Origin of the sequence: Nitratireductor mangrovi, assembly GCF_007922615.2 — a bacterium.
Classification (GTDB): domain Bacteria; phylum Pseudomonadota; class Alphaproteobacteria; order Rhizobiales; family Rhizobiaceae; genus Mangrovimarina; species Mangrovimarina mangrovi.
Genome location: NZ_CP042301.2, coordinates 57,672 through 113,904, shown reverse-complemented (window position 1 = coordinate 113,904; position 56,233 = coordinate 57,672). Strand labels below are relative to the sequence as shown.

54 protein-coding genes, 1 tRNA gene and 1 riboswitch (2 of these 56 only partly in view) are annotated in these 56,233 nt (G+C 64.8%); of the genes, 27 read left to right on the top strand and 28 right to left on the bottom strand.

Annotated elements, in window-relative coordinates; translation table 11 throughout:
- Both FQ775_RS00530 and FQ775_RS00525 read right to left on the bottom strand, forming a co-directional pair.
- Positions 1–1,539: the 5' portion of a TRAP transporter permease gene (locus FQ775_RS00530; protein WP_146298977.1), read on the bottom strand. 1,095 nt of this gene lie to the left of the window's left edge; 1,539 of the gene's 2,634 nt are visible here — the first part of the coding sequence; the start codon lies at positions 1,537–1,539; its stop codon lies off the left edge, out of view.
- An 83-nt stretch (positions 1,540–1,622) separates the two neighbouring features.
- Complete coding sequence (locus FQ775_RS00525) at positions 1,623–2,591, bottom strand: TAXI family TRAP transporter solute-binding subunit (protein ID WP_146298976.1); 969 nt, start codon at positions 2,589–2,591, stop codon at positions 1,623–1,625.
- 185 nt (positions 2,592–2,776) lie between these two features.
- Between FQ775_RS00525 and FQ775_RS00520 the strand changes: the two genes are divergently transcribed.
- Genes FQ775_RS00520 through FQ775_RS00485 form a run of 8 tightly spaced genes read left to right on the top strand, consistent with a single transcriptional unit; the run spans position 2,777 to position 9,694 of the window.
- A complete protein-coding gene (locus FQ775_RS00520) occupies positions 2,777–3,424 on the top strand; it encodes a TetR/AcrR family transcriptional regulator (protein ID WP_146298975.1) in 648 nt (215 codons plus the stop codon).
- A gap of 58 nt (positions 3,425–3,482) precedes the next feature.
- Positions 3,483–4,517 carry a C4-dicarboxylate TRAP transporter substrate-binding protein gene (locus FQ775_RS00515; RefSeq protein ID WP_146298974.1) on the top strand — a complete coding sequence of 345 codons (1,035 nt, stop codon included), beginning with the start codon at positions 3,483–3,485 and terminating at the stop codon, positions 4,515–4,517.
- Between the two features lie 23 nt (positions 4,518–4,540).
- Positions 4,541–5,125: a TRAP transporter small permease subunit gene (locus FQ775_RS00510; protein ID WP_146298973.1), complete on the top strand. Its 585-nt coding sequence runs from the start codon at positions 4,541–4,543 to the stop codon at positions 5,123–5,125.
- Entirely contained in the window at positions 5,122–6,435 is a 1,314-nt protein-coding gene (locus FQ775_RS00505; RefSeq protein WP_146298972.1) for a TRAP transporter large permease, read from the top strand. The genes FQ775_RS00510 and FQ775_RS00505 overlap by 4 nt, the downstream gene beginning before the upstream one ends.
- A gap of 12 nt (positions 6,436–6,447) precedes the next feature.
- Positions 6,448–7,224 (top strand): cyclase family protein, encoded by a 777-nt coding sequence (locus FQ775_RS00500; protein ID WP_146298971.1) that lies wholly within the window; start codon positions 6,448–6,450, stop codon positions 7,222–7,224.
- A 13-nt stretch (positions 7,225–7,237) separates the two neighbouring features.
- Entirely contained in the window at positions 7,238–8,176 is a 939-nt protein-coding gene (gene kce, locus FQ775_RS00495) for a 3,5-dioxohexanoate:acetyl-CoA acetone transferase (RefSeq protein WP_146298970.1), read from the top strand.
- Positions 8,176–8,667: an OsmC family protein gene (locus tag FQ775_RS00490; RefSeq protein WP_146298969.1), complete on the top strand. Its 492-nt coding sequence runs from the start codon at positions 8,176–8,178 to the stop codon at positions 8,665–8,667. The genes kce and FQ775_RS00490 overlap by 1 nt, the downstream gene beginning before the upstream one ends.
- A gap of 1 nt (position 8,668) precedes the next feature.
- Positions 8,669–9,694 (top strand): SMP-30/gluconolactonase/LRE family protein, encoded by a 1,026-nt coding sequence (locus FQ775_RS00485; RefSeq protein ID WP_146298968.1) that lies wholly within the window; start codon positions 8,669–8,671, stop codon positions 9,692–9,694.
- A gap of 12 nt (positions 9,695–9,706) precedes the next feature.
- Here FQ775_RS00485 and asnB read toward each other — a convergent pair whose 3' ends face one another.
- The 6 genes from asnB to FQ775_RS00455 all read right to left on the bottom strand — a co-directional run bounded on the left by asnB (position 9,707) and on the right by FQ775_RS00455 (position 17,356).
- The gene (gene asnB, locus FQ775_RS00480) at positions 9,707–11,224 is read right to left on the bottom strand and encodes an asparagine synthase (glutamine-hydrolyzing) (RefSeq protein WP_146298967.1); all 1,518 of its coding nucleotides are present in this window, start codon (positions 11,222–11,224) and stop codon (positions 9,707–9,709) included.
- A gap of 131 nt (positions 11,225–11,355) precedes the next feature.
- The gene (locus tag FQ775_RS00475; RefSeq protein WP_146298966.1) at positions 11,356–12,846 is read right to left on the bottom strand and encodes a tripartite tricarboxylate transporter permease; all 1,491 of its coding nucleotides are present in this window, start codon (positions 12,844–12,846) and stop codon (positions 11,356–11,358) included.
- Between the two features lie 8 nt (positions 12,847–12,854).
- A complete protein-coding gene (locus tag FQ775_RS00470) occupies positions 12,855–13,274 on the bottom strand; it encodes a tripartite tricarboxylate transporter TctB family protein (RefSeq protein WP_167812715.1) in 420 nt (139 codons plus the stop codon).
- 49 nt (positions 13,275–13,323) lie between these two features.
- Complete coding sequence (locus tag FQ775_RS00465) at positions 13,324–14,262, bottom strand: tripartite tricarboxylate transporter substrate binding protein (RefSeq protein WP_146298964.1); 939 nt, start codon at positions 14,260–14,262, stop codon at positions 13,324–13,326.
- A 355-nt stretch (positions 14,263–14,617) separates the two neighbouring features.
- The gene (locus tag FQ775_RS00460) at positions 14,618–16,345 is read right to left on the bottom strand and encodes a M28 family peptidase (RefSeq protein ID WP_146298963.1); all 1,728 of its coding nucleotides are present in this window, start codon (positions 16,343–16,345) and stop codon (positions 14,618–14,620) included.
- Positions 16,346–16,549: 204 nt separating this feature from the next.
- Positions 16,550–17,356: an IclR family transcriptional regulator gene (locus FQ775_RS00455; RefSeq protein ID WP_146298962.1), complete on the bottom strand. Its 807-nt coding sequence runs from the start codon at positions 17,354–17,356 to the stop codon at positions 16,550–16,552.
- Positions 17,357–17,477: 121 nt separating this feature from the next.
- Between FQ775_RS00455 and FQ775_RS00450 the strand changes: the two genes are divergently transcribed.
- From FQ775_RS00450 to FQ775_RS00405, 10 genes are all read left to right on the top strand, one after another.
- Complete coding sequence (locus FQ775_RS00450; protein ID WP_146298961.1) at positions 17,478–18,233, top strand: aspartate/glutamate racemase family protein; 756 nt, start codon at positions 17,478–17,480, stop codon at positions 18,231–18,233.
- A 52-nt stretch (positions 18,234–18,285) separates the two neighbouring features.
- The gene (locus FQ775_RS00445; RefSeq protein ID WP_146298960.1) at positions 18,286–19,941 is read left to right on the top strand and encodes an ABC transporter substrate-binding protein; all 1,656 of its coding nucleotides are present in this window, start codon (positions 18,286–18,288) and stop codon (positions 19,939–19,941) included.
- Between the two features lie 93 nt (positions 19,942–20,034).
- On the top strand, positions 20,035–21,012 hold the full coding sequence (locus tag FQ775_RS00440) for an ABC transporter permease (protein ID WP_146298959.1): 978 nt from the start codon (positions 20,035–20,037) through the stop codon (positions 21,010–21,012).
- Positions 21,005–21,901, top strand: coding sequence for an ABC transporter permease (locus tag FQ775_RS00435; protein ID WP_146298958.1), 897 nt, complete (start codon positions 21,005–21,007; stop codon positions 21,899–21,901). Before FQ775_RS00440 ends, FQ775_RS00435 begins: the two co-directional genes overlap by 8 nt.
- Positions 21,898–22,917, top strand: a complete 1,020-nt coding sequence (locus FQ775_RS00430) for an ABC transporter ATP-binding protein (RefSeq protein ID WP_146298957.1) — start codon at positions 21,898–21,900, stop codon at positions 22,915–22,917. The genes FQ775_RS00435 and FQ775_RS00430 overlap by 4 nt, the downstream gene beginning before the upstream one ends.
- The gene (locus tag FQ775_RS00425; protein WP_246730232.1) at positions 22,899–23,939 is read left to right on the top strand and encodes an ABC transporter ATP-binding protein; all 1,041 of its coding nucleotides are present in this window, start codon (positions 22,899–22,901) and stop codon (positions 23,937–23,939) included. The genes FQ775_RS00430 and FQ775_RS00425 overlap by 19 nt, the downstream gene beginning before the upstream one ends.
- Complete coding sequence (locus FQ775_RS00420) at positions 23,939–24,934, top strand: NADPH:quinone reductase (RefSeq protein ID WP_146298956.1); 996 nt, start codon at positions 23,939–23,941, stop codon at positions 24,932–24,934. Before FQ775_RS00425 ends, FQ775_RS00420 begins: the two co-directional genes overlap by 1 nt.
- A 35-nt stretch (positions 24,935–24,969) precedes the next feature.
- Positions 24,970–26,796 (top strand): hydantoinase B/oxoprolinase family protein, encoded by a 1,827-nt coding sequence (locus tag FQ775_RS00415; RefSeq protein ID WP_146298955.1) that lies wholly within the window; start codon positions 24,970–24,972, stop codon positions 26,794–26,796.
- On the top strand, positions 26,783–28,822 hold the full coding sequence (locus FQ775_RS00410; RefSeq protein ID WP_206064811.1) for a hydantoinase/oxoprolinase family protein: 2,040 nt from the start codon (positions 26,783–26,785) through the stop codon (positions 28,820–28,822). Before FQ775_RS00415 ends, FQ775_RS00410 begins: the two co-directional genes overlap by 14 nt.
- Positions 28,819–30,192 (top strand): M20/M25/M40 family metallo-hydrolase, encoded by a 1,374-nt coding sequence (locus FQ775_RS00405; RefSeq protein WP_146298953.1) that lies wholly within the window; start codon positions 28,819–28,821, stop codon positions 30,190–30,192. Before FQ775_RS00410 ends, FQ775_RS00405 begins: the two co-directional genes overlap by 4 nt.
- Before the next feature lie 63 nt (positions 30,193–30,255).
- Here the strand turns inward: FQ775_RS00405 and FQ775_RS00400 are convergent.
- Positions 30,256–30,330, bottom strand: a tRNA-Gly gene (locus tag FQ775_RS00400).
- Positions 30,331–30,399: 69 nt separating this feature from the next.
- Positions 30,400–30,882, bottom strand: coding sequence for a class I SAM-dependent methyltransferase (locus tag FQ775_RS00395; protein ID WP_146298952.1), 483 nt, complete (start codon positions 30,880–30,882; stop codon positions 30,400–30,402).
- Between the two features lie 185 nt (positions 30,883–31,067).
- Here FQ775_RS00395 and FQ775_RS00390 point away from each other — a divergent pair, with 185 nt between their 5' ends.
- From FQ775_RS00390 to FQ775_RS00380, 3 genes are all read left to right on the top strand, one after another.
- Positions 31,068–31,856 (top strand): ion transporter, encoded by a 789-nt coding sequence (locus tag FQ775_RS00390; RefSeq protein WP_146298951.1) that lies wholly within the window; start codon positions 31,068–31,070, stop codon positions 31,854–31,856.
- Positions 31,857–31,875: 19 nt separating this feature from the next.
- The gene (locus tag FQ775_RS00385; RefSeq protein WP_146298950.1) at positions 31,876–33,051 is read left to right on the top strand and encodes a dipeptidase; all 1,176 of its coding nucleotides are present in this window, start codon (positions 31,876–31,878) and stop codon (positions 33,049–33,051) included.
- A gap of 62 nt (positions 33,052–33,113) precedes the next feature.
- On the top strand, positions 33,114–33,557 hold the full coding sequence (locus FQ775_RS00380) for a hypothetical protein (RefSeq protein ID WP_146298949.1): 444 nt from the start codon (positions 33,114–33,116) through the stop codon (positions 33,555–33,557).
- Between the two features lie 29 nt (positions 33,558–33,586).
- Here the strand turns inward: FQ775_RS00380 and FQ775_RS00375 are convergent, their stop codons facing one another.
- A complete protein-coding gene (locus FQ775_RS00375) occupies positions 33,587–34,678 on the bottom strand; it encodes a 2'-deoxycytidine 5'-triphosphate deaminase (protein WP_146298948.1) in 1,092 nt (363 codons plus the stop codon).
- Positions 34,679–34,753: 75 nt separating this feature from the next.
- Positions 34,754–34,831: riboswitch (SAM riboswitch) on the top strand.
- Positions 34,832–34,875: 44 nt separating this feature from the next.
- On the opposite strand from FQ775_RS00375, the gene FQ775_RS00370 reads away from it, so the two are divergent.
- Positions 34,876–36,069 carry an O-succinylhomoserine sulfhydrylase gene (locus FQ775_RS00370; protein ID WP_146298947.1) on the top strand — a complete coding sequence of 398 codons (1,194 nt, stop codon included), beginning with the start codon at positions 34,876–34,878 and terminating at the stop codon, positions 36,067–36,069.
- Between the two features lie 3 nt (positions 36,070–36,072).
- On the opposite strand, the gene FQ775_RS00365 is transcribed toward FQ775_RS00370, so the two are convergent.
- Positions 36,073–36,675, bottom strand: a complete 603-nt coding sequence (locus FQ775_RS00365; protein WP_146298946.1) for a CDP-alcohol phosphatidyltransferase family protein — start codon at positions 36,673–36,675, stop codon at positions 36,073–36,075.
- 139 nt (positions 36,676–36,814) lie between these two features.
- Here FQ775_RS00365 and apaG point away from each other — a divergent pair, with 139 nt between their 5' ends.
- Complete coding sequence (gene apaG / locus FQ775_RS00360) at positions 36,815–37,207, top strand: Co2+/Mg2+ efflux protein ApaG (protein WP_146298945.1); 393 nt, start codon at positions 36,815–36,817, stop codon at positions 37,205–37,207.
- A gap of 6 nt (positions 37,208–37,213) precedes the next feature.
- Here the strand turns inward: apaG and FQ775_RS00355 are convergent, their stop codons facing one another.
- From FQ775_RS00355 to FQ775_RS00345, 3 genes are read right to left on the bottom strand one after another with little or no spacing between them, the layout of a single operon-like run.
- Positions 37,214–38,254: an Hsp33 family molecular chaperone gene (locus FQ775_RS00355; RefSeq protein ID WP_246730231.1), complete on the bottom strand. Its 1,041-nt coding sequence runs from the start codon at positions 38,252–38,254 to the stop codon at positions 37,214–37,216.
- A complete protein-coding gene (gene argF, locus FQ775_RS00350; protein WP_246730230.1) occupies positions 38,199–39,158 on the bottom strand; it encodes an ornithine carbamoyltransferase in 960 nt (319 codons plus the stop codon). Before argF ends, FQ775_RS00355 begins: the two co-directional genes overlap by 56 nt.
- Positions 39,151–40,341: an aspartate aminotransferase family protein gene (locus tag FQ775_RS00345; RefSeq protein WP_146298943.1), complete on the bottom strand. Its 1,191-nt coding sequence runs from the start codon at positions 40,339–40,341 to the stop codon at positions 39,151–39,153. The genes argF and FQ775_RS00345 overlap by 8 nt, the downstream gene beginning before the upstream one ends.
- Positions 40,342–40,744: 403 nt before the next feature.
- Between FQ775_RS00345 and FQ775_RS00340 the strand changes: the two genes are divergently transcribed.
- Positions 40,745–41,251: a GcrA family cell cycle regulator gene (locus FQ775_RS00340; RefSeq protein ID WP_146298942.1), complete on the top strand. Its 507-nt coding sequence runs from the start codon at positions 40,745–40,747 to the stop codon at positions 41,249–41,251.
- Between the two features lie 48 nt (positions 41,252–41,299).
- Here FQ775_RS00340 and phoU read toward each other — a convergent pair whose 3' ends face one another.
- Both phoU and FQ775_RS00330 read right to left on the bottom strand, forming a co-directional pair.
- Positions 41,300–42,013: a phosphate signaling complex protein PhoU gene (gene phoU, locus FQ775_RS00335; RefSeq protein ID WP_146298941.1), complete on the bottom strand. Its 714-nt coding sequence runs from the start codon at positions 42,011–42,013 to the stop codon at positions 41,300–41,302.
- 76 nt (positions 42,014–42,089) lie between these two features.
- Entirely contained in the window at positions 42,090–43,340 is a 1,251-nt protein-coding gene (locus tag FQ775_RS00330; RefSeq protein WP_146298940.1) for an ATP-binding protein, read from the bottom strand.
- Positions 43,341–43,452: 112 nt separating this feature from the next.
- Here FQ775_RS00330 and ppk2 point away from each other — a divergent pair, with 112 nt between their 5' ends.
- A complete protein-coding gene (gene ppk2 / locus FQ775_RS00325) occupies positions 43,453–44,355 on the top strand; it encodes a polyphosphate kinase 2 (RefSeq protein WP_146298939.1) in 903 nt (300 codons plus the stop codon).
- On the opposite strand, the gene FQ775_RS00320 is transcribed toward ppk2, so the two are convergent.
- The 4 genes from FQ775_RS00320 to FQ775_RS00305 form a co-directional block, all read right to left on the bottom strand.
- Positions 44,342–46,360 carry a glycosyltransferase family 2 protein gene (locus FQ775_RS00320; protein ID WP_146298938.1) on the bottom strand — a complete coding sequence of 673 codons (2,019 nt, stop codon included), beginning with the start codon at positions 46,358–46,360 and terminating at the stop codon, positions 44,342–44,344. The genes ppk2 and FQ775_RS00320 overlap by 14 nt on opposite strands.
- Before the next feature lie 79 nt (positions 46,361–46,439).
- A complete protein-coding gene (locus FQ775_RS00315; protein ID WP_432420035.1) occupies positions 46,440–47,195 on the bottom strand; it encodes an enoyl-CoA hydratase-related protein in 756 nt (251 codons plus the stop codon).
- 49 nt (positions 47,196–47,244) lie between these two features.
- Complete coding sequence (locus tag FQ775_RS00310; RefSeq protein ID WP_146298936.1) at positions 47,245–47,883, bottom strand: acyl-homoserine-lactone synthase; 639 nt, start codon at positions 47,881–47,883, stop codon at positions 47,245–47,247.
- A 72-nt stretch (positions 47,884–47,955) separates the two neighbouring features.
- Positions 47,956–48,687 carry a helix-turn-helix transcriptional regulator gene (locus tag FQ775_RS00305; RefSeq protein WP_146298935.1) on the bottom strand — a complete coding sequence of 244 codons (732 nt, stop codon included), beginning with the start codon at positions 48,685–48,687 and terminating at the stop codon, positions 47,956–47,958.
- A 174-nt stretch (positions 48,688–48,861) separates the two neighbouring features.
- On the opposite strand from FQ775_RS00305, the gene FQ775_RS00300 reads away from it, so the two are divergent.
- Entirely contained in the window at positions 48,862–49,695 is an 834-nt protein-coding gene (locus tag FQ775_RS00300; protein WP_146298934.1) for an ABC transporter substrate-binding protein, read from the top strand.
- Positions 49,696–49,698: 3 nt separating this feature from the next.
- Here FQ775_RS00300 and FQ775_RS00295 read toward each other — a convergent pair whose 3' ends face one another.
- Together FQ775_RS00295 and FQ775_RS00290 are read right to left on the bottom strand one after the other, a co-directional pair.
- Positions 49,699–50,526, bottom strand: coding sequence for a sterol desaturase family protein (locus FQ775_RS00295; protein ID WP_146298933.1), 828 nt, complete (start codon positions 50,524–50,526; stop codon positions 49,699–49,701).
- A gap of 92 nt (positions 50,527–50,618) precedes the next feature.
- Positions 50,619–51,032, bottom strand: coding sequence for a tellurite resistance TerB family protein (locus tag FQ775_RS00290; protein WP_146298932.1), 414 nt, complete (start codon positions 51,030–51,032; stop codon positions 50,619–50,621).
- A 134-nt stretch (positions 51,033–51,166) separates the two neighbouring features.
- Here FQ775_RS00290 and FQ775_RS00285 point away from each other — a divergent pair, with 134 nt between their 5' ends.
- Complete coding sequence (locus FQ775_RS00285) at positions 51,167–52,825, top strand: lysine--tRNA ligase (RefSeq protein ID WP_146298931.1); 1,659 nt, start codon at positions 51,167–51,169, stop codon at positions 52,823–52,825.
- Here the strand turns inward: FQ775_RS00285 and FQ775_RS00280 are convergent.
- The 5 genes from FQ775_RS00280 to FQ775_RS00260 all read right to left on the bottom strand — a co-directional run.
- On the bottom strand, positions 52,808–53,548 hold the full coding sequence (locus tag FQ775_RS00280) for a thermonuclease family protein (RefSeq protein ID WP_206064810.1): 741 nt from the start codon (positions 53,546–53,548) through the stop codon (positions 52,808–52,810). The two genes, FQ775_RS00285 and FQ775_RS00280, sit on opposite strands and share 18 nt — an antisense overlap.
- Entirely contained in the window at positions 53,515–54,165 is a 651-nt protein-coding gene (locus tag FQ775_RS00275) for a S24 family peptidase (RefSeq protein WP_146298930.1), read from the bottom strand. The genes FQ775_RS00280 and FQ775_RS00275 overlap by 34 nt, the downstream gene beginning before the upstream one ends.
- A gap of 89 nt (positions 54,166–54,254) precedes the next feature.
- Positions 54,255–54,872 carry a 2-hydroxychromene-2-carboxylate isomerase gene (locus FQ775_RS00270; protein WP_146298929.1) on the bottom strand — a complete coding sequence of 206 codons (618 nt, stop codon included), beginning with the start codon at positions 54,870–54,872 and terminating at the stop codon, positions 54,255–54,257.
- Positions 54,873–54,984: 112 nt separating this feature from the next.
- Entirely contained in the window at positions 54,985–55,908 is a 924-nt protein-coding gene (locus FQ775_RS00265) for a sterol desaturase family protein (protein WP_146298928.1), read from the bottom strand.
- 56 nt (positions 55,909–55,964) lie between these two features.
- Positions 55,965–56,233, bottom strand: the 3' end of a protein-coding gene (locus tag FQ775_RS00260) for a thioesterase family protein (protein ID WP_146298927.1). Its footprint extends 316 nt past the window's final position; only the last 269 of its 585 coding nucleotides appear in the window; the start codon falls outside the window, past its right edge; it ends in the stop codon at positions 55,965–55,967.

Sequence of the window (56,233 nt, the reverse complement as noted above, 5' to 3'; positions counted from 1 at the left end):
CCAGCCCTCGCGGAAACCCTCTCCGTGGCCGCCCTCTCCGCGCAGCATCCGCTTCAGCGGCTTCTGTGTGAAGACGATGAAGATCATCGACACGGTTGCCCAATAGGCCGACAACGTCGGCGACAGGCGTTCGATGAGGATGCACCAGATCAGGATGACGATCGGCAGGATGAAATAGAGGCCGGTGACGGCCACATCACGGGGCCGCGGAAGGACGTCCATCGGTGCGTTGGGATCGTCCTGTTCGAGATCGGGATGGCGGGCCGCCCGCGCAATCAGCACCAGATAGGCGACCAGGAACAGCAAGGTGGCGGTCCAGAAGGTCATGCCGGGGAAGGCGACCTTGATCCAGCCGAGACCGTAATAGACGACGCCGGCAAGCACCATCATGACGATGAAGCCGAACAGCACGCCGGCGAGCCGTTGCGCAAGGGTGCCGACGACCGGCGGCCGCTCCAGTCCCTTGAGCCCAAGTTTGAGAGCTTCGAGGTGAACGATATAGACCAGCGCGATATAGGAGATGATCGCCGGCAGGAAGGCGTGCTTGATCAGGTCGGGATAGGACACGCCGGTGAATTCGGAAATCAGGAAGGCAGCTGCGCCCATCACCGGCGGCGTCAGCTGCCCGTTGGTCGAAGATGCCACCTCGACCGCGCCTGCCTTTTCCGGCTTGAAGCCGGTGCGCTTCATCAGCGGGATGGTGAAGGTGCCTGTCGTCACCACGTTGGCGATCGACGAGCCAGAATAGAGCCCTGAAAGCGCCGAAGCCATGACCGCCGCCTTGGCCGGACCGCCGCGGAAATGGCCGAGCAGCGCGAAGGCGAGCTTGATGAAGTAGTTCCCGGCGCCGGCCTTCTCGAGCAGCGAGCCGAACAGCACGAACAGGAAGATCATCGAGGCCGAGACGCCGAGCGCTACGCCGAAGACGCCCTCCGTCTGCATCCAGAAGTGCCACATCGCCTTGCCGAAGGACGCGCCCTTCCACTGGATGGCGTCCGGCATCCAGGAGAGGTGGCCGAAGAAGACGTAGAAGACGAAGACGCTGGCGACGATCACCAGCGGCAGGCCGAGCGCACGGTAGACGGCGATGCCAAGCGACAGCATGCCGATAGAGGAGAAGACGAGGTCGGCCGTGGTCGGCAGGCCGGCACGACCGGCGATGTCTTCCTTGAACCAGAGCAGATAGAGACAGGAAGCCGCGCCGAGGATCGCGAGTCCCCAGTCATAGAGGGGGACGCGGTCGCGCGGACTCGTCTTGAACAGCGGATAGGCGAGCATCGACAGCGCCAGCGCGAATGCGAGGTGTACCTGGCGCGCTTCCTGGTTGTTGAAGACGACGTTGATGCCGGTCAGGCTGGTGAGCGCGAAGGGGATGTTGGACGCGATGTAGATCTGGAAAAGCGCCCACACGAAAGCCAGCGCGAGGATGATCTTGCCCGCCAGACCGGCAGCGTTTCGCGCCCCGCTCTCGACCTCGGCGACCATCATGTCGACGTCGACGCCGGCTTTCTTGCTTTCAGCTGAAGTGTTGTCGGCCATTGGCTGGCTCTCCCCTCACATCATTGGGCCAACCGGCCAATAGAAGGGCCCGGGCGCGGCAACGCCCGGGCCACACGGTCGGATTACATCCAGCCGCGTTCCTTGTAGTACTTCTCGGCGCCCGGGTGCAGCGGCGCGGAGAGACCGTCCTTGATCATCTCCTCTTCCTTCAGGTTGGCGAAGGCTGGGTGCAGCTTCCTGAAGTCGTCGATATTGTCGAAGACCGCCTTCACCACAGTGTAGACCACCTCCTCGGACACATCGGCGGAGGTGATGAAGGTGGCGCCGACGCCGAAGGTGGTCACTTCGCTGTCGGTGCCCTTGTACATGCCGCCCGGAATCGTGGCGATGCGGTAGTAGGCGTTGTCCGCAACCAGCTTGTCGATCGGAGCGCCGGACACCGAAACCAGTTCGACGTCACAGGTGGTTGCAGCCTCGGTGATGGCCGCGGCCGGATGGCCGATCGTATAGATCATCGCGTCGATCTTGCCGTCGCAGACGGCCTGGGCCATCTCGGAACCCTTGAGTTCGGCCGCGAGCGCGAAATCGTCCATGGTCATGCCGAAGGCTTCCATGACGATCTCCGTGGTCGCCCGCTGGCCGGAGCCCGGATTGCCAACATTGACCTTCTTGCCTTTCAGAGCCTCGAAGCTGTCGATGCCCGAACCCTTGCGGACGACCAGCGTGAACGGCTCGGCGTGGACGGAGAACACGGCGCGTTCCTTCTCGAACGCCCCCTGCTCCTCAAACTTCGAGGTGCCGTGATAGGCGTGGTATTGCCAGTCCGACTGCGCCACGCCGAACTCCAGTTCGCCGGCGCGCACGGTGTTGATGTTGTAGACCGAGCCGCCGGTCGATTCGACCGAACAGCGGATGCCGTGCTCCTTGCGATCCTTGTTCACGAGGCGGCAGATGGCGCCGCCGGTCGGATAGTAGACCCCGGTCACACCACCGGTGCCGATGGAGATGAACTGCTGATCCTGGGCAAATGCCTGGCCGGCCAACCCGCAGAGCGCCACGCCGGACAAAGCCCCGACGACCAGTTTTTTCATGGTTTCCTCCATTTACCTTCGGTTAAGTGAAGGCCCATTCAGGCACCATCGCGCGCGCCCGTCAACCGACCGTTGCGACTTTGGCGAATACCGGGCAGGCTCTGCTGCCATGAAGGCAGTCGTCCGCACTTGACTCCCGAGCAAAACTAGTCAAACGTTTAAACAACAGGGAGGAGCCTGCCGCGATGCTCAGTGAGCCGAGGCCGGAAAACGACGTCAGTACGGCCATCCTCTATGCCGGTGAGCGCGCCTTCGCCGAGTTCGGCTACAACGGCGCGTCCATGCGCGCGATCGGCCGCGAGGCAGGCGTCAACCAGGCCATGATCGCGTATTATTACGGCTCCAAGGAGGGACTGCTCGAGGCGATCATGCGCAAGCGCTCGACCTTCGTTAACACGCAGCGCGAAGAACGGCTCGCGGCACTGAAGGCGAAAGGCACACCCGCCGTCGAAGAACTGATTGAGGCGTTCCTGCGCCCGCTGATCGAACTCGGCACCGACAACAAGCGCGGCGGCTACGCCTATGTGAAGCTGCTGGCGGTGCTGACGCATTCCGTCGACGATCTCGCCAAACGCATCGTGGCCGAGAACTTCGACGGCATCGCCCGCCGCTTTGTCGACGCGTTCCGGGAACTCGATCCGCAGATGAGCGAAAGCGACAGTATCCGCGCCTATCTGCTGTCGCTCGGCGCCGGCATCGCCTCGATCGGTATCGAAGGTCGCGCGGGCCCGATGTCGGAAGGCCGCTACGGCCACGTAGCGACCGACGAACTGATCCGCTCCGTCGTCGCTTTTGCCAGCGGTGGCGTCAGGGCGCTGATGCGGAAGGACTGAACGAGACAAGCTCGAACATAGGGAGGAAAAAATGTTCGGACCGACTTTACGAAGGACCATGATCGCCGCAGTCGCGGTGACGGCGGCGAGTTCCGCGCAGGCCGAGGCGATTGACGTGACCTATGTCGCAGGCCACCCGCCGGTTTTCCGCTGGGTCCGCCTCGCCAACGAGGTCTTCATCCCCTCCGTCAACAAGGCGCTGGAGGGCACCGAATACACGATCAACTGGGACGAGCAATACGGCGGCTCGCTGGCCAAGGTCGGCGATGAACTCGAAGCCGTCGAGGAAGGCCTGGCCGAGATCGGCGGCATCTCTTCAGTCTTCGATCCGGCGAAACTTTCGCTGCAGAACGTGACCTACTACACCCCGTTCGTTTCCAGCGACGCCAACCTCGTCGTGGAGACGGTCGACAAGCTGCACGCCAACCCGGCCATGAAGGCGACGTGGGAGGAGAACGGGCTCGAATATCTCGGCGGCCCGATCGGCATCGACGACTACCTGCTGATGACAACCTTCCCGGTCAATTCCATCGAGGACCTGCAGGGCAAAAAGATCGGAGCGCCGGGACCGGCGGTGAACTGGCTCGAGGGCACCGGCGCGGTCGGCGTTTCCGGCAACCTCACCACCTACTACAACGAAATCAAGACCGGCGTTTATGACGGTGTCATCGTGTTCGCCACCGCTGCCCTGCCGGGCAAGCTGCACGAGGTCGCGCCCTACATCACCAAGGTCGGCTTCGGCGCGCAGTATGCAGGCGCGATCGCTGCCAACAAGGACTGGTACGACAGCCAGCCCGAGGCGGTGCAGAAGGCACTGAAATCCGCCGCCGATACCTACAAGGCCGCTTACCTCGCAGATCTCGACAAGGCGGTGACGGCCGGTTTCAAGGCGATGGCCGAACAGGGCGCCACCATCTCGGAAGTCGACGACGAGTTCCGCCAGAAATGGGCCGCCGGCATGGACAATGTCGCCAAGAAATGGGCTGCCCAGGTCGACAGTGAAGGCAAGGCCGGCACCGAAATCCTGAAGGCCTATCTTGACGCCATTCGCGAAGCCGGCGGCACGCCGGTTCGCGACTGGGACAAGGAATAGTACCACCTCAAGGAGCGCCTCCCATGACAGCGCACCAGACGCCGGAGCCGCCGCAAGGCGGCTCCGGGGCCGGGCAGCGGTTGCGCGCGGCCGCCGACGCGATCTCCAACGGCCTCAACGTGATCGGCACGCTGCTGATCCTCGGGCTCGTGGTCCTCGTCAACGCTGACGTCATCGGCCGCGAGCTTTTCCTGGCGCCGGTCTCCGGCGTCCCCGAGATCGTCTCCATGTCGATCGTGGCGATCGTCTTCCTGCAGGTGTCGCAGGCTTTCCGCATGGGCCGCTTCACCCGGACCGACGCCTTCCTCGACATCGTGGCCAGGCGTGCACCGCGGCTCAGGCACGCGATCGAACTCGTCTACACGGTCGCCGCTTTCGCGCTGGTCTGGTTCGTGTTCTCGGCCAGCTACCCGCTGTTCCAGAAAGCGTGGGAGCGCAACACCTATGTCGGTACCTTCGGCGACTTCACGGCGCCCGACTGGCCGGTAAAGCTCGTCATCCTGATCGGTTGCGCGGCGCTCATGATGCAGATGCTGATCACTGGTATCGTCGCCGCCTGGCACCTGTTTGCGGGTCAGCCGGATGCGCCTGCGGAGAACGGCCGATGAGTTCTCTCGAAATCGGGCTCGCCACGCTCGGCGCCATGGTCGTTCTCGTCTATGCCGGCCTGTGGGTGCCGATCGCGCTGATGTTGTGTTCCTATGTCGGCGTCTGGCTGATCAAGGGCTCGCCACTGCTCGCCGGCAAGCTCCTGGCGCTTGCTGCCTCCGAAACCATCTCTTCCTATTTCTTCGGCGTCGTTCCGCTGTTCGTGCTGATGGGCTTCCTCGTCTCGGTCACCGGGATGGGCCGCGACGCCTACGACGTCGCTGCCCAGCTATGCCGGCGCCTCAAGGGCGGACTCGGTGTCTCAACCGTCGCCGCCAACGCCATTTTCGCCGCCATCACCGGCATCTCCATCGCATCCGCCGCCGTCTTCACCCGTATCGCCGTACCGGAGATGGTGCGTCACGGCTACACCAAGCAGTTTTCCGTCGGCGTGGTCGCCGGCTCCTCCGTGCTTGGCATGCTGATCCCGCCGAGCCTGCTCCTGATCCTCTACGGTCTGCTCACCGAGCAGTCGGTCGGCGACCTCTTCATCGCCGGCGTCATTCCCGGACTGCTCCTGGCGGCGATCTTCGCCGGCGGTGTCATCGCGATGGCCTATTTCTGGCCCTCGTTCATCGGCAGCGACCTGACCCCGGACGAGGAGCACGACCTGTCGAGCCGCGAAATGCTGACAAAGGGCCTGCCGATCGCGGTTCTGATCCTTCTGGTGCTGGGCGGCATCTATGCCGGCGCCTTCACGCCGATCGAGGCCGGCGCCGTCGGCTGCCTGGGCGCGATCCTGATCGGCCTCTGGCGCCGGGCACTCACCTTCTCGAATTTCTGGGACGTGCTCACCGATACCGGGCTCGTTACGGCGTCGGTCTGCTTCCTCATCATCGCGGCGCAGATGTATTCACGCATGCTGGCATTGTCGGGGGTGCCCAACGAGTTCGGCGCATTCGTCGCCAACGCCGATATCGGCTACTGGGGCATCATCATCGCCTATGTGCTCCTGGTCGTGGCGATGGGCACGATCCTCGATTCCTCCTCGATCATGCTGATACTGGTGCCGCTGATGCTGCCGGTGCTGCAGCCGCTTGGCGTCGACCTCGTGTGGTTCGGCATCGTGACGGTGATAGCCGTCGAGATCGGCCTGTTGACGCCACCCTTCGGCATATCGGTCTTCGTCATCCAGTCGACGCTCGACGACGATTCGATCAGCCTCGGCGACATTTTCCGCGGTGCCGCGCCCTTCGCGCTGATGATGGCGGTGGTACTGATCCTGGTACTCGCCTTCCCGTCGCTCGCAACCCTCCCCCTTGGCCGCTGAGGACGCCTGCCCATGCCACGCAAGATCATCGACCTGTCCGTACCACTCGAAACCGGCATCGCGTCCGATCCGCCCATGGCGCTGCCGCAGATCGATTATTTCGACCACCAGGTGACAGCCGACCAGATCACCGGGTTTTTCCCCGGACTGACGAAGGAACAATTGCCCGACGGCGAGGGCTGGGCGGTCGAGCAATTGCGCGTCTCGACACACAACGGGACCCACCTCGATGCGCCCTGGCACTACGCCTCGACCATGAACAATGGCGAGCGCGCCATCACCATCGACGAGGTGCCGCTCGAATGGTGTTTCAATCCCGGCGTCAAGCTCGACTTCAGGCATATGGATGACGGCTACGTAGTCACGGCCGCCGACGTCGAGGCGGAACTGAAGCGCATTGGCCACGAGTTGCAGCCATTCGACATCGTCGTCGTGAACACAGCCGCCGGCGCCCACTACGGCAAGCCGGATTTCCTCGCGAAAGGTTGCGGCATGGGCCGCGAGGCGACGCTCTACCTCACCGAGCGCGGCGTACGGGTCACCGGCACCGACGCCTGGAGCTGGGATGCGCCCTTCGTCCACACGGCGAAGAAGTTCGCCGAGACGCACGATCCGAGGATCATCTGGGAAGGCCACCGGGCCGGGATGGAGATCGGTTACTGCCACATCGAGAAGCTGACCAATCTCGATCAGCTGCCGGCGACCGGCTACGAGATCGCCTGCTTCCCCTTCAAGATCAAGGCGGCGTCTGCGGGCTTCACCCGCGCTGTCGCCATCTTCAACGACTGAGGAGAATGCCTGAATGGCCCGCAAGAACGACAAGGTCATCATCACCTGTGCGGTAACCGGCGGCGTGCACACGCCGACCATGTCCGACGCCCTGCCGGTAACGCCTGACGAGATCGCGCAGCAGTCGATCGCCGCTGCCGAAGCCGGCGCATCGATCATACATCTTCACGCGCGCGACCCCGAGACCGGCAGGCCGACGCCCGACCCGGCGGTTTTCATGCAATTCCTGCCGCGCATCAAGCAGTCGACCGACGCGGTGGTGAACATCACCACCGGCGGCGGTCTCGGCATGACCATCGAACAGCGTCTGGCCGCACCGCTCAAGGCCGAGCCGGAGCTCTGCTCGCTCAACATGGGCTCGATGAACTTCGCCCTGCACCCGCTCGCCGGCAAATACAAGGAGTGGAAACACGATTGGGAAAAGCCGTTTCTCGAAGCGAGCGACGACTTCATCTTCCGCAACACGTTCCGCGACATCTCCTACATTCTCAAGCATCTCGGCGAGGGCTGCGGCACGCGCTTCGAGCACGAATGCTACGATGTCGGGCACCTCTACAACCTCGCCCATTTCGTCGATCAGGGGCTGATCAAGCCGCCTTTCCTGGTCCAGTCGATCTTCGGCATCCTCGGCGGCATCGGCGCCGACGTCGAAAACGTCGGCTTCATGAAGCAGACCGCCGACCGCCTGTTCGGTGACGATTACGTCTGGTCGGTGCTTGCCGCCGGGCGCTTCCAGATGCCCTTCATCACCCATGCCGCGTTGCTCGGCGGGCATGTCCGCGTCGGGCTGGAAGATTCGCTCTACATCGGCAAGGGCAAGCTCGCGCAGTCGAACGCCGAGCAGGTCGCCAAGATCAGGACCATCCTCGAGGAGATCGGCCACTCGATCGCCAGCCCCGCCGAAGCACGCGAGATGCTGGCGCTCAAGGGCGGCGACAGGGTGAAGTTCTGATGGCCGAGGCAATGCAGAAGGCCATGGTGCAGTTCGATTGCCGGGGCACCGCCACCGGCAAGATGCGCAACGAACTTGATGTCAGGATGGTGCTTCCCTTCGAGGAAGGACCGTTCGAACTCGCAACCGACGAAGGATCCTTCCACGGCGGCGACGCCAGCGCGCCGCCGCCGCTGGCGCTTTTCGTCGGCGGGCTGACCGGCTGCATCATGACCCAGATCCGCGCCTTCGCGAAACGGCTCGGCGTGACGGTCGCAGACCTCAAGGTCGATACCCGGGTGCAATGGAACTGGGAAGCCAAGGGGCGCATCTACGAGACGGCGCCGCATAGCTTCGAAATCGACGTCATGATCGACAGTCCCGACGAAGAGCAGAAGGTTGTGGCGCTGATCGAGGCGGCCAAGAAGGGCTGCTTCATCGAGCAGACACTTGGGCGGCAGAATACGATCCGCCACCGCATGAAGACGGCTGACGGCTGGAAGGAGGTCTGAGATGGCGGGCAATCCGATCGATGGCTTCACGGTGTCCAAAGCCGATATCCGGCATGTCGGCCACGACCTGCAGCGGCCGGAATGCATCCTCGCAGAGCGTGACGGCAGCCTGTGGGCGGCCGATGCGCGCTCCGGCGTCATGCACATCCGCCCCGACGGCTCGCAGCAGCTGATCGCGCAGAGCCACGTCAACGCGTTCGAGACCACGACCGACGAAGCCAAACGTTTCACCGAAGGCACCTTGCCCAACGGGCTCGCCTTTGCCCGCGACGGCTCGATCTACATTTCCAATTTCGGCACCGACTGCCTGGAGCTGATGACCCGCGACGGCGACACCAGGGTGCTGATCGACAAGGTTGACGGCCGGCCGATCGGCAAGGTCAATTTCGTTTTGCGCGATTCGAAGGACCGGCTCTGGGTCACGGTCTCGACTCAGATCAGGAACTGGATGGACGCTGCCCGCTCGCTGATCCGTGACGGGTCGATTCTGCTCGTCGACGGCGACAGCGTGCGCACCGTCGCGACAGACATCGCCTTCACCAACGAGGTGCGTCTCGACGCCAATGAGGAATGGCTCTACGTCGTCGAGACCACCGCCCGCAACATCACCCGGTTCCGGGTCGCGGATGACGGTTCGCTGTTTGACCGACAGATCTTCGGGCCCGAGGATCACGGCGCCTTCATCGACGGCATCGCGTTCGACGAATACGGAAATCTCTGGGGCACGCATGTGATGAGCGACCGCATCTTCGCGATCACGCCCGAGGGTGAGCTTCGCATCATCCTCGACGACGAGAACCCGGAGCCGGCCCGCCGCCTTAAGGATGCCTTCGACCGTGGCGAGGCAACGCCGGAGCTGATGCTGGCCGCCGGCGGCACCATCGCGCCGTGGTTCGCGAGCGTCACCTTCGGCGGGCCGGACCTCAAGAACGTCTATATCGGCTCGCTGCGCGGCACGACCATTCCATGGTTCCGCAGCCCGGTCGCCGGCCTGCCCATGGTTCACTGGAGCGACCCGCGGCCGTAGGCCTGCCCGCAGTCAGCCGGCGAGCGCGACCCTGCCGGACTCCCACCGGCCGGCATTGGCGAGTATGCGGTCGGGATCGGCGTAGCGCTCGCGCAACAGCCTTTCGTAGACCGCCGCCTCTTCTTCGCGATCGAGCGGGCGCGACGCGCCCGTCACGATCATCAGCGCCTCGCCTAGCGCCTCGACCGTCCCCGACCCTTCGTCGAACTGCGCCTTCTTGCGCCATACCAGTTCGCGCGGCAGCAGGTCGGCGCAGGCCTTGCGCAGCACCCATTTCTCCGTCGTCGGCCCGGTGCTGTCGCCACCCTGCGGGTCGGTCCGCCTCAGCTTCATGGTCGCCGGGATCGTCTGGGCGAAGTCGATCAGATCGCGGTCTAGGAACGGCGTGCGCGCCTCCAGGCTCTCTGCCATGGTGACGCGGTCGACGCGTTGCAGATTGATGTTGTGCATGGTGCCGAGCGAGCGCGTCAGCTCGTCGGCTAGCTCGCGCGGGCGGTCGACATAGGCGTGGTGGTAGGTGTAGCCTGCAAAGAGCTCGTCTGCCCCCTCCCCGGTCAGCACCGCCTTGACGTGACGTCGCGCCAACGCAGCGGCGAAGTGGGTGGGCACCGCGCTGCGGACCAGGTCCACGTCGGCGCTTTCGAGATGGTAGATGACATGCGGCAGCACCGCCGCGACGTCGGCCGGCGTGAAGGCATGTTCATGGTGGTCGGAGCCGATATGCCCGGCCACCCGGCGCGCCGCTACGAGATCGGGGCTGCCTTCGACACCCACCGAGAACGTCTTCAGGCGATAGGGCGCGGCCCGAGCGGCGAGTGCAGCGATGATCGAACTGTCGAGGCCGCCGGAGAGGAACGAGCCGACCTCGACGTCGGCCACCATCCATTTCCTCACCGCGTCCTCGAGCACGAGACGCAATTCGCGCCACACCGCCTCCTCCTCCAGCCCCGGCTCGGCCTCGGCCGCGCCCTGCGGCATGCGATACCAGCGGCGCATGCCGTTGATGCTGTCGAAAAGGCTGCCGGGCGGGATCGCCCTGATCGAGGCCACCTCGATACCGTCGAAGGCCTTCAGCTCGGAGGCGAAGGCAAGCCCCTCGCCGATCGTGGCGACATAAAGCGGCTTGATGCCGAGCGGGTCGCGCGCGGCGATGATGCGCTCGGGCGTGGCCAGAACGAAGGCGAACATGCCATCGAGCTGCGATACCCAGCGCAGCGCGTCGGTACGGAAGAGGTGCAGGATCGTTTCGGAATCGCTCTTGGTCTCGAAGGCGCTTTCGCCCAGGATCGCTCGGAGGTCGGCATGGTTGTAGATCTCGCCATTGGCGACAAGAATATCCTTGCCCTGATAGATCGGCTGGGCGCCGTCCTGCGGTCCGATGATCGACAACCGGCAATGCGCCATGACGACCGGGGCGTTTTCGGCCCGCACCACCGCGACGGCATCAGGGCCGCGATGGGCGATCCTGGTGATCATCGCCGAGGCCAGGGCCTCGTCGCCGATGTTCCACAGGCAGACAAATCCGCACACGGCAGGAAGCTCCTCGGGTTGTTCCGAGTGCCTTGCTTAGCCGGTCAGGAAACGAAGCTCTCACAGGAATGCGACGTCTTTTCCAGGACTCCGGGCACGATCACGGGGCGGCGCGGGACTATCCGCGGCCGTCACCGCCGCCTTGCCGGCGCGAGAAACCAGACGACCGAGACGAAGGCCAGCATCAAGAGCGCCGCCGCGATCGGATGGGCGAGCAAGTTGGCCGGGTCTCCGTCAAGGATCACAAGCGTCTGGGAAAGCGAACGCTCGAAATTGCTGCCGAGGAAGAAGGCGATAATGAAGACGATGACAGGATAGCCGAAGGCGCGCATGAGAAATGACGCTATCGCCGCCAGAAGCATTACGGCGACGCCGAACATTCCCCCGGTCGAGAGATAGACGCCGACAACGCAGAAGACGAGCGCGGAGGGAAACACCACGGACGCCGGGGCCCGGATGACAGCGGCCCACAGATTGAGGCTCATCTGCCCGACGGCAAGATTGGCGACATTGGCCATGATCATCGCACCGAACAGCCCGTAGATCAGCCTTCCCTGGTTCTCGAACAATAGCGGCCCCGGCTGCATGCCGTGGATCTTGAAGGCGGAGATGAGAAGCGCGGCAGAGATCGAGCCTGGAATGCCGATCGTCAGCAGCGGGATCAGGTTGGCGCCCATCACCGCGCTGTTGGCTGATTCCGTGGCGGCGATGCCTTTCGGGTTGCCGGTGCCGAAGCTTTCGCCGTCGGGCGCGCTGCGCTTGGCTGACGCGTAGCTCATGAAGGCGGCCGCGGTCGATCCGATGCCTGGAATGGCGCCCAGCACCGTACCGATCACCGCGCCGCGCGCGATCACGAAGCGGCAGCGCCAGTACTCCGCAAAGCTGATGCGCGAATTCGCCGGATCGCTCTCGTCCTGCCGGGCTATCGCGGCCGCCTGGCCGGAAGTCTCCTCGACCAGGCGCCTCAGGATTTCGGCAACCGCCAGCATGCCGACCGCGACCGCGATCAGCGGCAACCCGTCAAAAAGCTCGAAATAGCCGAAATAGAGCCGCGGCGTGCCGTGTTCGGGATCAAGACCGATCGTCGCCGCCAGCAGCCCGAGCGCGGCAGCGATCAGTCCCTTCAGGATCGAGTCGCCGACCAGCCCGGCAATCACAGAGAAGGCGAAAATCATCAATGCGAAGACCTCGACCGGACCCATCTTGAGCGCCAGAACCGCCAGCGGCACCGAGACGGTGATCAGCACGAGGTCGCTGAAGGTGTCGCCGGTGACCGACGAGTAGAGCGCGAAGCGCATCGCCTTCTTCGGCTGGCCCTTCCTGGCCATGGGATGGCCGTCGAGCGCCGTCGCCGCCGCGTCGGGCGTGCCCGGCGTGTTGATCAGGATCGCGGGAATGGCCCCGCCGAACAGTCCGCCCTTGTTGATGCCGATCAGGAAGGCGATCGCCACCAGCGGATCGAGGACGAAGGTGAAGGGGATCGCGATGGCCATCGCCATCACCGGGCCGATGCCAGGGATGGCGCCGACGATCTGTCCGATCGCGACGCCGGCGACGACGAAGGCGAGGTTGGTCAGGCTGAACGCGTCGCCGAGGCCGAGAAGTGCGGTCGAAAGGTCCATTCCCCCGCTCACGGCAGCGAGCGAGCGAGCATGTGCTCGATGATCAGCCAGGTGGCGGCCGGAACCGCGATGGCGACCGGTCCGACAAGCAGCGGCCGCCGTTCGCCACTCGCCAGCATCAGCGCGATCATTGCCGCGATCGCACCCGGCAGAAAGCCGAAGCGGCTCATCACCCAGAGGCAGGCAGCCACGATCAGCAGCGCGCCGAGAAAGCGCAGCATTTCGCGAGCGTCCAGAGCCGTGGTTCCGCCGCCGCGGATGACATGTGCAATGCCCAGCACCGCCAGCGCGACGCAGCAGGCGAGCGGCAGCGTATCCGGTTTCATCCAGCCCGAGCCGACCGTCTCCGTGTGGGCCGGGATGACGAGAAAGGCCATCGCAAGCGCGAACAGCAACATCGCGAGCCCGCTCATGCGGTTGACGGTCATGGTGTCTCTCGGAACTGCGGGCCGGCGGATGCCGGTCCTTTCTTGCGGCCTATTTGCCGAACAGCTTGCCGACATTGGCAAGCCCGTCCACCATCATCTTCTTGGTGCCTTCAGGACCGAGATTGGTCGGGTCAGCCTTGAAGGCGTTGTTGATGGCGGTCTTGACCTCGTCGGAGGCGATCGCCGCGGCCAGCGCATCGCCGAGCGCCTTCCTGGCATCGTCCGGCAGGCTGGCCGGGCCGGCGAAATAGAAATACGGGTCGACATAGATGTCGTAGCCCTGCTCGCGCACCGTCGCGACATCCGGCGCATAACCGTGCCGTTCGGCATTGGCGCTGGCGATCATCTTCATGTCGCCGCTTTCCAGGTAGGGAATGTGCGCGCCGGCCGAAAACGATGCGATGACGTGGCCGCCAAGCACGTTCTGGATCTGCTCGGCGCTCGATTCCATCGAGACGAGCTTGAACGGCGCGTCGGCCTCCTTGGATACCAGGTTGAGCAGCAGTTCCTGCGGCTTGGCGTCAAACCCGATCAGCGCGCCGTCATTCTCCTTGGCATATGCAATCAGGCCGGCAAGGTCGTCGAACGGGGCGTCGCTCTTGGCAACGATGCCAAGCTGCGCGTAGGCCGCGGTCCCCAGATAGTCGAAACTGTCGAGATCGAACGGCAGTTCGTCGCCGCGCAGGGTGAGGTTGACCAGCACAGGCATGCTGACCCCGAGCCCGATCGTCTGGCCGTCCGGCGGCATCACCGCGATCTGGGTGAACATGGCGAGCCCGCCGCCGCCCGGCTTGTTTTCGGCCACGATGTTCCAGCCCGTGTTTTCGGCCATCGTCTTGGCCACAACCCGCCCGATCGTGTCGGTTTCGCCGCCGGCGCCGAAGCCGATCTGCAGCTTGATCGGGCCCGACGGCGCCCATTCGGCCAGCGAGCCGGTCACGGCCGCGAGCGAGAACGCCGCAGCCAGTGCCAAGGTCCTGATTTTCATTTTTCTCCTCCCATTTTTCGAATTGGCTCAGGCGAAAGGCCCGAACATCGCGGCCATGCGCGGCACATCGGGACCAGCGAAAGGCCGGTCCTGCCGGTCGGGCGGCCGCCCCCATCTCGACGGCAACAGCACCTAACCCGCGCGTCAGCGAGTTGCGCCGCCACGCCAAAACATGCCCAGCTGCCTTCAGCAGCGGACATACCACTGGGTATCTTGGCACGGTTCGGAATGCGGGGAAAGTGCTCGCCGGCCGGCGGCGCGCCGGCGGTCAGGACCGCGTCTGCTGGCCGCATCTAGACAGACACACGCGCGGCCGAACGCCCGGCGCAAGAGCGCCGGGCGCCCTCGTCAGCGTTCAGCCGGCGACGAGTTCGATGTGGCGCCGGGCCTGGCGCAGGGCCGAGACGAGGCGGTTCTGACCGCGCACGAGCTGGGTCTTGGCAAAGCCGATCGTGGCGTCGTCGAAACCGTCGAGGGCCGCCGCCTCGGCGATCGAGGGCAGCGGCGGCACGGTCAGAGCCGGGTCGTGGCGGAACCGGTTCACCCGGGTGAAATTGATCGGCACCAGAATGCGCGCCAGATCCTGGATGACGCGGTTGGCCTTGTCGGCCGGCACCTTCCCGTCGGCGACGCAGCCATAAAAACCGTCGAGCGCCGTGGCCAGTTCCCCGACCGCGTCCTTCGACAACGTCAGATCGAAACGCTTGCCCGCCGCCTTCTGATATTCCGCGACCGTCTCGGCAAACTCTTTCGTCGTGGCCCGCCAGTCGAACGGCAGAATCTCTGCGTTGGCGTTGCGCAGAACCGCCAGCAGATAGACCTTGATGTCGCGCAGTAGGATGTCCTTGTCGGCGATCTCCAGAGTGTCGTTTTCGGTGTGCCACGCGATGTTGCCGCCGCAGCCGCCGACCGTGTAGTAGCCCTTTTCCTCGCGCTGCACGTCCGGCATGGTCGAGGACAGCATCAGGTAGCTGGAGATGCCGATATTGTTGAAGGAGTAGTCGCCCGCCCGGTGCGGCCGTTCACCCTCGATCGCCTTGCCGGCGACGTCGCCGATCACCTCGGCGAGGAATGCCTCCGTTTCGCTCATGCGGCTCAGATTGATGAACTCGGTCGCCCAACGGCAGCCGGGGCTGTCGCAATTGACCTGGGCGACACAGTTCTCCTCCAGGTCGAGCGCGAATGTGTCCGAGAACCAGGTCGAACCGGCATAGCGCCCGGTCGAGTGGCCGGGCCACCAGCAGATGCGCACCGAGCGTTTCAGCTTGCCACGATTGGCCCATAGCACGCGTGCGACCTCAAGCATGGTGGCGTCACCCGTGGCGTTGTCGCCCACGCCGACATCCCAGCTGTCGAGATGGCCATGCAGGAAGACATATTTGTCCGGCTCCTCGCTGCCCTTGATGAACACTTCCGGCAGCTTCGAAGTGAACCAGCCTTCCTCCATCTCGGTGTAAAGCGTGACCTCGCCGCCCTTGTCCGCGATCTCGGCCAGTGCCTCGCCGTCCGGCTTGTTGACGGCGACGGCCGGAATCTTGGGCTTGCGCGGCAGGTCGTCGAGGTCCGGCGTGCCCCAGATGGTGGTGCAGATGCCCCAGTGGATGTCGACGCCGGGATTGATGCCGATGACGCCGATCGCGCCGATCTCCTCGAACTGGGAGACCAGCCCGGGACTGGCGAAACCTTCGGAGATCACGATCTTGCCGCGCACCATCCGGGCAAGCTCGTCCGTGGTGTCGACCTTCTGCTCGAACATGTCGGTGATCATCGCGTTGTGGCGGGCGCCGACATAGACGAGTTGACCCTTCAGGCCGCCACGCGCGTCGGTGCTGTAGGCCGGCGGCTTGGCGCGGAACGTCTTGCCATCGGCCTCGACTCGGGCAAGGCCCGGCAGGCTCAGGTAAAGGCTCGGCTCGTGCACCGTCACCTCGACACCATGCTTGCGCAGCCGCGATACCACCTCGTCCATGCCGCGATTCACGTCGTCCGGGTGTTCGCGCTTGAAAGTCGCGAAGCTTTCCACCAGTCCCCATGGCTCGTCCAGGGTCACGGCATCGAGGATCGCGGATTCGGTCTCGTTCATGGCGAACACTCCCTCTTGTTTTACTGAATGAAACGTTGTTTTACTATTTGACGAAACGCTAACAGAGCTTCGCGCGACCCGCAAGCCACGCCTTCGCACACTCGCCGCCGGGGAACGCCTGCCAGGCAGGGTGATTCGCCTCACGCAAGCGCTGGGCGGCTCTTCAGGTCACGAAAGGATCAGGAACGCAGATGCAGGGTGCGCTCAGGCGATGGACTTCGCCTGCGCCGGCAGTTCGTGATCAGTGCGATGCAAGGAGAGCTTGGACGAGATCGCCGCGGCGGCGTCCTGCACCGCTTTCAGATGGCTTTCGCGCCGCTCCTCGTTGTAGCGCGCGACGGCGCCCGCGACCGAGATGGCCGCGATCACCTGTCCGTCGATGCCGAGGATCGGGGCGGCGATCGAAAATGCGCCCTCGTCTAGATCGTTGAGCGCGATGTTGTAGCCATTGGCCCGGATGCGCTCCAGCGTCTCGCGGAGTTTCTTGCGGTCGGTGATCGTATGCGGCGTGAACGCCTCCAGCGGGTCGCCCAGCACCTTGTCGATGATCGCGCGACCGGCATAGGCCAGAAGCAGGAGTGAACCGCCGCCGGCATGCAACGGTCCGTTGCGGCCGGCCTGTGCGAACAGGCGGATCGAATGGTGGCCGGCGCGCGTGGCCAGCACCAGCGAGCGATGCCCTTCGCGCACCACAAGGTTGACGTTTTCGAGCGTCTGGTCGCGGAGCGCATCCATGACCGGGCGTGAAGCGAACAGCAGGCTGCCGTCGCGCCCGACCCGCTCGCCCAGAACACCGACACGGTAGCCGAGCGAATAGACCGCCCGCTCAGGGTCGCGCACGACGAAGCCGCGATCCTCCAGCGTCTGCAGCAGCCTGAAGACAATGGTCTTGGTCAGCCCGAGCGACTTGGCCAGCGCGGTGACGCCCTGATCTGGCCTGTCGGCCAGGGCCTCGAGCACGGAAAGGGCACGGTCGACCGCCGCGATCCTGTAATTGTTGGTGCCGTTCATCGCCAGCGATCCCCTTGGCACAATTATCGGTCGTTGCCGGGTTCTTGCAATATTGCAGGAATGTGATTTACTCAAGAAAATAAGAAACAACGTTTCAATCACTGAAACAAGAGGGGCGAATATGCGAATTGCCTATGTGGTGCCCGGCCCGATGTCGAAGGGGCCGATGGGAGCCCGGGAGATGCGCCGCCGCGAAGAGCTTCTGAACGGCTGGGCTTTTGCCGGAACCGAGGTCAGCGTCGTCGACGTGCCCGATGGGCCGGCCTCTATCGAATCGGCCTATGAGGAGGCCATGTCGGTGCCGGCAACCGTCGAGCGCATCATGCAATGCGAGCGCGACGGTTTCGACGCCACCATCATCGGCTGCTTCGGCGACCCCGGCATCGAGGCGGCGCGCGAGCTTGCCACGATTCCGGTCGTTGGTCCGTGCGAATCCTCGCTGCTGATGGCGGCCGGCCTTGGCCACAGGTTCAGCGTGCTTACGGTTTTCGACAGCCTGATCGCCGGCCAGGAGATGCTCGCCATCCGCGCCGGCGTGCGCGACAAGCTGGCTTCCGTGCGTGCAACCAACATCCCCGTGCTGGACCTTATGAAGGATCCGGACGTTACGAAGAAACGCCTGATTGAGGTCGCAGGCGCCTGCGTCAACGAAGACCGCGCCGATGCCTTCCTCTTCGGCTGCATGACCATGTCGTTCCTCGACATGGGCGACGAGATTTCGGCCGCGGTCGGCGCGCCGGCCGTCAATGCCGGACGCGCCGCGCTCAAGCATGCCGAAATGCTGGTCTCGATGGGGCTCTCCCACTCCAAGAAAGCCTATCCGATGCCGCCGAAAATGGCGGCCGGCCAGACCTTCGAAGCCCTGCGGGTCGCCTGAAGCGGCTCGCCAATACCAAAGACAAAACCACTCGTTCCAGAGGAGAATAGCCATGAGATTGACGAGAAAGACGGCGCTGGCGACCGCACTGGCCACGCTGTTCGTGTCGGCGCCCGCATTCGCCGGCGATCCGATCCGCACCATCGACCTGTTCACACGGCCACAGGCTGCTCAGCCGCAGGAATTCCAGTCGGTCCAGCTGATCGCGCAGGAGTGGCGCAAGCTCGGGCTCGACGTCAACGTGCGCGTGATGCCGTGGGAGCAGATGGCCGACGTCGTCTGGTACCAGCGCGACAAGTGGGACACCACCGCCTGGCAGATGGTGGGGCGTCCGGAGCGCTCGGACCCGGACGAGATCGTCTACAACCTGTTCCATTCCTCGACCGCCGAGAAGGGCTACAACTTCATCGGCTACAACAACCCGGACTACGACAAGGTCGTCGAGGCGCAGCGCGTCGAGATCGACGAAGCCAAGCGCAAGGAACTGGTCTATCAGGCGCAGGAAATCCTGGCCGCCGACCAGCCCAACATGATGCTGGTGCACCCGAAGTCGACCTTCGCCTACGACAAGACGGTGTGGAACCCCGATTCCGTGGTCAACCAGAGCGGCATCGGCATCCGCAACACCTGGACCTTCATGTCGCTCGAGCCGCTGGGCGACAAGCGCGACATCATCCTGAACTCGGGCGACAACATCCAGGGCATCAACCCGCTGTGGATTTCCGGCGGCGTCGACAGCTGGATCACCGAACTCGTGTGGGACCGCCTGGCGCGCGTCGGCCCCGACGGCCTGCCGCAGCCGTGGGCGGCGGAGAGCTACGAATGGAAGGACGACAAGACTCTCGAGGTCAAGCTGCGCTCGGGCATGCAGTGGCATGACGGCAAGCCGGTCACCGTCGAGGACGTCAAGTTCTCCTTCGACGCCGTGGTCAGCGGCGAGGCGCCGATGTACCGGCCCTTCGCGACCAATGTGGCCAGCATCGACATCGTCGACGATACCACGATGGTGTTCCACCTGAACCAGCCGGCAGCTTCCTTCGTCACCTCGAGCCTGGCCAAGATCAACCTGATCCCCAAGCATGTCTGGGAGCCGATCATCGAGGATCTGAAGACCAAGGAAGACAATGCCGAAAGCCACCAGGAAGCGACACCCATCGGTTCCGGCCCGTTCAAGTTCGAGCGCTGGCTGACCAATGAGGAAGTGGTGCTGGCGGCCAACAAGGATCACTTCAACGCTCCCAAGGCCGACCGCTGGATCCTGCGCATCGTGCCCAATGTCGAGGCGGCACTTGGCATGTTGCGCTCCGGCGAGATCAACTTCGTCGGCGAGTTCTCGGGCGATCCGCAGGTGTTGATCGACGCCGCCGAGGCCGACGGCGACCTGAACGTCGTCTCAACAGTCGACATCGGCTTCCGCTACGTCGCCTTCAACGCACGTCGTGCGCCCTTCGACGATCCGGCCTTCCGCCGCGCGCTTTCGGCCGCCGTCGATCGCCGCCTGATCGTCAAGGCCGCCTTCAAGGGCTTTGCCGAAGCTTCCAACTCGGTCGTCTCGCCGGCGCTGGAATTCTGGCACGACGCCTCCGTGGTGGAGAACTTCGAGGCCGGCCACGAGGTCGCCAAGACGATCCTCGAAGAGGCCGGCTACACGCTCGAAGGCGACCGCCTGCACTATCCTGGCGACAAGAAGGAAGAGTTGGCCCAGTAAGGTGCCATCGGCGGCCGCGCCGGATATCCTCCGGCGCGGCCGGCCCGCGGCAGCGGGCCTTCTTTCCGACGCCACGACGGGAGCGCATTCGGCATGTTTCAGCTAAAGGCGGCGGCTGGCCGAACCCTTCAGCTCGGCCTCGTACTCTGGGCCGTGGTGACGATCCTGTTCCTGATGTTCCGGCTGATGCCCGGCAATCCGATGGCGGCCTATATCGACCCGACCTTCACCGAGGAACAGCAGCAGGCGCTGATGGCCCAGTTCGGCCTCGACCGGCCGCTGTGGGAGCAATATCTGATCTATCTCGGCAACCTTCTGCAGGGCGAGCTTGGCCAGAGCTTCCGATACCGCGAACCGGTTGCCGAACGCATCCTCACGCTGTTGCCGAACACGCTGATCCTCACCTTCACCTCGCTGATCATTGCCTATGTCTTCGGCATACTGGCCGGCGCCTATCTCGCCTGGCGGCGTGGCAGCGCGGTCGAGCAGGCCGCCATCCCGGTGGTGCTGACGACACGGGCCATGCCCGAATTCTGGCTGGGCATGGTGCTGCTGGCGATCTTCTCCTTCTGGCTCGGCTGGTTCCCGGCCGGCGGCACGCGCTCGGCCGGCATGGACCATGGCAGCCTGCTGGGCCTCTACACTTCGGCCGATTTCCTGGCCCACCTCGCGCTGCCGGCGCTGACGCTCGCGATCTACAGCCAGGGCCTGCCGCTGCTCCTGATGCGCTCCAACATGCTTGACGTGATGAAGGAAGACTTCGTCACCATGGCCCGCATCAAGGGGCTTTCCAACTGGACCGTCGTCGTGAAGCACGCCGCGCGCAACGCGCTGCTGCCGGTGATGACCTCCTTCGCCATCGCGGTCGGCTATCAGCTCCAGGGCAACGTCGTCGTGGAATCGGTCTTCTCGTGGCCGGGGCTCGGACGCGAACTCGTCAATGCGGTCGCGGCTTCCGACTACCCGCTCGCCCAGGGCGCGTTCCTGATGATCGCGATCGTGGTCATTCTGATGAACCTGATCGCCGACCTGCTTTACGCCCTGCTCGACCCGCGGGTGACCCATGTCTGAGGCCGCCGTCGCCCGTCCTGGTCTTCTCGCGCGCCTTTTCGGCGCCTTGCGGCTGCCGACCAACGACCCGTTCGCGGTCGCCGGCCTGGCAATCTATGCCATCTTCGTTGTGACGGCGATCTTCGCTGACCAGATCGCACCCTACGACCCGACCGAAATCCTTTATACCGAGGATTTCGATCTTGCCGCCGACCTCAGGCCGGGCGAACAGGGCTTCGTGCTCGGTACCACCAGCCTCGGCCGCGACATCTTTTCCCAGATTGTCCACGGCACCCGCTCGGCCCTGCTGATCGGCGTCACGGCGGCCTTCATGGTGGCGCTGATCGGCTCGATCGTCGGCCTCGTGTCAGGCTATTTCGGCGGCTGGATCGACGCCGTGCTGATGCGGCTTGCCGATGTCGCTTTCGGCATCCCGTTCCTGCCCTTCGTGATCGTTCTCGCCGCCTTCCTGGAGCCGTCGATCTGGAACGTCGTCTTTGCGATGGCGCTGGTCCTGTGGCGTGACACTGGCCGCGTCATTCGCAGCCAGGTCCTGACCTTGCGCTCGCGCGGTTACGTCGAGGCGGCCCGCGTCGCCGGCTCGTCCAATTTGAAGATCATCGCGCGCCACATCGCGCCCAACATCCTGCCGCTCTCCTTCCTCTACGGCTCGATCGCCATCGGCTGGGCAATCCTGACCGAGGCCTCGATCTCCTTCCTCGGCTTCGGCGATCCGAGCCAGATCAGCTGGGGTTACATGCTGCAGGACGCGTTTGCCTCCCAGGCGCTCGCCAAGCAGGCCTATTACTGGTTCGTGCCGCCGGGCATCTGCATCATCCTTGTCGTCAGCGCGGGTTTCTTCATCACCCGCGGTTATGAAAACATCCTGTTCCCGAAGCTGGGCCGATGAGCGAGACCTTGCTTTCCGTGCGCGATCTCGAAGTCGGCTACAAGGTCGGCGACCGCGTGATCCACGCCGTGGACGGCGCGAGCTTCGACGTGCCGCGCGGCACCATCGTGGGCCTTGTGGGCGAATCCGGCTGCGGCAAGACGACGGTCGCCCGCGCGCTCACCCGGGTGATCGCCGACAACGCCAAGATCACCGGCGGCGAGATCGTCTTCGACGGCCGTAACATCGCCGCCCTGCCGGAGCGTGAGATGAACCGGCTGCGCTGGCGCGATATCGCCTTCATTCCGCAAAGCGCTATGAACTCGCTCGATCCCGTTTACACGATCGAATACCAGTTGAATGAGGTGCTGAAGAACCGCGGCGGCATGGACGCGCGCCGGGCCCGCGCCCGGGCCGAGGAACTGTTCGACATGGTCGGCATCGAACCCGGCCGGCTGCGTGACTTCCCGCACCAGTTTTCCGGCGGTATGCGCCAGCGCGTGGCGATCGCGCTCGCCCTGGCGCTCGACCCCAAGCTGATCATCGCCGACGAGCCGGTGACCGCGCTTGATGTGATCGTACAGCGCCAGATCCTTGACCAGTTGCGCGAATTGCAGTCGCGGCTCGGCATCTCCGTGATCCTGGTCACGCACGACATCTCGGTGGTCGCCTATGTCTGCGACCGCGTCGTGGTCATGTATGCCGGCCGGGTCGTCGAAGCCGGGCCGATGGCGGCCACCATCACCGCGCCGGCGCACCCCTACACGATCGGCCTGCGCAACGCGTTTCCCGATTTGAAGGGTGCTGCGACCGGCATGCTGGTGCCGATCGAGGGCGCGCCGCCCAGCCTGGTCGAGCCGCCGCCGGGCTGCCGTTTCGCGCCACGCTGCCCGTTCGCGCTCGATATCTGCCGCACCGAGGTTCCGCAGACCGGCGCGCGTTCAAACGGCCACTCCGCCGCCTGCCACCGGGCGCATGAGGCCGAGATGCTGCGTACGGAAGGATCGAAGACCGAGACATGGCTCAACGCATCATGAGCGCGCCGAAAAAACAGCACCCGGTCTTCGTCTCGGTGCGGGACGCGCAGGTGCATTTCCGCGCTGGCGGCGCGCTGGCGGCGCTGCGCGGCAGGGCGCGTATCATCAAGGCGGTCGACGGCGTGAGTTTCGACATCCGCAAGGGCGAAAGCGTCGGGCTTCTCGGCGAATCCGGCTGCGGCAAGACCACGACCGGACGCATGCTCCTGAAGCTTGAGGAGGCGACCGGCGGCTCCGTCACCTTCGACGGCGCCGACCTCGGCGAATTGCGCGGCGAGGCCCTGAAAAACTTCCGCACCCGGGCGCAACTGATCTTCCAGAACCCCTTCGACGCGGTCAATCCGCGCTTCACCATCCGCGCCACGCTGGCCGAACCGCTGGAGAACGCGCGCGTTCCCGCGGCCGAACGTGAGGACCGTATCCTTGCCGCGCTCGAGCTGGTGCGCCTGCCCAACCCGGCCGAGTTCCTCGACCGCTATCCGCACCAACTCTCCGGCGGCCAGTTGCAGCGCGTCGTCATGGCCCGCGCGCTGATCCTGCAGCCCGACTTCGTCGTCGCCGACGAGCCGGTGTCGATGCTCGACGTGTCGGTGCGCGCCGGCGTGCTCAACGTCTTCCGCGACGTGCGCGACCGGTTGAACCTGACCGCGATCTATATCAGCCACGATCTGGCGCTGGTGCGTTACGTCTGCGAGCGCACCATCGTCATGTATCTCGGCCGCATCATGGAAGACGGGCCGACCGAGGATATCGTCCACGAGCCGCTGCATCCCTATACGAAGGCGCTGGTGGCCGCCGTGCCGGTGCCGCATCCCGATCAGGATCATGCACCGCTGCCAATCGGCCGCGGCGCGCCCGACCCGCTCAATCCGCCCTCGGGCTGCGTTTTCCGTGACCGCTGCCCGCAGGCGCATGAGCGCTGCGCGGCCGAGATTCCGGCGCCGCGCCCGGTCGGCTCGCGCCTCGTCGCCTGCCACCTCTACGAAGAGACCGCCATGGCCCCGGCGAAGGAGATGGCCTGATGCGCGCCGCCTGCTACACCCGCACCGGACCGGCGGCCGAGGTGCTGGAGGTCGGCGAACGGCCGGACCCTGTCGCTGGCGAAGGTGAGATGCTGGTGCGCGTGCACGCCTCCGGCATCAACCCGGCCGATGTCAAGCGCCGCGCCGGCTGGCGCGGCATGGCGATGGAGCACCCGCTGGTCATCCCGCACACTGACGGCGCCGGCGAGGTCGTCGCGGTTGGAGCCGGCGTCGACCCGGCGCGCATCGGCGAACGTGTATGGCTGTGGAACGCGCAGGGCGGCTACGGCGAGGCCGGCCGCGCCTTCGGCACCGCCGCCGAACTGATCGCGATTGCCGCTGCCCAGGCGGTGCCCTTGCCCGACGAAATCGACTTCGCCGCCGGCGCCTGCCTAGGCGTGCCGGCGATGACGGCCTTCCGCGCCGTCCACGCCGACGGCCCGGTCGACGGCCAGACGATCCTCGTCAACGGCGCATCGGGCGCGGTCGGCCACATGGCGGTACAGATCGCCGTGGCCGACGGAGCGCGCGTCATCGGCACCGCGGGCAGCAGTGAGGGGGCCGCCCATGCGCGTGCGGCGGGCGCAGACGAGGTGATCGATCGTCACCGCGAAGATGTCGCTGCGCGCGTGATGGAGCTCACCGGCGGGCGCGGTGTCGACCGCGTTATCGAGGTCGATTTCGGCGCCAATCACCTGCTCGACGTGGCGGTGCTGAAGGTCAACGGCACCATCGCCGCCTATTCGTCGACGAGCGCGCCCGAGCCGGTGCTGCCTTATTACGCCTTCGCTAACAAGGGCGCCAATCTGCGCTTCGTCCAGGGTTTCGCGATTCCCGCCGACGCCCGGCATGCCGGCCACAAGCGGCTGGCGGAACTGGCGGCGGCCGGCAAGCTCGCCGTCGCGGTTGCCGCAACCTACCCGCTCGCCGAGATCGCCGCCGCCCATGAACGGGTCGAGAAGGGCAGCATCGGCAATGTCGTCGTGACGCTCTGAGAGACGCTGCAGTATCGATTTTCGAGGAAGAGATGATGCTTCAATCCATTGACAAGAAGAGACCTGCGGCCGATGCGAGCCGCGTCTGCGACCCGGTCTCGCTCGAGATCATCCGCGGCGCGGTGGCGGCCGCGCAGTCGGAGATGGAGGCGCTCTTGGAGCGCACCGCGATTTCCGCCTTCATCCGCGAGAAGAAGGATTTTTACACCGCGCTTTTCGACGCCGAGGGCGAGATGGCGGTGGGTTCCATGGTGCCGATCTTCGGCGACATGACCGGCCCGGTGCTGGAGAAGTTTCCGGCCGACACGATGAAGCCCGGCGATCTTTACTGGTACAATGATTGCTACGGCTCGCGCGGCGCCGTCTCGCACTCCAACGATCAGGTGCTGCTCGCCCCGGTCTTCCGCAACGGCCGCCGCTGCGCCTTCGTGATGAGCTGGGCGCACTTTGCCGACATCGGCGGCATTCGGCCCGGCTCGATCAGCCCCGATGCGACCGAGATCTTCCAGGAAGGCATCATCGTCCCGGTGACCAAGCTCATCGACGGCGGCGTCACCAACGAGACGGCGCTCGAAATCTTCCACCGCAATTCGCGCTTCCCCGAGCAAAGCATCGGCGATATGCGCGCCCTGATGGCGAGCGTCGAACTCGGCGTCCGGCGCGTCGCCGAGATCGTCGACCGCTTTGATGCCGACGTCTTCGCCGACGCGCTGGCCCAGCTCCTTGCCCGCACCCGGCGGCTGGTGCGCGAGAAGCTGGCGGAAACCTTCGACTACGGCACCCATCGCTTCACCGACGCCATAGACGGTGACGGACATGGCAACGGGCCGTTCAAGATGCGCTTCGCGCTGACCCGCGAGAAGGGCGGCGACGGCGAGGACCGCTTCGTCTTCGACGCCACGGAGAGCGACGACCAGGCTCCCGGCCCGGTCAACTACCTGATGAACCGGGGCGTACCAGGCATGGCGCTCGGGCTTTATTATCTCGGCGGCGATCCGGGCCAGGTGTGCAATGCCGGCGGGCCGCACGCGCTCGACGAGGTGCGGCTGCGCGAAGGCTCGTTCCTGCTGCCGCGCTTTCCCGCCCCGCTCGGCATGCGCGGCTTGACCGCGATGCGGGTGATCTCGGCCATGAACGGGCTCGTCAACGTCGCCGGCGGCGGCGCTCCGGCCGCCAACTCGGCCTATGTGATCTCGATCATGCGCGGCAATTTCCGCAACGAGGCCGGCGAGCTTGAGCGCTTCCTGCTCGCCGACGGCATCGGCGTCGGTTACGGCGCGCGCCCCAACGCCGACGGCATCGATGCCGTCTATTTCGTCGCCCAGGAAAACTACCCGGTCGAGTTCCTCGAGCTCGGCTACCCGGTGCGGCTCCTGCGTTACGGCATCGTGCCCGATTCCGGCGGACCCGGCCGCTTCCGTGGCGGCTGTGGAATCGTGCGCGAGTACGAGGTTCTCGCCGAGGACGCCGTGCTGGCCGTGCGCATCGACAGCGTCAAGAACCCGCCCTGGGGGATCGATGGCGGCATGGGCGGCGGTGCCGGACGCGCCACCGTCAATCCCGGCACCGACCGCGAGCGGGTTCTGGCGCCGTTGTCGGACGGCAATCGCCTTGTGCGCGGCGACATCTTGCGCATGGAGACGGGCGGCGGCGGCGGCCACGGCCATCCGTTCGAACGACCAACGGATCGGGTACTGGAAGACGTGCTTGGCGGTTTCGTCAGCGTCGAGGCCGCACGTGAAAGATACGGCGTTGTGATTGATGGCGGCGCCGTCGACGCGGATGCGACCGCCCGGCTGCGCGCCACGAAGCCGGCCGTGCGCCGCTTCCATCGCCAGGAGTATGTCGATGCCCTCGTCTGACCAGCTTGCGATCGCCGTCGACATCGGCGGTACCTTCACCGACATCTCGCTCCTGGAACGCGGCTCCGGGAAGGTCTGGCGCGCGAAGACGCCGAGCGTGCCGTCGGACCCTTCCGAAGCCTTCCTGACCGGGATCAGGCTGGCGCTGGCCGATGCCGGGCGTGACGCCGGCGCGCTGGCGCAGGTGCTGCACGGCACCACCGTCGCCACCAACATGATCCTGGAAAACAAGGGTGCGCGCACCGCCCTGGTGACGACCCGCGGCTTCCGCCACGTGCTGGCGATCGGTCGCCAGGACATTCCGCGCAAGGCCAATCTCTACAACTGGGTGAAGCCGGAACGCCCGGTGCCCGCCTCGCGCATCGTCGAGGTCGACGAACGCATCGCTGCCGGCGGCGCCGTGCTCGAACCGCTCGACGAGGCGAGCGTGCTTGCCGCCGCCGAAAGGCTCAAGGGCATGGACATCGAGGCGGTCGGCATCTGCCTGCTGCATGCCTTTGCCAATCCCGACCACGAACGGCGCGTCGCAGAGATCCTCCGCGAGGCGCTGCCGGGCATGGCCGTCACCACCTCGACCGACGTGCTGCCGGTGGTGCGCGAATACGAGCGCTCGCTGACGACCGTGCTCAACGCCACCGTGATGCCGGGCGTGACAACCTATGTCAGCCGGCTCGAAAAGCGGCTGGAAGACGAAAAGGCCGCCGCCCCGCTGCTTCTCATGCAGTCGAATGGCGGCGTGGCGGGAGCGGCGGCGATCCGCCAGGCGCCGGCGCTGACCGCGCTTTCCGGACCCGCCGCCGGTGTCGTCGGCGCCCGCGCGATCGCCGCAGCCTGCGGCATCGACGATCTGATCACGGTCGATATCGGCGGCACCAGCGCCGACATCTGCCTGATCAAGGACGGCAAGATCGGGCTGACCCAGCACGGCAAGGTCGGCGAATGGCCGTTGCCGCTGCCGATGGTCGACATGGTCACCATCGGCGCCGGCGGCGGCTCGATCGCAGCCGTCGAGGACCACACGCTGACGGTCGGCCCGCGCAGCGCCGGCGCCATGCCGGGCCCGGCCGCCTACGGCAATGGCGGCGACAACGCAACCGTCACCGACGCCCATGTCGTGCTCGGCCATCTGCCGGCCCGTCTCCTCGGCGGCAGGATGGCGCTCGATGTCGATGCGGCGCGCGCCGTGATCGAGAAAAAGGTCGCCGCGCCGCTACGGCTGACGGTGGAGGAGGCCGCGCGCGGCATTCTGGCGATCGTCGACAACCACATGATCGGCGCCGTGCGTGTCGTGTCGGTCGAGCGCGGCCACGACCCGCGCGACTTCACACTGGTGCCGTTCGGCGGCGCCGGGCCGCTGCATGGCTGCGCGCTGGCCGAGCTCCTCGGCATCACCCGTGTGCTGATCCCGCCGGCACCCGGTGTGTTGTGCGCGGACGGCCTGCTGGCCGCCGACCTCAAGGCCGAGTTCAGCCGAACCTTGCCCAAGGCCGGCCCGGTCGACATCGAGGCTGCGCAAGGCATCTTCGCCGAGTTGGAAACGCAGGCCCGCGACTGGCTGCAAAGCGAGAATGTCGCCGAGGAAAACCGCCGCATCGTGCGGGTGGCGCTCTTGCGCTACCACGGCCAGGGCGGCGAGATCGCCGTGCCCTGGGGCGATACGGCGGCCGCTGTCGAAAAGGCCTTCGCGGCGGAGCACAGGGCGCTCTACGGCTTCACCCTCGATGCGGCGATCGAACTCATCACGCTGCGGGTCGAGGCAACCGGCCTGACCGCACGCACGGCGCCGGAGACCCTGGCTCCCGGGAACTCCGTCGAACCCTATGACCACGTGCCGGTCCATCTCGGCGCTGCCAAGGCAAACGTCCCCGTGGTCGATCGCGCCGCGCTCGGCGCCGGCGCGCGTCTCGCCGGGCCGATGGTCTTGACCCAGCTCGACACCACCACGCTGGTGCCGCCCGGCTGGAACGGCGGCGTCCACGCGACCGGCGCACTGATCCTGACCCGCAACGAGGACGACAGAGCGTGAACGAGCATTCCTCGCCGCTTGCCGGCATTTTCGACCATATCGAGGCCAACCGCGACGATTTCATCCGCCGGGTGATGGACTATGTGCGCCATCCGAGCATCAGCGCCCACAATCAGGGTATCGGCGAGGTCGCCGCGATGCTGGTGGGCTTTTTGCAGAAACTCGGCATGGAGGCGGAGACGGTGCCGACCAGCGGCCACCCGATGGTGCTCGGCCGCCGCGACGTTTCGCCCGACAAGCCGACCGTGCTGCTTTACGGCCACTACGACGTACAGCCACCGGACCCGCTGGAGCTCTGGACCAGCCCGCCCTTCGAGCCGACGATCCGCGACGGGCGCATTTACGCGCGCGGCATCGGCGACAACAAGGGCCAGCATTTCGCGCAGCTGCTGGCGCTTGAATCGCACCTGGCCGTCAATGGCGAGTTGCCGTGCAACGTCATCTTCCTGCTTGAGGGCGAGGAGGAGATCGGCAGCCCGCATATCGCCGAGTTCGTGCATGCGCATGGCGACAGGCTGAAGGCCGACCTCGTCGTAACCTCGGACGGGCCTCTGCACGAGACCGGCGCGCCGGTCGTCACCTTCGGCGTGCGTGGCGTCGCCGCCTTCGAACTCAGGGCCAGGACGGCCTCACGCGACGTCCATTCCGGCAATTTTGGCGGCGTGGTGCCCAATGCCGTGTGGACTTTGGTGCACCTGCTCGCCACGATGAAGAACGAGGACGGCGAGATCACCATCGAGGGTTTGACAGAGCCGGTGATCCCGCCGACCAACCTGGAGCGCGACGCCGTCGAGCGCCTGCCGCTCGACGTCGAGGCGGTCAAGCAGGAGCTTGGCCTGGAACGCCTTGATGCGCCGGCCGGGCGCGCCTATTTCGACCGGCTGATGTTCCATCCGACGCTCACCATCAACGGCTTCCACGGCGGTTATGGCGGGCCCGGCATGAAGACCGTTCTGCCCTGCGAGGCCTTCGTGAAATGCGACATCCGCCTGGTCGAGCCGCTGACACCGGACTACGCCTTCGACAAGGTGCGCGCCCATGTCGAGCGCCACGCACCCGAGGTCGAGTTCGTGCCGCTCAACGGCATGCTGCCGTCGAAGACGCCGATGGACTCGCCCTTCGCCGAGCCGATCCGGCGCGCCGTGGTCGCCGCACGCGGCGTCGAGCCGCTGCTTTACCCGACCGTCGGCGGCAGCCTGCCCGACTATGTCTTCACCAAGATCCTCGGCCTGCCTGCCTTCGTCATCCCTTACGCCAATGCCGACGAGGCCAACCACGCCCCCAACGAGAACCTGAAGCTCGACAATTTCATCGACGGCATCAGGACAGGCGCGGCGCTGCTGGCCGAATTGGGCGGGATGCGGGGCTGAGCGGCCTTCGCCCCGAACTCCGCGCTTGGAGGTGCTGCCAGGATTTCGCAACTGGTTTGAGGGTGGAGCGGGCGATGGGAATCGAACCCACGACATCAAGCTTGGGAAGCTTGCGTTCTACCTCTGAACTACACCCGCGCGGAGAACATTAATCGGCGACCACCCGCTTGCCGTCAAGGCCTCCGATGCAGGTCGTGCAAACGAAGCTCACGCAACCCGCCGGTAAAGGAAATACCGCCCCGCGGCGACCGTCGGCGGCAGGTCGAGTGGTTCGAGCCTGGCATCGTTGAGCGGCATGCCGCTGGCGGCGAAGCCGCCCGGCTGCAACAGCGGCACTGTAATATCGGCCAGCCAGGTGATGGTCTCGTCATCGATCTCGGCATAGCCGGTCGCCACGTCGGAATGGACGAGCGCGGCATCGATGCCGGCGAATTCAGGCGTCGTGTCGTGGATCTCGCCCTCGACGAAATCCCTCGCGGCCGGCTTGGAGGATGCAAAGGCGGCCATCTTGCGGTCAAACACGATGATGCGGCGTTCCGGGAAAAGCGAACGCAGATGATCGTAGGTGCGCCCGTTGCCCAGCCCGAGTTCGACGATGGGCCCGTCGAGACCGGCGACATCCTCCGAGATGACGTTCAGGATGTCGCGCTGGGCCGACATGCGGCGGATGAAGCTGTCGAGACGGCTCATTCGCTCCTCCAGCAACCGGAAGCGGACCAACTCCGGCATCTGGTCATCTAGTGTCGGAGCCGCCGCTTTTTGAGTCCCTCGGGGCATCAATCGGGCTGGTCGTGGCTGCACCGAACGCCTATCTCGGAGCCGAAGCCAGCCCGCTTTACCCGAAACCCCGTGATCCAGCCCGGAGCCCTCCCGCCGTGACCCGCCTCAAATCCCTGATCGAATCCCGTCATTTCGACCTCGCCATCACGGCCCTCATCATCGTCAACGCGATCACGCTGGGGCTTGAAACGTCCGAGCGGGCCATGCAGGCGGTGGGCCCGTTGCTGGTCGTGCTCGACCGCGCCATCCTCGCCGTCTTTGTTGCCGAACTCGCGACGCGTTTTGCCGTTTACCGAAAGAATTTCTTCCGCGATCCGTGGCGTATTTTCGACCTCGTCGTGGTCGGTCTGGCCCTTATGCCGGCCACGGGCAACCTGTCGGTGCTGCGGGCCCTGCGTATCCTGCGCGTGCTGCGGCTGGTCGGCATGGTGCCGTCGCTGCGCCGCGTCGTCGGCGGGCTGATTGCCGCCCTGCCCGGCATGGGCTCGATCATGCTGTTGCTGGCGCTGGTCTATTACGTCTTTTCGGTCATGGCGACCAAGCTGTTCGGATCGGCCTTCCCCGACTGGTTCGGAACCATCGCGCATTCCGCCTATTCGCTGTTCCAGATCATGACGCTCGAAAGCTGGTCGATGGGCATCGTGCGTCCGGTGATGGAGGTGTTCCCGTGGGCGTGGCTGTTCTTCATCCCGTTCATCGTCTGCACAACCTTCACCGTGCTCAATCTCTTCATCGGCATCATCGTCTCGGCCATGCAGGAAGAGCACGACGCCGAGGCGACGGCCGAGCGCAAGGCGCTGCACACCGAGCAGGAACTGATCCTGGCCGAGATCAGGGCGATGCGCGAGGAGTTGCGCTCACTGGCCGAGACAAGCAAGAATTGACCGGATATCGGGAGGAAACATGAGCAGGTTCATCCGCGCGGCGCTCGTCATCCTCGTCCTGCTTGTGGTGGCGGGGCTCGGCATCTTCTTCTTCGTCGCGCCGCAGATGGTCGAGCGCTCGATGAACCCTGTGGGCGCCTCCCCACCCTACGAAGTCAGCGACGAGGCGCGCCGACTCCACGAGACACTGACGGTTGCCGACCTCCACGCCGATTCCCTGCTCTGGGGCCGCGACCTGGTCGAGAAGGGCGACCGTGGCCATGTCGACATTCCGCGCCTGATCGAAGGCAATGTCGCGGTGCAGATGTTCACCCTGGTGTCGAAGACGCCGCAAGGGCTCAACATCGAGCGCAACGACGACACCACCGACAACGTCTTCTGGCTCGCCGTCGGCCAGCGCTGGCCGCTGCGCACCTGGTTCAGCCTCAAGGAGCGCGCGCTCTACCAGGCCGAAAGGCTGCACGACATGGCGGCCCGTTCAGACGGCCGCTTCGTCATCGTGAAATCGAAAGCCGACCTCGCCGCGTTCCTGGAACGCCGGCGCAGCGAACCGGGAATCGTCGCCGGCGTGCTCGGCATCGAGGGCGCGCAGGTGCTTGAAGGCGATCCGGCCAATGTCGATGTCATGTTCGAGGCCGGCTACCGGATGATGTCGCCGACGCATTTCTTCGACAATGCCATGGCCGGCTCCGCGCACGGCATCGAGAAGGGCGGGCTGACGGAGGCCGGACGCGAGATGATCCGACGCATGGAGGCGGTCGGCATGATCGTCGACATTTCGCACGGTTCGGTGCCCCAGATCGACGATGTGCTGGTGATGGCGAAGCGCCCGGTGGTGGTCTCGCATACCGGGGTCAGGGGAACCTGCGACAACAACCGCAACCTGAGCGACGACCAGTTGCGCGCCATCGCGGCCAATGGTGGCCTGGTCGGCGTCGGCTTCTGGCAAACCGCCATCTGCGGCAACGATGCGGCGGCCATCGCGCGGGCGCAGCGCTACGTCGCCGACCTGATCGGGGCAGAGCATGTCGGGCTCGGCTCGGATTTCGACGGCGCGGTCGGGGTGCCTTTCGACGCCAGCGGAACCGGCCTGCTCACCGAGGCGCTGCTCGCCGAAGGCATGGCGGAACCCGATATCGCCAGGGTGATGGGCGGCAACCAGATCCGGCTGCTGCTGGAACTCTTGCCGGACTGACCGGTATCACCATGACAGATGCCCTACCGGGGTATACGAACACGACAGATCGGGAAGATCAGATGATGCGAGTGACCTTGCTTAAGATGGCTGCTGCCGGCCTTGCGCTGGGACTGATGGCCGGTGCCTCCCGTCCGGCGCAGTGCAGCGCCGACAGCTACAAAGCCGCCGCAGGTAAGCTTGCTGCCTATCTGAGGACGGCTGGTTTCACGAAAAATCAGGTCGCGTTTCTAAGAACGCAGGCTGACCGAGAAGTCCGTACGTTGCGGGCGAACGCGCTTGGTAGCCAGGCCCGGCCATGCGGGATCGACTCCGCCCGCGCACACGTGATCGCCTGCACGCGTGCCCAACTCCCCCCGCTCCTTGCGAGCACCAAAGCACCGCTCGATTCTGTCTCCAAACAGGCGATCTGGGGAAGGTCCGACCGCACCGTTCGCGAAGCCTTGTTCGCCGGTGGTTTTTATTCCTGTCTTGGTGCCGCGAAGGACGCGCTGTTCGTCAACTAGCTGGCACAGCGCTCGCGCCACCATCGTTGCTAGCGGAAATGCTTGGAGAGCTTCAGGCCCTGGGCCTGGTAGTTGGAGCCGAGATCGGCGCCATAAAGCGCCTTCGGGCGCGACAGCATGTGCTCGTAGACCAGCCTGCCGACGATCTGCCCGTGTTCTAGGATGAAAGGAACCTCATGGCTCCTGACCTCCAGAACGGCGCGGCTGCCGGTGCCGCCGGCGCCTGAATGGCCGAAGCCGGGATCGAAGAAGCCGGCATAATGCACGCGGAACTCACCGACCAGCGGGTCGAACGGCGTCATTTCGGCGGCATAGTCGGGCGGCACATGCACGGCCTCGCGCGAGACGAGAATATAGAACTCGTCGGGATCGAGGATCAGTTCCGGCTGGTCGCGGATGAAAAGCGGCTCCCAATAATCGACGACGTTGAGCGCGTCGCGCTTGTCGACATCGATCAGCGCGGTGTGGTGCTTGGCTCGGTAGCCGACGAGCCCGCCTGCCCCGGCCGCGCCCTTGAGGTCGATCGACAGCGCGATGCCGCCGCCATTGACGTTGGGCTGCTCCGACGCGACCAGCGTCTCTGTCCGATGGAGATCGAGCAGTGCCTCGCCGTCGAGCGCAGCCTTGCCACGCCGGAAGCGGATCTGTGAGAGGCGGGAGCCGGTGCGCGCGACGATCGGGAAGGTGCGCGGGCTCACCTCCAGATAGAGCGGGCCCGCATACGCCTCCGGGATCTTGTCGAACTCGGCGCAATGGTCGGCCATAACGCGGGTGAAGATGTCGAGCCGTCCGGTCGAACTCTTGGGATTGGCGGCGGCCGCCACGCCCGCGGGCAGATCGAGCCGTTCCAGCAACGGCACGATGTAGACGCAGCCGGTCTCCAGCACCGCGCCGTCGGTCAGGTCGACCTCGTGCAGCTTCAGGCGGGCAAGCTTGTCGGCGACCTTGTGTTCGGGCCCGGGCAGGAAGCTGGCGCGCACACGATAGGCGGTTTCGCCGAGGCGCAAATCGAGGCTCGCGGGCTGGATCTGGCCATCGTCGAGCGGCCGCGGCGTCGTCAGCGCGCCGGCCTCGAACAGCGCGGAAATCTCTCGATCCGGTAGGATGCCCGTCTTGCGCAAGGGTCGCCGCTCCTCAACGGGTCCGACGTTTAGCCGAGCCAAAGATTGACGCAAGGCCGCTTCGGGGCTATTGGACCTTTATCCCGTGGTGATTTGGCCGGTCGGCTTGCAGCCACGTTAAACAAGTCGCTAAAGGGCCGAACGCAAGACCGGCATGCGACTTCCGCGGCCGGTTTTTTTGTGTTCGAGGCAAGGCGATGACAACCGAAACGAAGCGCAACTGGAAGCCGGCAACGGCACTGGTTCACGGCGGCACGCTGAGGTCGGCCTTCGGTGAGACGTCAGAGGCGATGTATCTCACCCAGGGTTTTGTCTACGACAGCGCCGAGGCGGCCGAAGCCCGTTTCAAGGGCGAGGCTCCGGGTTTCATCTATTCGCGTTATGCCAACCCGACCGTCGACATGTTCGAAAAGCGCATGTGCGAACTGGAGGGCGCGGAGGACGCGCGCGCGACCGCATCGGGCATGGCCGCCGTTTCCGCAGCGCTGCTTTGCTCGGCAAAGGCGGGCGACCATGTGGTGGCTGCGCGCGCGTTGTTCGGCTCCTGCCGCTGGGTAGTCGAGACGCTGATGCCGAAATACGGCATCGAGACCACGCTCGTCGACGGCACCGACATCGAGGCCTGGAAGCAGGCGGTGCGGCCGAACACTAGGCTGTTCTTCCTGGAGAGCCCGACCAATCCGACGCTCGAAGTGATCGACATCGCGGCGGTCGCCGCGATCGCCAATGAGTGCGGCGCCAAGCTCGTGGTCGACAATGTGTTCGCCACGCCGCTGCAGCAGAAGCCGCTGGAACTCGGCGCCCACATCGTCGTCTATTCGGCGACCAAGCATATAGACGGCCAGGGCCGCTGCCTCGGCGGCATCGTGCTTTCCGACAAGAAGTGGATCGACGAGAAGCTGCACGACTTCTTCCGCCACACCGGCCCGAGCCTATCGCCGTTCAACGCCTGGACCCTGCTCAAGGGTCTGGAGACCTTGCCCTTGCGCGTGCGCCAGCAGACCGAGACGGCCGCGCGCGTCGCCGGCCACCTCGCCTGCCATTCCTCGATTGCCCGGGTGATCTATCCGGGTCGCAACGACCACCCTCAGGCCGACATCATCGCGCGCCAGATGAAGGGCGGTTCGACGCTGATCTGCTTCGAGGTCAAGGGCGGCAAGCCGGCAGCGTTCTCGTTCGAGAACGCGCTCGACATCATCCGCATCTCCAACAATCTCGGCGACGCCAAGAGCCTGGTCACTCACCCAGCGACGACCACCCACAAGAACCTTTCCGAGGAGGCGCGGCTCGAGCTCGGCATCAATCCGGGCACGGTTCGGCTTTCGGTCGGGCTGGAGGACGCCGACGATTTGATCGACGACATTGACCGCGCGCTCGCCAGGGCTGCCTGAGTCTCAGAAGCTTTTCGCTGCGAGCACGATACGTGAGACGGTGGTGTAGGCGGTGACCGCAGCGAAGGCATAGGCGATCACCGGGAACCAGTCCGGGAACAGGCAGAAACCCGCGAAAACCGCGATGGTTTCCGTGGCTTCCGCCAATCCCGTCGAAAAAAACAGCGACTTTTCACCCCGGGATTCGCTGGAGAGGCCGCGCTTTTCGGCCATGATCGCGAAGGCGAGAAAGCTGGCGCCGTTCACGTAGAAGGCGAAAATCAGCACCGCAGCCGCGACGGCATTGGCCTCTGGATCGGCCAGCGCGAAGCCGAGCGGCACGGCGCCGTAGAAGACGAAGTCGAGCACAATGTCGAGGAAGCCGCCATAGTCGGTCTTGCCACTGAGTCGGGCGACGGCGCCGTCGAGCCCGTCGCCGAGCCGGCTGAGCAGGATCAGGAGCAGGCCAAGCCATTCATTTCCAAAGGTAATCGCCACCGCCGAGGCAAGGCCGACCACGCAGGCGGCATAGGTGACGGCATTGGCGCTGACGCCCCTGCTGGCAAGGCCCGCCGCCAGCCTGTCGAGAACCGGGTCGAGGCGTCGCCGCGCCCACCCGTCAAGCATCGCAGTACCGGCAGTGCACCAACCCATTGCCCGCGCGAAGCCACCCAGCCTTGACCGGAAAACCGTTGCCGGGACAAAGGTTGACCAGCCAGGCCTGCTCGGCGAACAATCGCATCATGTGCACCCAGGAGCCTCGGACATGTATCGGGCCGTGACGCGGAACATAGAGGTGAGCGTAGAGCCTTTCTATCTCGACGACCGTTCGGACCCGTCACAATCGCGCTATGTCTGGGCCTACCGGGTGACGATCGCCAACAATTCGGACGCGTTCGTCCAACTGCTCTCGCGCTACTGGCACATCACCGACGGCGACGGCAAGGTGGAGGAGGTGCGCGGCATGGGCGTCGTCGGCGAACAGCCGGAGCTCAATCCCGGAGACAGCTTCCAGTACACCTCGGGCTGTCCGCTCACCACGCCATCGGGCATCATGGTCGGGCACTACACCATGCGCGACGCGGCGGGCGATCTGTTTGAGATCGATATCCCGGCCTTCTCGCTCGACCTGCCGGATGCCGGCCGGACACTCAACTGAACGGGTTCAGCCCTTGTCGCCCGCGGTGAAATCGGCCGGATCGAAGAGATATTCCTTGGAGCAAAACTCGCAATTGACCTTGATCGCCCCGGCTTCGACGCTTTCGGCAATCTCCTCGTCGGAAAAGCTTTCCAGGATGGCACTGATCTTCTCGCGCGAGCACGTGCAGTCGTCCGCGACCTTCTGGCCCGGAAACACCACGACACCGTGCTCGTGGAAGAGACGGTAGAGCAGCCGCTCGGCGCCGATCGTCGGGTCGAGCAGTTCGTCGGCCTCGATGGTCGCAAAAAGCGCCATCAGTTCTGTCCAGGCGTCGTCGACCTCGACTTCCGAACCTGCATCCATGGCCTCGCCATCGCCCCCGGGCAAATCGGGAAGCCGCATGCGTTCGAGGGACTCCGGCAGGAACTGCGCCAGCACGCCGCCGGCGCGCCAGCGCCCGCGCTCCTCGCCCGGCATCAACTGGCGGGCGACCGAGAGCCGCACATCGGTCGGGATCTGTTCCGACTGGCGGAAATAGGTGCGCGCCACATCTTCCAGCGAGGCGCCGTCAAGCTGCACGATACCCTGGTAACGATGCATGTGCGCTCCCTGGTCGATGGTCATCGCCATGACCCCGGTGCCCAGCAGGTCCTCCGGCGCGGTACGGCCCTCGGCCTGCGCCGCGGCAAGCCTCTCCTCATCGTAACGGGCATAGGCGCGCATGGACCCCGGCGTGGCGAAGTCAGCAACCAGCATGTCGACCGGCCCGTCGGACTGCGTTTGCAGGGTCAGCTTGCCCTCGAACTTGATCGAGCTGCCGAGCAGCGCAGTCAGCACGATGCTCTCGGCCAGAAGGCGGGCGACCGGTTCGGGATAGGCATGGCGGCCGAGAATGTCGTCGAGCATCACGCCCAACTGGACGGCGCGGCCGCGCACATCCAGCGCGCCGACATGGAACGGCACGATTACGTCGTCGCCGGCGTGACCGAAATTGCCTAGCCGCGGCTGCTCACTCACTCGGACCTTCTCCCAGAAGGCACCAGGCAAGCACCGCCTTTTGCGCATGCAGGCGGTTTTCAGCCTCGTCGAAAACAACCGAGTGCGGCCCGTCGATGACGCCATCAGTCACTTCTTCGCCGCGATGGGCCGGCAGGCAATGCATGAACAGCGCGTCGGGTTTCGCTTTCTGCATCAGCCGTTCGTTGACCTGATAGGGCACGAAGACGTTGTGTCCACGGGCACGGTGCTCCTGGCCCATCGACACCCAGGTGTCGGTCACGACACAGTCCGCCTCGCGCACGGCCTCTTCCGCCGTCTTGCAATAGGTGACGCTCGCACCCTGCGATCTCGCCCAGTCGACATAGCGGGCGTCGGGCTCCGAGCCCTCCGGGACCGCGATGTTGAGCGCGAACTCGAACCGGGCCGCCGCCTCTACGAGGGAATGAAGCACATTGTTGCCGTCCCCTGTCCAGGCGAAGAGACGCCCCTTGACCGGCCCGCGGTGCTCCTCGAAGGTCAGGATGTCGGCCATGATCTGGCAGGGGTGTGTCTCGTCGGTCAGTCCGTTGATGACCGGCACCGTGGCGTTCTCCGACATCTCCAGCAGCCGCTCGTGCGAGGTCGTGCGGATCATGATGATGTCGACGTAGCGCGACAGAACCTTGGCGGTGTCGGCGATCGTCTCGCTGCGGCCAAGCTGCATTTCCGTGCCGGTCAGCATGATCGTCTCGCCGCCAAGCTGGCGCATGCCGACGTCGAACGAGACGCGGGTGCGCGTCGACGGCTTGTCGAAAATCATCGCCATGACCTTGCCGTCGAGCGGCTTTTCGCCACTTCCCGCCCTCAGCGCCGCCTTGCGTTGCTTGGCGTCCTCGATGATGCGGCGCAGCGACGCGCGCGACACCGTCGACAGGTCGGAGAAATGCCGCGGGCCAGCGCCCGCTTGCAATCCGCGGTTCATCTCAAGCATCGGCCTTGGCGTCCGCAAGTACCGCCGCGGCAGAGCGTATGCGATCGATGGCCTGGCGAATATCGTCGTCGGTGGCGGTCAGAGGCGGCAGCAGGCGCACGACATTGTCGCCACCGGGCACCGTCAACAGGTTCTGCTCGCGGAACGCCAGATTGACCGCGGTGTTGGGCAGCTTGCATTTGAGGCCTAGGATAAGGCCGGTTCCGCGCACGGCCTCGATGACATCAGGGAACTCATCCACGATTGCCGCGAGACCCTGCTTCATCAGCAGAGACTTGCGCTGCACCTCGTCCAGGAAGCCGGGTTCGAGAACCACGTCGAGCACGGCGTTGCCGACGGCCATGGCAAGCGGATTGCCGCCGAAGGTGGTGCCATGCACGCCGGCGGTCATGCCCGTGGCAGCCTCGTCTGTTGCCAGGCAAGCGCCCAGCGGGAAACCGCCTCCGATGCCCTTGGCGATCGCCATGATGTCGGGTTCGATGCCGGCCCACTCGTAGGCAAAAAGCTTGCCGGTGCGGCCGACACCGCACTGGACCTCATCGAGGATCAAAAGCAGTCCGTTGTCGTCGCAAAGCCGCCGCATCGTCTTCAGAAGCTCGGTCGGCACGGTGCGGATGCCACCCTCGCCCTGTACCGGCTCCACCAGGATCGCCGCCGTTTCGTCCGTGATCGCTGCTTTCAGCGCATTCTCGTCGCCAAAGGGCACTTGATCGAAGCCTTCGACCACGGGGCCGAAACCTTCGAGATATTTCTTCTGCCCGCCGGCGGCGATGGTCGCGAGCGTGCGCCCATGGAAGGCACCCTCGATCGTGACGATGCGGTGCCGCTCCGGCCGGCCGTTGACATGGTGGTAGCGGCGCGCGGTCTTGATCGCGCATTCCAGTGCCTCGGCACCGGAATTGGTGAAGAAGACCTTGTCGGCAAAGCTGTTGGTCACAAGCCTCTCGCCCAGGCGGCGCTGGCCGGGGATTTCGTAAAGGTTGGAGACATGCCACAGCTTGCCGGCCTGCTCGGTCAGCGCAGCAACGAGGTGCGGGTGGCTGTGCCCAAGCGAGTTGACGGCGATACCGGCGGCAAAGTCGAGATATCGCTCGCCCGACGCCGTGACCAGCCATGCACCTTCGCCATGGTCGAACGCGAGCTGCGCCCGCGCAAAGGTCTCGTAAAGCGCCGAACCGCTCATCTTCTCCTGCTCCGATCCGGTTTCCAGAAACGGCCGGACAACCTTGCAACAGCGGGTCCCGGCCACCAAATCAAAAAGCCGCCCTCGGGGCGGCCTCGCGCGCAGCATATTGGTTTTTTTGCCGCGGAAGTCAACGGAAAGCTCCCGTCACGAGGCGTTGCGCGCCTTGTGGTGATGGTCGCGTCATCGGAGCAGGCAAGTTGGGGAAAACCGGAAAATCGGAATCGGCGTACCAGCCCGACTCTTGTCACAGAGTCGGCACCTATTGTAGTTTCGGATCAAGAAACGACTACATTTCGTGCGGCGGACAATCTCACCCGAGTATATCTGGTGTCCTCCTGGCGGTGGCCGGGCCGGATAAGGATTCTGATTCCTCCGCGCGACGTACCAGGAGCAGATGCGGATGAACTGGACAGACGAAAGGGTCGAACTGCTGAAGAAGCTCTGGGCCGAAGGTCTCAGCGCCAGCCAGATCGCGGCCCAACTCGGCGGCGTGAGCCGCAACGCGGTGATCGGCAAGGTCCACAGGCTGAAGCTTTCGAGCCGCGGCCGCGCGACCAACACCCAAAGCCGCGCGAAAAAGCCGCCGCGGCCGGCCGGAAGCAAGTCGACGAGCCGGACCGGCTCGTCGCGTGCGATACCGCAAACTGTGGGAGCAAACGCCCTCAGCACGGCATTCCAGGCTCAGCCGGTCGAACGCGTACGGCCGATCGAGGACGTGGTGGTGCCGATCTCGCGTCGCCTTTCGCTTGTCGAACTCAACGAACACACGTGCAAATGGCCGAACGGCGACCCGCTGCACGAAGATTTCCACTTCTGCGGCAACGAGGCGATGGAAAGCGGCCCGTACTGCACCTATCACGCCCGCCTTGCCTTTCAGCCGGCCTCGGAACGGCGGCGGCAACGCTGACCATTGGCGGCTCCGCGCCGCCGCAACAAGCGCGGCGGGGCGGCGGCACTACTTGGCCGCCAGCACGACCTTGTGGCTCTTGTCTTCCTTGGGTCGCTCAGCCGCCATCTGCTCACCGGTAACGATGTGGTAGACGGTTTCGGCGATGTTGGTCGCATGATCGCCGATGCGCTCAATGTTCTTTGCGCAAAACAGCAGGTGGGTACATGCGGCGATATTGCGCGGGTCTTCCATCATGTAGGTCAGCAATTCGCGAAACAGCGACGTGTACATCGCGTCGATGTCATCGTCGCGATCGCGGACAAAGCTAATGCGGGCGACCGACCGCGTCGCGAAGGCGTCGAGCACTTCCTTGAGCTGGGTCAGGGCCAACTGCGCCAGCGCCTCCAGCCCGCGAAAGAGCTGGATCGGCTGCGGGTGATCGGTGATCGAGATGACGCGCTTCGCAATGTTCTTGCCCAGATCGCCGACACGTTCGAGATCGGAAGAAATCCGGATAGCGCCGATGATCTCGCGCAGATCGTCGGCCATAGGCTGCCTTCGGGCGATGATGATGACGGCCTTGTCGTCAATCTCACGCTGGCTCTCATCGAGCACGAGGTCGTCGGCGATCACCCTGCGGGCAAGGTCCGTATCGTAATTCACCAAAGCCTGCACCGCCTGATCGACCATGCGTTCGGCATGCCCTCCCATCGACGCAATCCGGTTGGCAAGGAACTTGAGCTCCGCGTCATAGGCGTTGACTATATGCTGCGTCGGCATGATGGCGCGTTTCCGATGTTCTGCTCAGGTGGTTATACGCGACCCTCGTGACCGAAAAAAGAAAGCAGTGCCAAGACTATCGCGGCGCGAAGTGGACGGTAAAGGACGCTCCTTCGTTGAGTTCGGAACGGATCGTCAGTCGCGCATTGTGGCGGGTGAGGATGTGCTTGACGATCGCGAGGCCGAGGCCGGTTCCCTTCTGCGCGCGGCTGGTTTCGACGTCGACCCGGTAAAAACGCTCGGTCAGGCGAGGAATGTGCTCTTCGGAGATCCCGGGGCCGAAGTCGCGAACCGTGACGCTGGGTCCGTCCGCGACGCCGTCACCCGCGTCCACGGTCACCACGACGCGACCGCCGGTCTGCCCGTATTTGCAGGCGTTTTCGAGAAGATTTTCGAAGACCTGAATCAGTTCGTCGCGCTGCCCGAGGACAGGTACCGGGCCGTCGGCACCTTCCCTGACGATCTCGACGCCGACCTCCTCCGCAAGGTGACGCAACGCGTCGATGACCCCGCGCACGAGATTGGTCAGATCGATACTGTCTGATGGATTGGCATAGGTCTTCATCTCGAGCCGCGAAAGGGACAGAAGATCGTCGATCAGGCGCGCCATGCGGCCGGTCTGTTCGTGCATGATCTGCAGGAAGTGCTCGCGCGCCTTGGCATCGCCGCGGGCAGGGCCGCGTAACGTCTCGATGAACCCGGCTATCGAAGCCAGCGGCGTTCGCAGTTCATGACTGGCGTTGGCAATGAAATCGGAGCGCATGCGGTCGATGCGGCGAACCTCGCTCTGGTCCTTGAAGACGAGGACGGAGAGCCCGCTGCCGTCGCCGGCCGGCCGGCCGACGACACGATACCAGCGCTCTATCGGCACGCGTTCGGCATATTCCGTCATTTGCGGCCCTGCCTCGTCGGACAGCAGACGTGCGACAAACGCCTGGAATTCGGGCGTGCGGAACCGCAATTGCAGCAGCGTTCCGGGTCGGAAGTCGCCGAATGCCGCCCGCGCGGCCGCGTTGGCAAGCACGATCGCGCCGTTGGCGTCGATGATGATCAGGGGGTCGGCAAGAGCCTCGGCAAGATGGTCGACCGAAAGACCGGCGAACCCGTTCGTTGAGACAGGGTCGGTGTCCTTTCTTGCCTTCGTGGCGAACCTGCCCGTCGAGAACACTATGGCGGCCGCAAACGCCAATGCGGCAACCGCGAGTGCGACCTGCCAGGGCAACACTTCCAGAAGGGTCAGCAGGGCGAGGAAACCCAAGGTCCCGACCAGCAACCAGCGGACCGCTGAAGGCCGGTCGCTGCCAAGCAGCGGGGCAAAGACATTCATGCGGACTTCATTCCCCGCCTCGTTGCGGCCGTTCCGCCGGATCGGGAAACGTGCTCTGGACGCCGAATTGGCCACTCAATAGCATGATGCTCGACAACACTGGAGTGCAAGCATGGCGAAGGCCGAACTGGCGCATGCCGAACTGAACATCGAACCGATTACGCTCACGATCGATGGCAAGAACCGGGTTTTCGACATCGGCGATCCCGAACTGCCCGACTGGGTGAAGGACAACGACATGGCGTCCGGCGGATACCCCTATGCGGACCGGATGAACAAGAAGGACTACGAAAAGACGTTGGAGGCGCTCCAGGTCGAACTGGTCAAACTGCAATACTGGCTGCAGGAGACCGGCCAGCGCGTCATGTCGATCTTCGAAGGACGCGACGCCGCCGGCAAAGGTGGCACCATCTTCGTCGTGCGCCAATATATGAACCCGCGCATTGCGCGCAACGTGGCCCTGCCGAAGCCGACGGAGAGGGAACGCGGCCAATGGTATTACCAGCGTTATGTCGCGCATTTCCCTGCAAGCGGCGAGTTCGTCACCTTCGACCGGTCCTGGTACAACCGGGCCGTTGTCGAGCCGGTGATGGGCTTCTGCACCCCGGCCGAAACCGAGAAATTCCTTGCGGAAACGCCTCAGTTCGAGCGCATGATCGTCAACGAGGGCATCCATTTCTTCAAATTCTGGCTCAATATCGGCCAGGAAACGCAACTGAAACGCTTTCACGACCGCCGTCACGACCCACTCAAGATCTGGAAATTTTCGCCCATCGACATTGCGGGCATGAGCCGCTGGGAGGACTATACGAGCAAGCGTGACGCGATGATGAAGCGCACCCACACGGCCCATGCGCCATGGGTGGTGCTGAAATCGAACGACAAGCGGAGGGCGCGCATTGCCGCCATTCGCCATATTCTTTCATCGCTACCCTACGATGGCCGCGACGACGATCTTGTCCTGCAGAAGGACGACAAGATCGTGCTGGCGGGACCGGACATCATCGGGACGTAGATCGACGCGGGTCGGGCGCACCCGGCATGCGCAAGCGGTCACGCACCGTGACAGGCGGACGAACGCGGCCGATGCTGGGCTTGTGCGGCGTCTTTTCCCAATGGTGGGGCCGGCGGAACAAATGCCAACCTGCGCGCAGGGCGGCAAACGACATCATCAGCCAGTAGGCCGGCGTGAACAGGACGCTCTTCCAGAAGCCGCGTTTTTCGGAACGGTGAAGGCAGCACCAGCCAAGCAGCAGGAAGGAACCGTAGCCCAGAAGCAGGTTGACCAGCGCGATCCCCAGCAAGATCCGCTCATGCGAGGCAAGGCCATGCACGGCGGATTTTGCGAGGAAGCCACCTATGCTGGCCAGCAGAACCGGATGCGCCAATGCGGAGGCGACGAGGCCGGCCAGCATGATCTGGACGGTCAGGAAAGAGCCCGGGCCCAGTTGCTGCATGAGCAGCAAGGGCCGGCGCATATGGACGAACCAGGTCTGCATCCAGCCCTTGAACCATCTCGTGCGCTGTCCCAGCCAGACGCCGGCCGCGTCCGGCGCGTCCTCCAAGGTCGGACAGGCGATGGTACCGCAGCGAAAGCCATGGCGGGCGAAGCGGGCGCCGAGATCGGCATCCTCGGTGACGTTGTAAGGATCCCATGCGCCGACCTCTATCAATGCCCTGCGGCGGAAATGGTTCGAGGTGCCGCCGAGCGGAAAGAACAGCCCGCGCCTTGCCAGCCAGGGCAGAATGCCGTTGAAATGCAGCGCGTATTCCAGCCGAAACATTAAAGGCAACATTCCCGCCTCTGCATTGGCGATAACCAGCGGAGCCTGGACGCAGGCAAGCCTCGGATCGGCGCGAAAGCGGCTCCACGCCTCCAACAATTGCATCGGATGCGGCCGGTCCTCGGCATCCAGTAGCGCGACAATCTCTCCGCTGACGGCCGGCAAGGCGTAGCAAAGTGCCTTGGGCTTGGTGCGCGGCTGCGAGGCGGGCACCTCGATCACCTCCATCCACGGCTCAAGCCCGCGGCGGGCGATCGCGGCCAGCGTCGCCTCGTCGTCGGCTTCGCAGACGAACTTGATCTCCAGCTTGCTGCGCGGCCAGACGATCTTGCCCAGAGCGCCCATGAGTTGGTCGACGATCGCTGCCTCCCCGCGCAGGGCAATCAGGATCGAGTAGACCGGAAGAGAACCTGCGTCCGGCGTCGGGACCGATATCGGACGGGCGGGGGCCGCACCTGCGAGCGCGGCGATCCGCAGGCCGACGCAAAGCAGGAACACCGCGGTGGCAAAGCCCAATAAAGCCGTCAGCGTCGCGACCGGGGAAAGCGCGTAGGCGACCGGGGCCGCAAGCAGCATCATTCCGAAAACGACCCCCTGCCAGGACGTACTCACCAATCTTGCCGAATATTCCGGCTTCCGGGAAAAGAGCCCATGGCGGGCCTCGTCGAGGAACCGGGTCCGCGCACGCTCGAACAGCGCCGCGCGCAGAACACGCGGCGGCGCCAGCAGAAAGCGGCGGCGCAAGCCGGGCCGACCTTCGAGGCGCGACTTCATGGCCGGCAGGTCGAGAGCCCGCGAGGCTACCAGGAGAGCCGTGGTATCGTGCTGGAGGTGACAGCGCACCGGCATATGCGAGAAGGGCCGGCTTAGCAGCGTGCCAAGGTCGCTGTCACGCACGATCAGGCTTTGCGGGTCGACCCGCGAGGCGAAGCCGACCCCGAGTTCGGCAGCCAACGCTCCAGTGAGCGATATCTCAGGGACGACGTTGTCGGTGACAAGCTGCGTATGAAAGCCGGTTCCGTTTTCACGGGCGCGCGAGGCGACCCTGAGAGCGACGTCATCGGTGATCCCGAGCCGCTCAAGCGCGCCATCCCAGCCGTTGAAAAGACGGAGCCGCTCAAGCAGGCGGGCCCCTTCGTGCCAAGCGAAACGCCGTTTCCAGAAACCCGGCCGCTTGTGGCCGCCAGCGATACGGCCAACCGGCTCGCGCCGGCCTCCATGTACTTCCTGTTGCATCTCCCCTCCCCCGAGGGATGGGCATTCCGGAACTATCGCTGCCCCGATCCGGAACGCCCTCCGGTCTCCCCCTGAGCCGTCAGGCCGCCATGCGCGCGATCCGTGCCAGGCGGCGAATGGTCGCCTCGTCTTTCAGCGCATCGTGGAACAACGAGATTTCGCGATCGATGCGCTCGCAAAGCTGGCGGCTGTCTCCCTTGAGCAGGCTCCGCGTCTGCGCCAGTGCCCGCGCCGGCTTCTTGGCAAGACGCCTTGCTACGCGGCGGGCAGCCAGTTCCGGCTCTTCCGTCTCCACGACGTCGGTGACGAGGCCCAGACGTGCGGCACCTTCGACGTCGAGTTGCTCGCCAAGGCAGAAGAAGCGGAACGCTCCCGCGTAGCCAAGCTTCTCTGGAGCCAGGATGCTGGTCGCCGCGTCGGGCACCAGCCCGAAGTCGACGAAAGGCACCCGGAAGGTGCTTTTGGCGGAGGCGAAAACGAGGTCACAATGAAACAACACCGTGCAGCCGACACCGACCGCGTCGCCGTCGACGCAGGCGAGGAGCGGCTTCGGGAAGGTCGCCAGCATGCGAAACATGCCGGTGACGGCATCGATCAGCGACTGGTGCCGGCTTGAATCGAGGAACTCCGACAGGTCGCCGCCGAGGCAGAAGCACCCCGAAAGACCGCGCAAGATGACGACGCGCACCTCGTCATCGCGGGCAGCCTCCTCGAGTTCGCTCGCAAGCCGAGCATAGGCGCGGTGGTCGAGCACGGGACGGCCGTCCTGATCGGACAGGGTAAGAGCCAGAGTATGGTTGCTGAAGTCGATCGTGGAATGGTTGGCCATGGTCATTCTCCCATTTTCACAGCCGTGCGGCGTGGCGCCGCTTGCCCAGGCATGATCAGGATGCCTGCCGGAAGATTTCGTCCTCAGGCATGCCGCGGCTCAGCACGGGCGCGTGGTGGTTGCGGCGATTGCGGACAACCTCCAGGGTCTGGTTGTTGAAGGTCAGAAGCGTCGCAACGACCTGCTGGCGACCGTAGGTACGCTGGTAACCGAGCGGGCGGGCAAGGAAGTTAAGCTGCAGCGCCCTCAGAACCCACATCGGCTCGAACTCGATGATGACCTGGTCGACGCCGCGTTCCATGCCCCATTCGACAAAGCCGGCGATCAACTCGCTTCCGACCGTGGAAACGCCGCGACGGCCGTCACGATGCTCATGAGCGACCGCGTAGCGTGTCAGTTCGTAGACGTTCGGGCCGCGCGGGCCTTCACCTTCGCAGAGGTCCGCAAGAACGTCGGTGAGGAGATGTGGTCGTGTGGTTGGCAGCATGCGCTGGTAGCCGGCAAGCCGGCCATTGCGCATGCAAAGGTGATGAACGGCTTCGTCATGATCGAACTGATCCGTCTCGAACTGCTCAGGGCTGCGCAGATCTTCCCAACCCATCTCCTCGACGAATATCGTATGGCGGAGCCTGTGGACCGCGTCCCGCAGATCGGGGCGTTCGGCCAATTCAGCGGTGGTCAAGGCGTAGATCATCTTTTCCCTCCTTTGGATGGAAGGAAAAAATCTACGCCCCGACCACTTACCGAATATTACGTGATCGCGTAATCACGATATGTAGCCGTGCCTGATCGCTTCCGCGACGGCATGAACCCTGTTGGCAGCCCCCAGCTTGCGCTTGGCGTTGAGCAGATGTTTCTCCGAGGTGTGCTCGGAGATGCCGAGGATTTGGGAAATTTCCCATTCCGACTTCCCCTCGGCGGCCCATTTGAGACACTCCGTCTCGCGCGGCGTCAGGTCGGGCCGCTGGTCGAAGATGTCCTGCGCACTCTGCAACTGCATGGCGCGACCGATCGCGTAGGTGGAGGCCAGTGAAACCACGCCGACACCTTCCTGCGAGATGTCGACGCGCTCGCCGCCCAATGAGACCATCACGATGGTGCCTTCGATCGTGACCAACGGGAAGGCGAAGCCGTCATTGAGCTTGAACTCGCCCGCGTCGCCCATGACGCGACGTGCGGTCTGGCCCGCCTGCAACTCGATGGCGGCGTTGCGCCAATTGACCATCGTGGGCGAGCGCTTGATGTAGGTCACGACCGGATCGAGGTCGACATAGTTGCGCTGGACGTAGCGCTCCAGCCAGTCCATCGGCCAGTCACACAACATGACGTGGCTTTTCTGTTTCGCGCGCGGAGTCCCGGGGCGCGGCACAGTTCCCGCCATGATGGCGGTGAGCCCGTAGTTGCTCGTCAGATCCAGCAGCAGGCGGCAAACCGTATCGGGTGTTTCCGCCCGATCCAGTTCATCGATGAACTGCAAAGTGTCGTCGAACTGCCCCATCTTGAGACCCCAAGGGACGCGTCGGCTTTCACGGCACTATAGCGTGTGCAGAATTATGATCTATTAACCCAGAGTTGCAAATCGATAGTGCGATTGTCGCGAGCAAGGCCGCCGAGTATGAAAATCCGGGCACGATATGGTAGCGCTGCGGTTGGCGGTCAGGGGAACGGTAGAATGTATCGAATAGCGGTTGCAACGTGTGCATTTCTGGCGTTTCTGCTCCCCGCGACAGCCGCCGAGCCGGTCATCCCCAACTTCTGGGATACGCGTGAACGGCTTCAGAAACCCGACCTCGGCGAGTTGCAACGTCTGCGTTTCCTGACAACAATCGATTTCCCGCCATTCAACTTTCTGGACCGGGAGGGGCGACTCAGTGGCTTCCATGTCGAACTGGCACGGGCCATCTGCACGGAGCTCGAACTGAGCGAGGCCTGCCAGATCCAGGCGTTGCCCTGGGAAGAACTGCCCGGCGCGCTGTCGTCGGGACAGGGCGAAGCAATTATCGCGGGCATCGCCGTTACCGCGCAGTCGCGCCAGCAATACGGCTTCTCCAGGCCCTATTTGCGCCTGCCCGCCCGCTTCATCGCCCGCAAGGAGGCCGGACTGACGGAGCCGCTGCATGAAGCTTTGGCCGACAAGCGCATCGGCGTGCTCGACGGCTCCGCGCACGAGCGCATCCTGCGCGACCTCTTTCCGCGTCTCAGGCCGGTCACCTATTCGCGCGCTGACTGGATGTACGAAGACCTGCGCGAGGGAAATACCGACGCGGTCTTCGGCGACGGCATGCGGCTGTCCTTCTGGCTGGCCGGGTCAGGTTCCGACGGCTGCTGCCGTTTCGCCGGCGGCCCCTATCTGCTGCCTTCCTATCTCGGCAACGGCATGGCGATCGCGACCTCGCTCGACACGCCGGAACTGGCGGCGGCGTTCGATTATGCGCTGCGCGAAATCAACGCCAACGGGACTTTCACCGAACTCTACCTGCGCTATTTCCCGGTCAGCTTCTTCTGAGCCCTACCGGCGCGATTTGAGGGCGCGGAACGGCAGCGCCAGCATCCAGAAAAGGCGGGCCGTGTCCCTGCCCCGATAGTCCGCAAGACCGATCTCCATGCCGTGGTGTCCCAGCCGTGGTTGGTCGTTGTAGGTGCGGAAGAGCCTATCCCAGAACGGAAAGTTGAAACCGTAGTTGGAATCGGTCTCGACCCTGATCGAGGAGTGGTGGACGCGGTGCATGTCCGGGGTAACCAGCACCGTCCGCAGGAGGCGATCCAGGCCCAGCGGCAGCTTCACGTTGGAGTGGTTGAACATCGACGTCCCGTTGAGCACGATCTCGAAGATCAACACGGCGAGGACAGGAGCGCCGAGCGCGACCACAATCGCCGCTTTCCACACCATCGAAAGAACGATCTCCAGCGGGTGGAAGCGCAGCCCGGTGGTGACGTCGAAGCCATTGTCGGCGTGATGCATGCGATGGATGCGCCAAAGTAGCGGAATCTTGTGGCTTGCGACGTGCTCGAGCCACACCGCGAAGTCGAGCAGGAAGAACGCGATTATTCCCGAAAGCAGGATCGGCAAATCCAGCCACCTGAGCAGGCCCCAGCCTTCGCCCTCCGCCCAGATGGCGGTTCCGACGGCCGCGGCGGGAAACAGGATGCGCAGCACGATCGAGGAAAGCAGCACCATCGACAGGTTGGCAAACCAGCGCCGCGCCTTGAGCGCTCCCGCCATCTCGGCGCGCTCGAGGCGCGGGGACCAGAGTTCGAACGCCGCCATGGTGCCGAAGATCAGGACGAAGGCGGCCAGCCGCACCATCGCTTCCGACAGGAGTGCACCCTCGATCATCGCCTTTCCAAATGCCCCGAACGTCTTCGGCGAGGTCGCATCATCCAGCGGATAATACCAATCAAAGGCCCATCAAGAGATAGTGAGCACAATCAGGCGTGCCGGTGACGGACGACGGCGGCGCGTTCGATCGCCGCCGCCGTTAGCGTGTCGATGCCGAGTTGCGCGCGCAGCAATTGCAGGATGCGCATTTCCTCGGGCCGCACATGCAGGTCCGCAGCGGCGATCTCGACAGCGATGGCATAGGCGGTATCGTGCAGCCGCGATGGCACCGCCTCGACGATCGAAGCGAGGATGGCGTTGAGGGCGCCTTCCTGCTGCAGCACCTCCTGGCTCTTCTTGGCGACGTCGAGGAGCCTGTCGGGGTCGAAATCCGCAAAAACCGGCATCGTGCGGACTACCGAGCCCATCTTGGCAAGTTCGCGGTCGGTCATGTTGCTGTCCGCGGCGGAGACCACGACCATGATGTGAATAAGTGCTTCCGTAACGGATTCGGGCTTGATCAACGGGCGACTCCCCTCGCGACGAACCGGCGGCACGTTAGAAACCGGCCTTTCGCACTGCAAGGAAAAAAGCGCCCGCCGATTGACGCTTTTTGCAGCGAAGCCTAGACGGGTGCCGCGATCCCGAAAGTAGCCAAATGCAGCGAAACGCAGAAAACGCAGCCGACCTTTCCGCCGACATCCTCACCGCCGCCCGCGACAGCAAGGCCTGGCCATTCGAGGAAGCCCGCAAGATCATAGCGCGCTACGAGAAATCAGGCTTTCCCGAAACCGTGCTTTTCGAGACCGGCTACGGCCCCTCCGGTCTTCCGCATATCGGTACTTTCGGCGAGGTCGCGCGCACGACGATGGTGCGCCATGCGTTCCACGTACTCACCGCGGGGACGGTGAAGACGCGGCTTCTTTGTTTTTCCGACGACATGGACGGGATGCGCAAGATCCCCGACAACGTGCCCGACGCGAAAGCGCTGGCACCGCATCTGCACAAGCCACTGACCGTAGTTCCCAATCCCTTTGGCGGCGATCATCAGAGTTTCGGCCATCACAACAACGCCATGCTACGCCGGTTCCTCGACACGTTCGGATTCGACTACGAATTCGCGAGCGCGACCGACTACTACAGGTCTGGCCGCATGGACGCCATTCTGCGGCGGGTCGCCGAGCGCTACGACGCGATCATGGCGATCATGCTGCCGACGCTGGGCGACGAGCGCAAGGCGACCTATTCGCCGTTCCTGCCCATCTCGCCGAAGACCGGCAGGGTGCTCTACGTGCCGATGAAGCACGTCGATGCGGAGGCCGGCACGATCACCTTCGATGACGAGGATGGCACCGAGACGGTGTTGCCGGTCACCGGCGGCCAGGTGAAACTGCAGTGGAAGCCCGATTTCGGCGCGCGCTGGGCCGCGCTTGGTGTCGACTTCGAGATGTTCGGCAAGGACCACGGCCCCAACATGCCGGTCTATGACCGCATCTGCGCCGCTCTTGGCGGTCGTCCGCCGGAGCATTTCGTCTACGAACTGTTCCTCGACGAAAACGGCGAGAAGATCTCCAAGTCGAAAGGCAACGGTCTGACCATCGACGAGTGGCTGACCTACGCGCCGACCGAGAGCCTGGCGCTCTACATGTTCCAGAAGCCGCGGACGGCGAAGCGGCTCTATTTCGACGTCATTCCGCGCGCCGTCGACGAGTATTACCAACTCCTCGCCGCCTATCAGCGCCAGGACTGGCCGGCGCGTTTGTCCAACCCGGTCTGGCACATCCACAACGGCGCGCCGCCGGTGATCGACCTGCCGGTGCCGTTCGCCATGCTGCTCAACCTCGTCAGTGCATCCAATGCACACGACAAGGGCGTCCTGTGGGGTTATATCTCCGGCTACGCCCCCGGCGTGACACCCGAGACCCATCCCGAACTCGACCGGCTTGTCGGCTATGCGATCCGCTATTTCGACGATTTCGTGAAGCCGGCGAAAAAGTTCCGCACACCCGACGAGGTCGAGACGGCGGCGCTGGAGGCAATGTCGGCGAAGCTCGGAGAACTGCCGGACGACGCCGACGGCGAAATCATCCAGAACGCGTTGCTGGACGTCGCGCGCGGCATCGAACGCTATCAAGACCACACCAAGAAGAGCCCAAGCGGCGGGCCCGGCGTCTCGGGTGCGTTCTTCCAGATGATCTACCAGGTGCTGATCGGTCAGGAGCGCGGACCGCGCTTCGGCTCCTTCGTCGCCCTTTACGGAATCGACCAGACAAGGGCGCTCATCGACCGGACGCTGGCCTCAGCCGCCGCCGTCTGAGGCCTCCGCTTCCTCAGGTGCCAGGATAGAGGAGACCGGCGGCGCGGCTTCAGGCAATGCCGGAGGCCTGCCGGCAAAGATGCCGCGGCGGGCCTCGACCGCCCGCGCCTGCTCCTCGGCGTAGGGGCCGCCGCTGGCGGCCATTGCCCAGCCGTTCTCCACAAGCCAGGCGCCGAGGTCACGCTCGCCGAGCCTGCAGGATGCCGGCCTGACATCACCGGCGCTGGGCTCTGCTTCCGGCAGGTCGCATTCGACTGCGCGCCCGCGCAGGAACGCCCGGAATGCTGTTCGGGCGCGCATGCCGCACGGCCATTGTCCGCCCTGCCCGTCCGAGCAAGTCTGCGACGGCTCGACAATGTCGATCCCGGCGATCGCGATCCTCGCATCGTCGCCCTCGAGACGGCCGGCGGCGCTCGCGACCGGCCGGAACATGCGCCACCCCTGCTCGCCGGCGGCAGGCCCGGGCGGCCGCGGCCGACCAAGCTCGCCCAGCGGCGCGCGCGGCTCGGCGCGTTCCAGCGAGTCAGGATCGATTTTCGGCGGCGCGACGAGATCGGGCGCGACCGTGCGCACGCGCGACTGCGCGACAAGCATGCGCTCGTAGCCATCGGCCGCAGCCGGTGCGGGACTGGTGATCGCGGCGACAGTCGCCAACAGCAGCATCCAGAAAGCGGCCGGCACGCGGCGGCCTACTGGCTGGCCCAGACGATGCGGGCGATCCACTCAACCTCCTGCATCGGCACCGAACGCACCGGGTGTTCCGGGTTGAGCGACTGGAGTTCCACGAAACGGGTGGTCTGGCGCGTCAGCACTTTGGCCATCACCTCGCCGCCAATGGTTTTGACCACCACGCGGTCGCCGCGCCGTACGGTCGCGCCCGGCTCGACGATCAGGACGTCACCGTCCCGGTAGAGCGGCAGCATTGAATCGCCCTGGACGCTCAAGGCATAAGAGCCGTCGCGTGCGCCCGCCGGAATTTCCACCATCTCCCAGCCTTGTCCGGCGGGAAAGCCGGCGTCATCGAAGAAACCGCCGGCACCGGCCTGCGCGAAGCCCAGCAGCGGTACGGTGGAGCGCTGCGCCGGCAGGGCGCCGCCGGCTCTGGGCCGCTCTTCGGCCACCAGCGCGATGAACTCCTCGAGCGTCGCGCCGGTCGCCTCCATGATCTTGGCGAGCGATTCCGTCGAGGGCCAGCGCGGACGGCCGTCGGCGGACCGGCGCTTGGACTTGTTGAAGGCCGTGGAATCGAGGCCGGCCCGCTTGGCCAGACCCGAAGCGGACAGTGAATAGCGGTCGGCGAGCGCGTCGATCGCCGCCCATACGCGCGCATGCGAGAGCATGGAGCACTCCTCGCAGGACAGGAAAAAATACCTTTTCCCGTTATCTAGGACCGCAGCGCGCGCATGTCCAGCGCAAAGACGCCCGGCGACTATTCGGGCTTGAAGGGTGCGCGGCCCGTTTCGAGCGCCAAGGCCAGATCTTCGATGCGGTCCTGACCCCAGAACACCTCGCCGCCGAGCACATAGGCGGGCACGCCGATGGCGTCCGCGGCAACAGCATCGGCGGTGTTCCTGCGCCGGGTCTCGGCGACCTCGTCGCTTTCGGCGGCGGCCAGCACCTTCGCCGCATCCTGGCCCTCCGCCTCGAGATAGCCGGCCAGGGTAGCCGCGTCGGCGACATTCTCCTCCTTCGCCCAGACACCAGAGAAAACGCGGGCCATGAAGCCCTCCGGATCGGCCTGCATTTTCAGAAGTGCGACCACGACATGGTCGGCAAGCGTTGGATCGGCAGGAAAGAACTTCGGGTGCAGATTGATCGGCAACTGGCGGCGGAAGGCGGCGCGCTGCAATTCGAGCAGCCGGTAGCGCTGGCGCGTCGGCGAGCGCTGGCCCAGAGGCACCGAGCCCGAGACCTCCCAGACCCCGGCAAGCCCCACCGGCTTGTAGTGGATGGCCGCACCGTGTTTGCGCGCTACCTCCGAGATCGCCTTGTGCCCCAGATAGACGAAGGGTGAAACTGAGGTGAAATAGTAGTCGATGGTGGACATGGCGATGCGGCTCCGGCTTCGATGCGATGAGCCCGCACATTAGGGAGGGTGTGCGCCAGCGCAAAGCGGCCCGCGATCACATTCGCGCGGGCGACGCCGACGGCGGCGAAGACTATTGCGCGGAGGACGTGCCTTCCAACGGAGGCACGTCGGACGTCTCGCTTGCTCCCTCCCCGGCGCGGCCGGCGCGGATCGCGTCGCGGACCATGCGGCCCCATTCGACGAACGGAAACAGCACCAGCCTCACAACGTCGTTTTTCGGCACGCCCTCGGCGCCGACCTCTGCCCGGCAGGTACCCGGCACGTAATAGGTACCGAAGGCGACGTCGAGGAAGGGAAAGACGTTGGCAAGGTTCTTGCCGTAGGCCTCCGGCACGTCGGCGTGGTGCCAGCGGTGGAAACGCGGCGAGGCCAGCAGCAGCCGGAACGGGCCGTGGCCCCAGTCGACGTTCACGTGGACATAGAAATTGAGCAGGCCGAGGAAGACGGCCGCGCCGCCGAGCACGCCGGCGGGCAGGCCGAGCCAGCCGAGCAGCACCGTATAGACGGTGAGCATGACCAGCGGCTCGAAGACATGGACCCGATAGGTAGTGAGCCCGTTCACCTCCGGGTCGGAATGATGAATCGCATGAATCGGCCACAGCCATTTCATGTGCATCAGGCGGTGGCTCCAGTAGTTCGCGATGTCGAACATGAAGACCGCGAAGGGGATCAGCAGCCAGGCCGGAACGCCCTGCCAGAAGAAGGGATCGACATGCGGGATGCCAGTCGCCTTGTAGGCGTCCTCGAGCAGCTTCGCGAGCAGCAGGACGTAGGGGCCGAACAGCAGGTTGACGCCGTAGATCGCGGCAGTGGCGAGAACGCTTTCGATCTTGCGCCACGGCCACACAATGCGGAAGCCGCGACGCACGAAATCGACGGCGACCAGCAAGGCGGAAGCCAGCAACGCGTAGCCGAGCACTTCTGCCGAGGCAATATGATCCACAAGCCGGCCAAGATAGGCGAGCATCATGTCCGCTACCGTCTGGCCGTCCATCGCAATCGTCCCGTCATCCCCAGGCGCGCAAACGGGCGTTGCGCGCAACGGGCCGACTATTCGCCGCCGCCGTTAAGATTGGCTGAATCGCGGACGGGCGGGAACGACTTGGCAAGCTTCCTGAGACCGTCGTGAGAGGCCATGAAAGCCTTCTCCTCGCCATGCGGGGCGCGGGGCTCGACGTCCGCGCCAAGTGCTTCGACGACCTCGTCGACCTGCTGAAAGCGGCGGTTGCGGAAGTCGTAGACACCGGCGGTGGTCATGATGATGGCCGCCGTCTCGCCGTTCTCCAGTACGAAGCGATGGCGGCCGATGACCTGGGTAT

Coding starts and splice junctions, on each gene's coding strand:
- FQ775_RS00305 (WP_146298935.1), bottom strand. CDS start 48,687: ATGGGGCAGTTCGACGACACTTTGCAGTTCATCGATGAACTGGATCGG.
- argF (WP_246730230.1), bottom strand. CDS start 39,158: ATGCTTGAGATGAACCGCGGATTGCAAGCGGGCGCTGGCCCGCGGCAT.
- FQ775_RS00285 (WP_146298931.1), top strand. CDS start 51,167: ATGCAGCGAAACGCAGAAAACGCAGCCGACCTTTCCGCCGACATCCTC.
- FQ775_RS00440 (WP_146298959.1), top strand. CDS start 20,035: ATGTTTCAGCTAAAGGCGGCGGCTGGCCGAACCCTTCAGCTCGGCCTC.
- FQ775_RS00340 (WP_146298942.1), top strand. CDS start 40,745: ATGAACTGGACAGACGAAAGGGTCGAACTGCTGAAGAAGCTCTGGGCC.
- FQ775_RS00395 (WP_146298952.1), bottom strand. CDS start 30,882: ATGAGCCGTCTCGACAGCTTCATCCGCCGCATGTCGGCCCAGCGCGAC.
- FQ775_RS00370 (WP_146298947.1), top strand. CDS start 34,876: ATGACAACCGAAACGAAGCGCAACTGGAAGCCGGCAACGGCACTGGTT.
- ppk2 (WP_146298939.1), top strand. CDS start 43,453: ATGGCGAAGGCCGAACTGGCGCATGCCGAACTGAACATCGAACCGATT.
- FQ775_RS00415 (WP_146298955.1), top strand. CDS start 24,970: ATGCTTCAATCCATTGACAAGAAGAGACCTGCGGCCGATGCGAGCCGC.
- FQ775_RS00265 (WP_146298928.1), bottom strand. CDS start 55,908: ATGGACGGCCAGACGGTAGCGGACATGATGCTCGCCTATCTTGGCCGG.
- FQ775_RS00520 (WP_146298975.1), top strand. CDS start 2,777: ATGCTCAGTGAGCCGAGGCCGGAAAACGACGTCAGTACGGCCATCCTC.
- FQ775_RS00345 (WP_146298943.1), bottom strand. CDS start 40,341: ATGAGCGGTTCGGCGCTTTACGAGACCTTTGCGCGGGCGCAGCTCGCG.
- FQ775_RS00475 (WP_146298966.1), bottom strand. CDS start 12,846: ATGGACCTTTCGACCGCACTTCTCGGCCTCGGCGACGCGTTCAGCCTG.
- FQ775_RS00315 (WP_432420035.1), bottom strand. CDS start 47,195: ATGACCATGGCCAACCATTCCACGATCGACTTCAGCAACCATACTCTG.
- FQ775_RS00460 (WP_146298963.1), bottom strand. CDS start 16,345: ATGAACGAGACCGAATCCGCGATCCTCGATGCCGTGACCCTGGACGAG.
- FQ775_RS00445 (WP_146298960.1), top strand. CDS start 18,286: ATGAGATTGACGAGAAAGACGGCGCTGGCGACCGCACTGGCCACGCTG.
- FQ775_RS00450 (WP_146298961.1), top strand. CDS start 17,478: ATGCGAATTGCCTATGTGGTGCCCGGCCCGATGTCGAAGGGGCCGATG.
- FQ775_RS00510 (WP_146298973.1), top strand. CDS start 4,541: ATGACAGCGCACCAGACGCCGGAGCCGCCGCAAGGCGGCTCCGGGGCC.
- phoU (WP_146298941.1), bottom strand. CDS start 42,013: ATGCCGACGCAGCATATAGTCAACGCCTATGACGCGGAGCTCAAGTTC.
- FQ775_RS00320 (WP_146298938.1), bottom strand. CDS start 46,360: ATGCAACAGGAAGTACATGGAGGCCGGCGCGAGCCGGTTGGCCGTATC.
- FQ775_RS00365 (WP_146298946.1), bottom strand. CDS start 36,675: ATGCTTGACGGGTGGGCGCGGCGACGCCTCGACCCGGTTCTCGACAGG.
- FQ775_RS00425 (WP_246730232.1), top strand. CDS start 22,899: ATGGCTCAACGCATCATGAGCGCGCCGAAAAAACAGCACCCGGTCTTC.
- FQ775_RS00275 (WP_146298930.1), bottom strand. CDS start 54,165: ATGCTCTCGCATGCGCGCGTATGGGCGGCGATCGACGCGCTCGCCGAC.
- FQ775_RS00385 (WP_146298950.1), top strand. CDS start 31,876: ATGAGCAGGTTCATCCGCGCGGCGCTCGTCATCCTCGTCCTGCTTGTG.
- FQ775_RS00380 (WP_146298949.1), top strand. CDS start 33,114: ATGATGCGAGTGACCTTGCTTAAGATGGCTGCTGCCGGCCTTGCGCTG.
- FQ775_RS00465 (WP_146298964.1), bottom strand. CDS start 14,262: ATGAAAATCAGGACCTTGGCACTGGCTGCGGCGTTCTCGCTCGCGGCC.
- FQ775_RS00485 (WP_146298968.1), top strand. CDS start 8,669: ATGGCGGGCAATCCGATCGATGGCTTCACGGTGTCCAAAGCCGATATC.
- FQ775_RS00490 (WP_146298969.1), top strand. CDS start 8,176: ATGGCCGAGGCAATGCAGAAGGCCATGGTGCAGTTCGATTGCCGGGGC.
- FQ775_RS00515 (WP_146298974.1), top strand. CDS start 3,483: ATGATCGCCGCAGTCGCGGTGACGGCGGCGAGTTCCGCGCAGGCCGAG.
- FQ775_RS00505 (WP_146298972.1), top strand. CDS start 5,122: ATGAGTTCTCTCGAAATCGGGCTCGCCACGCTCGGCGCCATGGTCGTT.
- FQ775_RS00420 (WP_146298956.1), top strand. CDS start 23,939: ATGCGCGCCGCCTGCTACACCCGCACCGGACCGGCGGCCGAGGTGCTG.
- FQ775_RS00430 (WP_146298957.1), top strand. CDS start 21,898: ATGAGCGAGACCTTGCTTTCCGTGCGCGATCTCGAAGTCGGCTACAAG.
- kce (WP_146298970.1), top strand. CDS start 7,238: ATGGCCCGCAAGAACGACAAGGTCATCATCACCTGTGCGGTAACCGGC.
- FQ775_RS00300 (WP_146298934.1), top strand. CDS start 48,862: ATGTATCGAATAGCGGTTGCAACGTGTGCATTTCTGGCGTTTCTGCTC.
- FQ775_RS00500 (WP_146298971.1), top strand. CDS start 6,448: ATGCCACGCAAGATCATCGACCTGTCCGTACCACTCGAAACCGGCATC.
- FQ775_RS00330 (WP_146298940.1), bottom strand. CDS start 43,340: ATGAATGTCTTTGCCCCGCTGCTTGGCAGCGACCGGCCTTCAGCGGTC.
- FQ775_RS00310 (WP_146298936.1), bottom strand. CDS start 47,883: ATGATCTACGCCTTGACCACCGCTGAATTGGCCGAACGCCCCGATCTG.
- FQ775_RS00470 (WP_167812715.1), bottom strand. CDS start 13,274: ATGACCGTCAACCGCATGAGCGGGCTCGCGATGTTGCTGTTCGCGCTT.
- FQ775_RS00410 (WP_206064811.1), top strand. CDS start 26,783: ATGCCCTCGTCTGACCAGCTTGCGATCGCCGTCGACATCGGCGGTACC.
- FQ775_RS00295 (WP_146298933.1), bottom strand. CDS start 50,526: ATGATCGAGGGTGCACTCCTGTCGGAAGCGATGGTGCGGCTGGCCGCC.
- FQ775_RS00435 (WP_146298958.1), top strand. CDS start 21,005: ATGTCTGAGGCCGCCGTCGCCCGTCCTGGTCTTCTCGCGCGCCTTTTC.
- FQ775_RS00355 (WP_246730231.1), bottom strand. CDS start 38,254: ATGCGCAAAAGGCGGTGCTTGCCTGGTGCCTTCTGGGAGAAGGTCCGA.
- FQ775_RS00525 (WP_146298976.1), bottom strand. CDS start 2,591: ATGAAAAAACTGGTCGTCGGGGCTTTGTCCGGCGTGGCGCTCTGCGGG.
- apaG (WP_146298945.1), top strand. CDS start 36,815: ATGTATCGGGCCGTGACGCGGAACATAGAGGTGAGCGTAGAGCCTTTC.
- FQ775_RS00455 (WP_146298962.1), bottom strand. CDS start 17,356: ATGAACGGCACCAACAATTACAGGATCGCGGCGGTCGACCGTGCCCTT.
- FQ775_RS00270 (WP_146298929.1), bottom strand. CDS start 54,872: ATGTCCACCATCGACTACTATTTCACCTCAGTTTCACCCTTCGTCTAT.